The sequence below is a fragment of the Zhenhengia yiwuensis genome (assembly GCF_014384995.1).
Lineage (GTDB): Bacteria > Bacillota > Clostridia > Lachnospirales > Cellulosilyticaceae > Zhenhengia > Zhenhengia yiwuensis.
The window spans coordinates 115,344-169,582 of record NZ_JACRSY010000005.1; the positions used below are offsets into that span (position 1 = coordinate 115,344).

At 37.9% G+C, this 54,239-nt stretch carries 53 protein-coding genes and 1 tRNA gene (1 of these 54 only partly in view); 14 read left to right on the forward strand and 40 right to left on the reverse strand.

Features of this window, described 5'->3' with window-relative positions; all coding sequences use genetic code 11:
• Positions 1 to 446 carry the 5' end (the start) of an anaerobic sulfite reductase subunit AsrA gene (gene asrA, locus H8718_RS04515; RefSeq protein ID WP_249331868.1) on the reverse strand. The gene continues 565 nt to the left of window position 1, outside the view, so 446 of the gene's 1,011 nt are visible here — the first part of the coding sequence; the start codon lies at positions 444 to 446; its stop codon lies beyond the left edge, outside the window.
• 205 nt (positions 447 to 651) lie between these two features.
• Here asrA and H8718_RS04520 point away from each other — a divergent pair, with 205 nt between their 5' ends.
• The 6 genes from H8718_RS04520 to mobA all read left to right on the forward strand — a co-directional run bounded on the left by H8718_RS04520 (position 652) and on the right by mobA (position 6,826).
• Positions 652 to 1,344: a Crp/Fnr family transcriptional regulator gene (locus H8718_RS04520; protein ID WP_249331871.1), complete on the forward strand. Its 693-nt coding sequence runs from the start codon at positions 652 to 654 to the stop codon at positions 1,342 to 1,344.
• A gap of 77 nt (positions 1,345 to 1,421) precedes the next feature.
• The gene (locus H8718_RS04525) at positions 1,422 to 3,506 is read left to right on the forward strand and encodes a molybdopterin oxidoreductase family protein (RefSeq protein WP_249331873.1); all 2,085 of its coding nucleotides are present in this window, start codon (positions 1,422 to 1,424) and stop codon (positions 3,504 to 3,506) included.
• A 1-nt stretch (position 3,507) separates the two neighbouring features.
• Positions 3,508 to 3,912 (forward strand): 4Fe-4S dicluster domain-containing protein, encoded by a 405-nt coding sequence (locus H8718_RS04530; protein ID WP_249331876.1) that lies wholly within the window; start codon positions 3,508 to 3,510, stop codon positions 3,910 to 3,912.
• A 3-nt stretch (positions 3,913 to 3,915) separates the two neighbouring features.
• The gene (locus H8718_RS04535; protein WP_249331878.1) at positions 3,916 to 5,154 is read left to right on the forward strand and encodes an NAD(P)/FAD-dependent oxidoreductase; all 1,239 of its coding nucleotides are present in this window, start codon (positions 3,916 to 3,918) and stop codon (positions 5,152 to 5,154) included.
• 35 nt (positions 5,155 to 5,189) lie between these two features.
• A complete protein-coding gene (locus tag H8718_RS04540; protein WP_249331880.1) occupies positions 5,190 to 6,152 on the forward strand; it encodes a TDT family transporter in 963 nt (320 codons plus the stop codon).
• A 92-nt stretch (positions 6,153 to 6,244) separates the two neighbouring features.
• Positions 6,245 to 6,826 carry a molybdenum cofactor guanylyltransferase gene (mobA, locus tag H8718_RS04545; protein WP_249331883.1) on the forward strand — a complete coding sequence of 194 codons (582 nt, stop codon included), beginning with the start codon at positions 6,245 to 6,247 and terminating at the stop codon, positions 6,824 to 6,826.
• 32 nt (positions 6,827 to 6,858) lie between these two features.
• Here the strand turns inward: mobA and H8718_RS04550 are convergent, their stop codons facing one another.
• From H8718_RS04550 to H8718_RS04605, 12 genes are all read right to left on the reverse strand, one after another.
• Complete coding sequence (locus tag H8718_RS04550; RefSeq protein ID WP_249331885.1) at positions 6,859 to 7,908, reverse strand: sulfate/molybdate ABC transporter ATP-binding protein; 1,050 nt, start codon at positions 7,906 to 7,908, stop codon at positions 6,859 to 6,861.
• 4 nt (positions 7,909 to 7,912) lie between these two features.
• Positions 7,913 to 8,545, reverse strand: a complete 633-nt coding sequence (gene modB / locus H8718_RS04555; RefSeq protein WP_249331888.1) for a molybdate ABC transporter permease subunit — start codon at positions 8,543 to 8,545, stop codon at positions 7,913 to 7,915.
• Positions 8,546 to 8,557: 12 nt separating this feature from the next.
• The gene (gene modA, locus H8718_RS04560; RefSeq protein ID WP_249331891.1) at positions 8,558 to 9,325 is read right to left on the reverse strand and encodes a molybdate ABC transporter substrate-binding protein; all 768 of its coding nucleotides are present in this window, start codon (positions 9,323 to 9,325) and stop codon (positions 8,558 to 8,560) included.
• A gap of 30 nt (positions 9,326 to 9,355) precedes the next feature.
• Positions 9,356 to 9,868 (reverse strand): MogA/MoaB family molybdenum cofactor biosynthesis protein, encoded by a 513-nt coding sequence (locus tag H8718_RS04565; RefSeq protein WP_249331893.1) that lies wholly within the window; start codon positions 9,866 to 9,868, stop codon positions 9,356 to 9,358.
• Positions 9,861 to 10,298: an MOSC domain-containing protein gene (locus tag H8718_RS04570; protein WP_249331895.1), complete on the reverse strand. Its 438-nt coding sequence runs from the start codon at positions 10,296 to 10,298 to the stop codon at positions 9,861 to 9,863. The genes H8718_RS04565 and H8718_RS04570 overlap by 8 nt, the downstream gene beginning before the upstream one ends.
• A gap of 1 nt (position 10,299) precedes the next feature.
• Positions 10,300 to 11,277 carry a GTP 3',8-cyclase MoaA gene (gene moaA, locus H8718_RS04575; protein ID WP_249331897.1) on the reverse strand — a complete coding sequence of 326 codons (978 nt, stop codon included), beginning with the start codon at positions 11,275 to 11,277 and terminating at the stop codon, positions 10,300 to 10,302.
• Positions 11,278 to 11,306: 29 nt separating this feature from the next.
• Positions 11,307 to 11,819 carry a molybdopterin-guanine dinucleotide biosynthesis protein B gene (gene mobB, locus H8718_RS04580; RefSeq protein ID WP_249331899.1) on the reverse strand — a complete coding sequence of 171 codons (513 nt, stop codon included), beginning with the start codon at positions 11,817 to 11,819 and terminating at the stop codon, positions 11,307 to 11,309.
• The gene (gene moaC / locus H8718_RS04585) at positions 11,791 to 12,276 is read right to left on the reverse strand and encodes a cyclic pyranopterin monophosphate synthase MoaC (RefSeq protein WP_249331902.1); all 486 of its coding nucleotides are present in this window, start codon (positions 12,274 to 12,276) and stop codon (positions 11,791 to 11,793) included. The genes mobB and moaC overlap by 29 nt, the downstream gene beginning before the upstream one ends.
• 66 nt (positions 12,277 to 12,342) lie before the next feature.
• Positions 12,343 to 13,548, reverse strand: coding sequence for a molybdopterin molybdotransferase MoeA (locus tag H8718_RS04590; protein WP_249331905.1), 1,206 nt, complete (start codon positions 13,546 to 13,548; stop codon positions 12,343 to 12,345).
• Between the two features lie 2 nt (positions 13,549 to 13,550).
• On the reverse strand, positions 13,551 to 14,576 hold the full coding sequence (locus tag H8718_RS04595; protein WP_249331907.1) for a molybdopterin-binding protein: 1,026 nt from the start codon (positions 14,574 to 14,576) through the stop codon (positions 13,551 to 13,553).
• A 545-nt stretch (positions 14,577 to 15,121) separates the two neighbouring features.
• Positions 15,122 to 15,634: an NUDIX hydrolase gene (locus tag H8718_RS04600; RefSeq protein ID WP_249331909.1), complete on the reverse strand. Its 513-nt coding sequence runs from the start codon at positions 15,632 to 15,634 to the stop codon at positions 15,122 to 15,124.
• Positions 15,635 to 15,649: 15 nt separating this feature from the next.
• On the reverse strand, positions 15,650 to 16,159 hold the full coding sequence (locus H8718_RS04605; protein WP_249331912.1) for a deoxycytidylate deaminase: 510 nt from the start codon (positions 16,157 to 16,159) through the stop codon (positions 15,650 to 15,652).
• Between the two features lie 193 nt (positions 16,160 to 16,352).
• Here H8718_RS04605 and H8718_RS04610 point away from each other — a divergent pair, with 193 nt between their 5' ends.
• Positions 16,353 to 16,880 (forward strand): GNAT family N-acetyltransferase, encoded by a 528-nt coding sequence (locus tag H8718_RS04610; protein WP_249331914.1) that lies wholly within the window; start codon positions 16,353 to 16,355, stop codon positions 16,878 to 16,880.
• 30 nt (positions 16,881 to 16,910) lie between these two features.
• Complete coding sequence (locus tag H8718_RS04615; RefSeq protein ID WP_249331916.1) at positions 16,911 to 17,681, forward strand: DUF2087 domain-containing protein; 771 nt, start codon at positions 16,911 to 16,913, stop codon at positions 17,679 to 17,681.
• A 42-nt stretch (positions 17,682 to 17,723) separates the two neighbouring features.
• On the opposite strand, the gene H8718_RS04620 is transcribed toward H8718_RS04615, so the two are convergent.
• The 18 genes from H8718_RS04620 to H8718_RS04705 all read right to left on the reverse strand — a co-directional run bounded on the left by H8718_RS04620 (position 17,724) and on the right by H8718_RS04705 (position 37,490).
• Positions 17,724 to 18,182, reverse strand: coding sequence for a C-GCAxxG-C-C family protein (locus H8718_RS04620; RefSeq protein ID WP_249331920.1), 459 nt, complete (start codon positions 18,180 to 18,182; stop codon positions 17,724 to 17,726).
• Between the two features lie 72 nt (positions 18,183 to 18,254).
• Positions 18,255 to 19,022: a hypothetical protein gene (locus H8718_RS04625; protein WP_249331921.1), complete on the reverse strand. Its 768-nt coding sequence runs from the start codon at positions 19,020 to 19,022 to the stop codon at positions 18,255 to 18,257.
• Positions 19,019 to 19,585 (reverse strand): RNA polymerase sigma factor, encoded by a 567-nt coding sequence (locus H8718_RS04630; RefSeq protein ID WP_249331923.1) that lies wholly within the window; start codon positions 19,583 to 19,585, stop codon positions 19,019 to 19,021. The genes H8718_RS04625 and H8718_RS04630 overlap by 4 nt, the downstream gene beginning before the upstream one ends.
• A 143-nt stretch (positions 19,586 to 19,728) precedes the next feature.
• Positions 19,729 to 22,614, reverse strand: a complete 2,886-nt coding sequence (locus H8718_RS04635; protein ID WP_249331925.1) for an EAL domain-containing protein — start codon at positions 22,612 to 22,614, stop codon at positions 19,729 to 19,731.
• 214 nt (positions 22,615 to 22,828) lie between these two features.
• Positions 22,829 to 23,644: a purine-nucleoside phosphorylase gene (locus H8718_RS04640; protein WP_249331926.1), complete on the reverse strand. Its 816-nt coding sequence runs from the start codon at positions 23,642 to 23,644 to the stop codon at positions 22,829 to 22,831.
• A gap of 90 nt (positions 23,645 to 23,734) precedes the next feature.
• Positions 23,735 to 24,190 (reverse strand): hypothetical protein, encoded by a 456-nt coding sequence (locus H8718_RS04645; protein ID WP_249331928.1) that lies wholly within the window; start codon positions 24,188 to 24,190, stop codon positions 23,735 to 23,737.
• Positions 24,191 to 25,277: 1,087 nt separating this feature from the next.
• The gene (locus H8718_RS04650; protein WP_177670404.1) at positions 25,278 to 26,528 is read right to left on the reverse strand and encodes a UDP-N-acetylglucosamine 1-carboxyvinyltransferase; all 1,251 of its coding nucleotides are present in this window, start codon (positions 26,526 to 26,528) and stop codon (positions 25,278 to 25,280) included.
• Positions 26,529 to 26,633: 105 nt separating this feature from the next.
• A complete protein-coding gene (locus H8718_RS04655) occupies positions 26,634 to 27,536 on the reverse strand; it encodes a two-component system regulatory protein YycI (protein WP_249331930.1) in 903 nt (300 codons plus the stop codon).
• Between the two features lie 77 nt (positions 27,537 to 27,613).
• Complete coding sequence (locus H8718_RS04660) at positions 27,614 to 29,023, reverse strand: hypothetical protein (RefSeq protein ID WP_249331932.1); 1,410 nt, start codon at positions 29,021 to 29,023, stop codon at positions 27,614 to 27,616.
• 5 nt (positions 29,024 to 29,028) lie between these two features.
• Positions 29,029 to 29,595 (reverse strand): hypothetical protein, encoded by a 567-nt coding sequence (locus H8718_RS04665; RefSeq protein WP_177670398.1) that lies wholly within the window; start codon positions 29,593 to 29,595, stop codon positions 29,029 to 29,031.
• 92 nt (positions 29,596 to 29,687) lie between these two features.
• Positions 29,688 to 31,481 (reverse strand): ATP-binding protein, encoded by a 1,794-nt coding sequence (locus H8718_RS04670; RefSeq protein ID WP_249331933.1) that lies wholly within the window; start codon positions 31,479 to 31,481, stop codon positions 29,688 to 29,690.
• Between the two features lie 3 nt (positions 31,482 to 31,484).
• On the reverse strand, positions 31,485 to 32,180 hold the full coding sequence (locus H8718_RS04675; protein WP_249331935.1) for a response regulator: 696 nt from the start codon (positions 32,178 to 32,180) through the stop codon (positions 31,485 to 31,487).
• Between the two features lie 38 nt (positions 32,181 to 32,218).
• Positions 32,219 to 33,022, reverse strand: a complete 804-nt coding sequence (locus H8718_RS04680; protein WP_177670393.1) for a LysM peptidoglycan-binding domain-containing protein — start codon at positions 33,020 to 33,022, stop codon at positions 32,219 to 32,221.
• A gap of 136 nt (positions 33,023 to 33,158) precedes the next feature.
• Positions 33,159 to 35,171 (reverse strand): S-layer homology domain-containing protein, encoded by a 2,013-nt coding sequence (locus H8718_RS04685; protein WP_249331937.1) that lies wholly within the window; start codon positions 35,169 to 35,171, stop codon positions 33,159 to 33,161.
• A gap of 178 nt (positions 35,172 to 35,349) precedes the next feature.
• Positions 35,350 to 35,490 carry a YvrJ family protein gene (locus tag H8718_RS04690; protein ID WP_177670389.1) on the reverse strand — a complete coding sequence of 47 codons (141 nt, stop codon included), beginning with the start codon at positions 35,488 to 35,490 and terminating at the stop codon, positions 35,350 to 35,352.
• Positions 35,491 to 36,435: 945 nt separating this feature from the next.
• On the reverse strand, positions 36,436 to 36,666 hold the full coding sequence (locus tag H8718_RS04695) for a DUF2922 domain-containing protein (RefSeq protein ID WP_249331939.1): 231 nt from the start codon (positions 36,664 to 36,666) through the stop codon (positions 36,436 to 36,438).
• Between the two features lie 50 nt (positions 36,667 to 36,716).
• Positions 36,717 to 36,914: a DUF1659 domain-containing protein gene (locus tag H8718_RS04700; RefSeq protein WP_249331941.1), complete on the reverse strand. Its 198-nt coding sequence runs from the start codon at positions 36,912 to 36,914 to the stop codon at positions 36,717 to 36,719.
• 66 nt (positions 36,915 to 36,980) lie between these two features.
• Complete coding sequence (locus H8718_RS04705) at positions 36,981 to 37,490, reverse strand: sigma-70 family RNA polymerase sigma factor (RefSeq protein WP_249331942.1); 510 nt, start codon at positions 37,488 to 37,490, stop codon at positions 36,981 to 36,983.
• A gap of 204 nt (positions 37,491 to 37,694) precedes the next feature.
• Here H8718_RS04705 and H8718_RS04710 point away from each other — a divergent pair, with 204 nt between their 5' ends.
• Complete coding sequence (locus tag H8718_RS04710; RefSeq protein ID WP_249331944.1) at positions 37,695 to 38,147, forward strand: hypothetical protein; 453 nt, start codon at positions 37,695 to 37,697, stop codon at positions 38,145 to 38,147.
• A 695-nt stretch (positions 38,148 to 38,842) separates the two neighbouring features.
• Here the strand turns inward: H8718_RS04710 and H8718_RS04715 are convergent.
• The 4 genes from H8718_RS04715 to H8718_RS04730 form a co-directional block, all read right to left on the reverse strand.
• The gene (locus H8718_RS04715) at positions 38,843 to 39,667 is read right to left on the reverse strand and encodes an energy-coupling factor transporter transmembrane component T family protein (RefSeq protein ID WP_249331946.1); all 825 of its coding nucleotides are present in this window, start codon (positions 39,665 to 39,667) and stop codon (positions 38,843 to 38,845) included.
• A gap of 3 nt (positions 39,668 to 39,670) precedes the next feature.
• Positions 39,671 to 41,356: an ABC transporter ATP-binding protein gene (locus tag H8718_RS04720; RefSeq protein ID WP_249331948.1), complete on the reverse strand. Its 1,686-nt coding sequence runs from the start codon at positions 41,354 to 41,356 to the stop codon at positions 39,671 to 39,673.
• 63 nt (positions 41,357 to 41,419) lie between these two features.
• Complete coding sequence (locus tag H8718_RS04725) at positions 41,420 to 42,007, reverse strand: transglutaminase-like domain-containing protein (protein WP_249331949.1); 588 nt, start codon at positions 42,005 to 42,007, stop codon at positions 41,420 to 41,422.
• A 19-nt stretch (positions 42,008 to 42,026) separates the two neighbouring features.
• Positions 42,027 to 42,224: a hypothetical protein gene (locus tag H8718_RS04730; protein ID WP_249331950.1), complete on the reverse strand. Its 198-nt coding sequence runs from the start codon at positions 42,222 to 42,224 to the stop codon at positions 42,027 to 42,029.
• Between the two features lie 454 nt (positions 42,225 to 42,678).
• Between H8718_RS04730 and H8718_RS04735 the strand changes: the two genes are divergently transcribed.
• Positions 42,679 to 44,577 (forward strand): polysaccharide biosynthesis protein, encoded by a 1,899-nt coding sequence (locus tag H8718_RS04735; protein ID WP_249331952.1) that lies wholly within the window; start codon positions 42,679 to 42,681, stop codon positions 44,575 to 44,577.
• Positions 44,578 to 44,639: 62 nt separating this feature from the next.
• Here the strand turns inward: H8718_RS04735 and H8718_RS04740 are convergent, their stop codons facing one another.
• A complete protein-coding gene (locus tag H8718_RS04740) occupies positions 44,640 to 45,401 on the reverse strand; it encodes a tyrosine-protein phosphatase (protein ID WP_249331954.1) in 762 nt (253 codons plus the stop codon).
• Positions 45,402 to 45,476: 75 nt separating this feature from the next.
• On the opposite strand from H8718_RS04740, the gene H8718_RS04745 reads away from it, so the two are divergent.
• Positions 45,477 to 45,950, forward strand: a complete 474-nt coding sequence (locus H8718_RS04745) for a VanZ family protein (protein ID WP_249331956.1) — start codon at positions 45,477 to 45,479, stop codon at positions 45,948 to 45,950.
• A gap of 28 nt (positions 45,951 to 45,978) precedes the next feature.
• Here the strand turns inward: H8718_RS04745 and H8718_RS04750 are convergent.
• Positions 45,979 to 46,049, reverse strand: a tRNA-Cys gene (locus tag H8718_RS04750).
• Positions 46,050 to 46,211: 162 nt separating this feature from the next.
• Here H8718_RS04750 and H8718_RS04755 point away from each other — a divergent pair.
• Together H8718_RS04755 and H8718_RS04760 are read left to right on the forward strand one after the other, a co-directional pair.
• On the forward strand, positions 46,212 to 47,186 hold the full coding sequence (locus H8718_RS04755) for a hypothetical protein (protein WP_249331957.1): 975 nt from the start codon (positions 46,212 to 46,214) through the stop codon (positions 47,184 to 47,186).
• A 563-nt stretch (positions 47,187 to 47,749) separates the two neighbouring features.
• Positions 47,750 to 48,331 (forward strand): lysozyme, encoded by a 582-nt coding sequence (locus H8718_RS04760; RefSeq protein ID WP_249331958.1) that lies wholly within the window; start codon positions 47,750 to 47,752, stop codon positions 48,329 to 48,331.
• A gap of 70 nt (positions 48,332 to 48,401) precedes the next feature.
• Here H8718_RS04760 and H8718_RS04765 read toward each other — a convergent pair whose 3' ends face one another.
• Complete coding sequence (locus tag H8718_RS04765; protein ID WP_249331960.1) at positions 48,402 to 50,426, reverse strand: hypothetical protein; 2,025 nt, start codon at positions 50,424 to 50,426, stop codon at positions 48,402 to 48,404.
• 275 nt (positions 50,427 to 50,701) lie between these two features.
• A complete protein-coding gene (locus H8718_RS04770) occupies positions 50,702 to 51,430 on the reverse strand; it encodes a hypothetical protein (RefSeq protein ID WP_249331961.1) in 729 nt (242 codons plus the stop codon).
• 219 nt (positions 51,431 to 51,649) lie between these two features.
• Between H8718_RS04770 and gltS the strand changes: the two genes are divergently transcribed.
• Positions 51,650 to 52,831 carry a sodium/glutamate symporter gene (gene gltS, locus H8718_RS04775; protein WP_249331963.1) on the forward strand — a complete coding sequence of 394 codons (1,182 nt, stop codon included), beginning with the start codon at positions 51,650 to 51,652 and terminating at the stop codon, positions 52,829 to 52,831.
• Positions 52,832 to 52,870: 39 nt separating this feature from the next.
• Here the strand turns inward: gltS and glsA are convergent, their stop codons facing one another.
• The gene (gene glsA / locus H8718_RS04780) at positions 52,871 to 53,788 is read right to left on the reverse strand and encodes a glutaminase A (RefSeq protein ID WP_249331964.1); all 918 of its coding nucleotides are present in this window, start codon (positions 53,786 to 53,788) and stop codon (positions 52,871 to 52,873) included.
• Positions 53,789 to 54,239: the final 451 nt, after the last annotated feature.

The window sequence follows — 54,239 nt, forward strand, 5'->3', positions numbered from 1 at the left end:
TTCGTTCCCATGTCTACGCAGAAACAGCTGTTAAAAGACTGTGAGCATCCCATTAAGATGAACTTTGTTTTTTCTCTTATTCTTTTATAGTAAAAGTCTTCAAATCCATTTTTAAGATAGATATCATCCATACGTTTTACAGCATGAAGGTCACAGCTACGCACAAAAACAATAGCACCTTTTTTAGGCCCATCTGCTACCTTTACTTCATCTTCAGTAAAATAAAAGAGTGTCTCAGAAATAGGTGTTAAAATCTCTTTATAAGAGAACTCTGATTTTACTTCAAAATTGATCTCCCCTAATGATTCTACAGTCCCATAACGTACACGGTCTGTATCTGAATATGTGCCTTCTCCTACAAAGGTCTTAGGTGCATAGATGCTGTATTCTTTTGAAAGCTCTCTTAAAATGCTATCTAAGTGTGCTGTACTTGTTCTATATCCCATTCTTTACACTCCATTCTTTTCATTCTCGTTAATTCGTTAACACGATGTCTTCTGCCAGTATATTAGAGATTGAAAAAAAGAAATGTGATGTTTATCACGTTTATGCTTAAATTTTATGATGTAGTCACATAATAAGAATTGGACTAGATTAAATACCTTAAATCATGTTAAAATATCGAGATTCTAAACAGAAGGTAGGATATTTATGGCATCTATTACTCAAGAAACTTTACAAAAGCTTAGCTTATTTCAGGGATTACAGTCTTCTACTTACGCTGCCCTTATGGATATAGGACGTGTTGAAACTTATAAAAGTGGTGAACACCTTTTTAGAGAAAAAGATGAACTCTGCTGTTTTTACATTATATTATCAGGAACTGTCTCTCTTTATAAAACCAATTCTAATGGCCAACAAAAAACTATTTTTATACTAGGCAAAGATACTCTACTTAACGAAACACTCTTTGATCCTATCCCTGCTTCTATTAGCTGCAAAATTCATGAAGATTGTAAAGTCCTTGTATTTTACCGTACAGACCTTATCCGTCTCTTTCAACAGGATTTTAGACTTGTACAAAACTTTACAAATCATCTTAGTAAACGCATTAGACGTTTATATCGCCAGCTTAAGAATTCTACATCCATCATTAAGATCGAGAAGAAACTTGCTGCTAAACTTTGGAAGCTTGCTCAAGACTACGGCATGCCTCATGAAAAGGGAACCATGATTAACTTCCCTATCACGATTACTTCTCTTGCAGATCTTCTAGGTTCTTATCGTGAAACAGTGTCGAGGGCACTCAAAATTTTGGTTGAAAAAGAGCTTATTATTTACGAACACAAGTATATATTTATCCCTGACCCTAGTGCTCTTTCTATATTTTTTAAATCACCGTGAGATTGGTCACGGTGATTTTATTTATAAACAAGTATACTCTAGCTATCGTTAATTAATTATCAAAAGGGAGGTTCTCCATGAAAAAAGTACAATCTACATGCAATGTATGTTCTTTAGCTTGTAATCTTGACTTCTATGTAGAGAATGAACAGATCGTAAAAGTGATACCTACACCACACTACCCTGTAAACAAGGGGTTTTCTTGTATTAAAGGCATTTCACTTGATAAACAAAACACTAAATTCAAACCTTCACCTCTTCCAAAAATCCGTAACGTAAAAGGTGAAATGCAAGAAACAACATGGGAAGAAGCTTATGATTATGTTGCTAAAAAGCTTCTTGAAATCAAAGAAACTTATGGTGGTGACAGCATTGCTGCTATTAGTACAGGCCAACTTCCTTTAGAGGAAATGGCACTCTTTTCTCATGTTATGCGTAACTTCCTAAGAGGCCATGTAGATGGGAATACAAGACTATGTATGGCAACTTCTGTAGTAGCCCATAAACAAAGCTTTGGTTTTGATGCACCACCTTATACTTTAAATGACTTTGAACTTTCAGATACCATTTTCTTAATTGGAGCTAACCCAATCGTTACACATCCAATTATTTGGAGCCGTATCCGTAATAATCCAAATAAAAAAGTAATCGTTATTGACCCAAGACGTTCGGAAACAGCACAAAGGTCAGATTACCACTATGCTTTAAATGGTAAAACAGATATTTACCTCTTCTATGGACTAGCTTACATTCTGATCGAAAAAGATTACCTAGACCATAACTATATTGAGGCTCATACAGAAAACTTCCAAGGCTTTAAAGACCTTGTAGCTGAGTATACACCTGATGTGGTTGCTAAAGAGACTGGCTTATCTATAGAGTCACTCTATGAAATGGCTGGGCTTATTCATACAGGTGAACGTGTATCCTTCTGGTGGACAATGGGTGTTAACCAAGGCTACGAAGCAGTAAGAACAGCCCAATCGATCATTAACCTTGCCCTTATGACAGGTAATATGGGCCGCCCAGGAACAGGGGCTAACTCTATTACTGGACAATGTAATGCTATGGGCTCTCGTGTATTTAGTAATACAGCAGGCCTTTACGGTGGTGGCGACTATGACAACCTAGTAAGACGCAAGGCTGTATGTGAAGCACTTCAAATTACAGATGAACAGCTTATTAACAAACCAACTCTCCCTTATAATGCGATTATTGAGAAAATTAACAGCGGCGAAATTAAAGCCCTATGGATTGTTTCAACAAACCCACGCCATTCTTGGACTAACAATACGACTTTCCAAGAAGCGCTTGAAAAACTTGAGCTCTTCATCGTCCAAGATATTTATGACGACACACATACTTCTCAAGATGCAGGCGTATTCTTCCCTGTTGTATCAGGTCTTAAGAAAACAGGAACTTATATCAATACAGAAAGACGTCTTTCTGCAATGCGTCCTGTCCTTTCTAAGGCTGAACATGAAAAAACAGATCTTGAGGTATTCCTTGGTGTAGGTAAGGCACTTGGAATGGGCAGCTTACTTGACCTTTGGCAAACACCAGAAGCTATTTTTGAGCTTATGAAAAAATGTTCAAAAGGTATGCCTTGCGATATTACAGGTATAACTTATAAGGCACTTGAGGGCAGCGCTGGTATTCAGTGGCCATTTAGAGAAGGTGAAACTTTAGAAGAAGATGAACGTCGTCTCTTTGAAGATGGTAACTACTACACACCTTCTAAAAAAGCAAAATTCATGTTTGATAAGATTATGGACAACCCACTTCCTACAACGGCCGAGTTCCCATATATCTTAAATACAGGTCGTGACACAGTAGGTCAGTGGCATACACAAGTACGTTCTAGAGAAATTGGCGTAGCTGAAGATGCTTATGCAGCACAGGCTTATATTTACATTCACCCTGAACTTGCAAAAGAGAAAGGTATTAAGGAAAATGAAATCTTTGAAGTAGCTTCTATTAATGGCCGTACTTCTAGATTTGCTGCAAGAATTACTGAAAATGTAACTGTTAACCAACTTTATGCACCAATGCATTACATTGAAACAAATAACTTAACACCATCTCTTTATGACCCGTTCTCAAAAGAACCATCCTATAAAACCACACCCATTAACATCTATAAAATTGTAGGAGAATGTTAAGATGAAAAGAATAAAAATCGATCGTTCTAAATGCGTCGGCTGCCTGACTTGTGTAACAGCTTGTATGGTTAGCAATGACAGCTTAGACCCTAGAAACCGTATTGTCATCGATAGCGAAAATAAATATGCACCGATTTTCTGTCGTCACTGTGAAGAACCTGAATGCGTCTTTACATGTATGACAGGTGCTATGCATAAAAACCCTGAAACTGGTCTTGTAGAATATGATAAAGAGCAGTGTGCAAGCTGCTATATGTGTATTATGGCTTGCCCATATGGGGTACTTAAAAGTGACTCCCTTAAACAACAAGAAATTATGAAATGTAATATGTGCGCTCACCGAGGCGATGGGCCTATGTGCGTTGATAAATGTCCAATGCAAGCTATTACTTTAGGGGAGGTATAAAAAATGAAATATGTTGTACTCGGCGCTTCTGCTGCTGGTATAAGCGGTGCAAGACGACTACGTGAACTTGATGCATCTGCTGAGATTACTTTAATCTCAACAGATGAGCATATTTACTCAAGATGTATTTTACATCACTATATTGAAGGGATTCGTGACCTTAATAAACTTCAATTTGTGCCAGCTGATTTTATAGAAGCAAATCGTATTCACTGGTTAAAAGGTGAGGCTGCTGTAAAAGTAGATACTGTAAATAAAATAGTAACAACTTCTACTGGCAAAGAAGTAACTTTTGATAAACTGCTTATTGCCACAGGCTCCCATGTTTTCTTCCCACCTATCCCAGGTCTTAAAGAGGCTAATAATGCTATTGGGTTCCATGACCTTGATGAATGTGAAGCTATTATGCAGCGAGCTAAAACAGCAAACAACGTAGTAATTATGGGTGCTGGTCTTGTAGGGATTGATGCTGCAAGTGGCCTCCTCCACTTAGGCAAATCGGTTACAATCGTTGAAATGCGTGACCGTATGCTTTCTATACAGCTTGACCACAAGGCTGCCAGTAGCTATGAAAAGGCTTTTGCCCAAAAAGGTGTTAAGCAGCTTTATAGCGTAGGTGCGAAAGAACTTATCTTAGATGAAAACAACGCCATTACTGCTATCAAACTAAACAGTGATGAAGTCATCCCTTGTGACCTTCTCATTGTAGCTTCTGGAGTACGTGCTAATGTAGGCTTCTTAGAAGGTAGTGGTATTGAAGTAGACCGTTTTGGTCTTGTGATTGACCCACTTGGTCAAACTTCTCACCCAGATGTTTATGGTGCAGGTGATGTTACTGGACGTAATCCAATTTGGCCTGTAGCTGTTAAAGAAGGGATTGTTGCTGCAAGCAATATGGCAGGGCAAACTAAAGAAATGACAGACTTCTTCGCAAGTAAGTCTACTATGAACTTCTTAAATATCCCTACTATGTCACTTGGCCTAGCGCAGCCAGAAAACCCTGAAGACTATAACATTGAAATAGAAGAAGATGACAAAGGCAACTATAAGAAAATTGTTCACAAAGACGGCAAAATCTATGGTGCCATCCTCCAAGGTGACCTAGCCTATTCAGGTGTTTTAACACAGCTCATTCGAAACAATATTGATGTTTCTAAAGTGAAAAAGCCACTCTTTAAAATTGACTACTCAGACTTCTTCAATATGACTGAGAACTTTGAGTTCACCTATAAAGAGCACTAAAATCGGGATAAAATCTATTTATTAAGGAGACTGTTATGCCTCAAAAATCGCTTAAAGCTAAACTTGCTAACTTACCTGTTCCTATTTTGCCAACGCTTGTAGGTGCAGCTACACTTTCAAATATGTGGGCGCCACTTGGTTTCACCTGGATTCGCCATTTAACCATGTGGGCCTGCGCCATTGTTATGCTATGCTATGTAGGTAAAATGATCTGCCACTTTAAAACAGTTAAAGCAGAATACTCTAATACTGTACCTGCTAGCTTATACGCTGGGTTTACCATGATTACTATGATTTTAGGAAGTTATGTATTTGACTTTAGTCCTGTTATAGGTAAAGCCATTTGGGCTTTAGGACTTGGGCTTCATGCTCTCCACTTAATCGTGTTTATTTATAGAAATGTTATTAAAGGCTTTAATAAAGATACTTTCGTACCAAGTTGGTTTGTAACTTTTAATGGTATTATGGTTTCTACTGTAGTAGGTGTTCCTATGAATGAACCTGCTATTGGTAAATTTATCGTTTACTATGGTCTTGTTGCTTTAGCTATTTTACTTCCTTTAATGGTTGTAAGGCTGATTAAATACCCTATTACAACAGGTCCACTCTTTATGACAAAAGCTATTATTTTAGCACCAACGAGCCTTTGCCTTGTAAGTTACCTAAACTTCATTACCGAGCCAAATGTATGGATTGTTTATAGTTTATATGCTATTGTCTTTGTTTCACTTCTTTATGTGGTGATGAACTTACCAAAATTCTTCTCCTTCACTTTCCATCCAGGCTTTGCAGGCCTTACATTCCCAATGGCTATCGGTATTGTTGCTTCTAATAAAATGTCTGCTTTCCTTATTAATGCAGGCCATGAAGCCTTTGGCAATGCGGTTAAACAAATTGCTGGTTTACAACTTTATGTGACTACAGCAATCGTTGCCTTTGTAGTATTTAACTTCTTTATGATGCTTGTTAAAAGCTTTAAAACAAACGAATCTGCTTAATACATAACACTTAAATAATGAAATATAAAAAGACTGTTAAAGTAATACTAACTCTAACAGTCTTTATTCTATATGAAAGAAAGGATACTTCTATGATATCAAATCTAGCTACTCTTATTTTAATGGGTGGTCAAAATAAACGTATGAATGGCCAGCATAAAGCCTTTTTAAAGCTTCACGAGAAAAGCTTTCTCGATCAGATTATTACAAGTCTTAAGTCCTGCGGGCCTATCTATCTTTCTGTTAATGATAAATCCCTTTATAGCCATCTGCCTTACCCTCTTATAGAAGACTGCTATAAAGAGATTGGCCCTATTGGGGGTATCTACTCTACGCTCCTTAAGGTGCCGTCTAACTATGTGTTTATCACCGCCTGCGACATGCCTTTTATGGAGGCTGAGTTTGTTAACTATCTTTATAGTCAGCTTGAACCTGATACCTCCTGCATTGTCGTATCAGACTCTAGCGGGCGCTTCTACCCACTTGGCGGCATTTATTCTAAAACCATGCTCCCTCTTATTAAAGAGCAGATTGAAAATGAAAACTACCGCCTTGGTGCTCTCCTTAAACGTGCAGGCGCTAAAATCGTTCCATTAAATGAGACGCCTTTTAGTGAAAAACTTCTTCGTAATATTAATACACCGAAGGAGTACGAAGCACTATTAGAGAAGTAGTAAGCATTTCTTTTTGTACTAGGAAGGTTAAACTAATCTCGTAAAAATAATAATTTTGAAGTATCTATTACAATACCTACCTTCTGCTCACCAAGTATTTCTTCTATGCCTTCGTATTCTCGTCTACTACAACTATATAGAAGTTTGGAGCCATCTTCTAAGTATAATTCTATCCTCACCTTGTCAGGTAGAGCCATAACCTTCCCTACCTGTGCACTAGCATGATTTTGGCTACCTGAATAAGGCGTGATGACTAGATCACTTTCTCTAATACCTACATACCCTATATCATCTGAAATCGTTAAGCCTTCTAATTTAAGCCCCCAAGCTTCCACCCCTACTGTCTGTGCATCTATTTGTGTTAAAGGTGCCACATTACAGCGTCCTGTGAGTCTTGCCCCAGTTAAGGTGGTAGGTCTTTTAAAGATTGTTTCTGTTCTATTTTGTTCTATAACCCTTCCCTCTGAAATAATAGCTACCTCTTGGCAGTATTGATAAACTTCCTCTTTATTATGAGATACATACAACACACTCCCTTTAAAAGCTTCTAAAGCTTTTTGGAAAGGTTCCTCCAGTGTCTGACGCAAGTGGCTATCTAGCGCAGAAAAAGGTTCATCTAGCATTAAAAGATCTGGCTCTTGAGCAAGGATTCTAGCCAGTGCTACTCTTTGCTTTTGTCCACCTGAAAGGGCCTTGGGCTTTTTACGTTCAAGTTCTTCAAGTTCTAGGAACTTTAGATAATCCCTAATACGCTTCTCTTTTTCTTCCTTAGTCCCTTTCATACCAATGGCAATGTTATCATAAACACTCATATGATTAAAAAGGGCATAGCTTTGAAACATAAGTCCTACATTCCGCTCTTGTGGTTTAAGATTAATCCCACGCCTCGAATCAAAGAGCACTCTATTATTAAGGGTAATCATTCCCCTATCTGGTAGGATGATCCCTGCAATCATTTTAAGTGTGATCGATTTACCCGAGCCAGAATAGCCTAAAAGTCCTGTGACCACATCTTCTGTCTCTAAATCTATTTTGAGGTTAAATCCCTCTAATACCTTTTCAACATGGATTTTTAGACTCATACTCTTAGCTCCTTCTATTAAAGTAATTCATTAATCCTAACATGATACAAGAGATAAGGGTGATAATAGCCGTCCAAAAAGCTGCAAGCTCCACCTTACCATTTGCTGTAGCAAAGTAAATAGCTAGGGGCATGGTTTGGGTTACACCTGGAATATTCCCTGCAATCATAAGCGTAGCCCCAAACTCTCCTAGTGCCCTTGCAAAAGCTAAAATAAGCCCTGCTAAAATACCTGGTAAGGCCTCGGGAATAAGAATACGCATAAAAATTTGAAGTTCTGATAGTCCAAGAGTCCTAGCTGCCCAAATCACTTCTTCATCTACCTGTTCAAAAGCCCCCTTTGCCCCACGGTACATAAGTGGAAAAGCTACAACAACAGCCGCTAAAACAGCGGCTGTAGGGGTAAAAATAATATTTAAGTTAAGCCCCTTTTTACCAAAGAGGACTAATAATATAAAACCTATAACAGTAGGGGGCAGGACTAAAGGCAAGGTAAATAATACATCTAAAAACCACTTCATACGTCCTTGTAAGTTCATAGATAATCTCGCCATTCCAACACCTAATAGGAACACAATACTTAGAGCTGTTAAAGCTATTTTTAAGGATAAAATAAGCGGACTTAAATCCATAGGCATCTTTGCTCCTCCTTATTCTTGAGGTGTAAAACCATATGCTCGAAAGATATCTTGTGCTTCCTTAGAAGTGAGAAAAGCTGTAAAAAGCTTAGCTTCTTCTAAGCGAGGGCTGCCTTTTATAAGCGCTACAGGATAAATAATAGGATCATGCCAACTTTCATCTGCGCTGTCACAGATTATTACTTTCTGACTCACCTTTGCATCAGTTTCATAAACAATACCCGCCTCTGCGTTACCTGTCTCTACCCAAAAGAGTACTTCCCTTACATCTTTAGCGTAAACCAAGTTATCTTTTAACTGATCTGTAAGCCCTAAGGCTTTAAAAACTTCTTCTGTATACTGTCCTACTGGTACACTTCCAAAGTCTCCCACTGCAAGTTTCTCTAAGTCTGTTTCACCTAAAGTCTTAAAGCTTAAAGATTTACTATCATCTTTTCCTGTAATGAGCACAAGCTTATTACGAAGGACCTCTTTCGTACTCTCCTCTTCTACAAGCCCTGATTCTATTAACGTCTGAACTTGCGCTTTCCCTGCTGAGAAAAAGACATCTACTGGCGCGCCTTGCGCAATCTGCTCCTTGAGGGCCCCTGAACTGCCAAAGTTAAACTTCAAAGCTATATCTGGATACTGCCCTTTAAAAGCCTCTTGTATATCTGCCATACAATCTGTTAAACTGGCCGCTGCCGAAATAGTCAGTTCCCTTGAAAGCGACTTTTGACTACAGCCACTTACAAGGAAGACAAGAAGGCTGATTACTAAAACGTGTAATATTTTCTTCAAGCCGCACCTCCTACTTACTTCCTATACTTATTATACTCTATTAGTGCTATGCTCTGGCATGGCACACTCTGATGCACTCCCTTTTAAGATTCCAATTCCATGTTCCAGGCTATCTAGTATACTCTCTAGATTTTCACGTACTGCCTTTGGGCTACCTGGTAAGTTCACAATAAGCGTATCCCGACGAATGCCTGCTACACTGCGGCTTAACATGGCTCTTGGTGTAATTTGAAGACTATAGTAACGCATAGCCTCTGGTATACCAGGTACTTGCTTTTCTATAATATCAAGGGTTGCTTCAGGTGTGCAGTCTCTTTTTGAAAAGCCTGTCCCACCTGTTGTTAAGATTAAATCGACATGCCTTGTATCACACCAAGTCTTCATCTTTTGACTAAGCTGTTCTCTTTCATCTGGCAAAATCACATAGTCTATGACTTGCCAACCCTTAGCAGTTACCATTTCCTTAATGACTTCGCCGCTTCTATCTTCTCTTTCACCTTTAGAACCTTTATCACTGGCGGTAATAATGCCTACTTTAATCATTTTCGATCATCCTCATTTCGTCACCTACTTTAATAGTGCCCCCATGAATAACGCGTGCAAATACACCTTCTCTTGGCATAATGCAGTCTCCTACTTGATAATAGATTTGGCAATGATGGTGACACTGTTTACCTATTTGTGTCATTTCTAAAATCACATCATTGCACTGAAAACGTGTTCCTACTGGTAAATGCTTAAAGTCAAACCCTTTTACAATAAGGTTCTCACCAAAAGCACCTGGTCCTACCTTGGCACCTCTTTCTTTAAAAGCTTCAATTTGCTCATGACTAATGAGGCTGACTTGACGGTGCCATTTCCCTGCATGGGCATCCTTTTCAATGCCGAAGTCCTCTATAAAGTTACCTTCTTCAATATTAATCTTTTGTGTACCTCGTTTTTCACTAATACATAGTGCCATCACTTCTCCCATGTCAACCTCCTATTTGTGCCATGATTTTATCTTCGTCTTCTTCCCTAGGTGCATCACCAAAATGATGTTTTTCTGGTTTGTAATGAATAGCTTCTCCTATAAGCCTGGTTAGTTCTTCCTGGCTAATACCACTTCTTAATAAGTGTTTCACATCAAGTCCTGCTTTAGAGTGTAAGCAAAGCTTTAAGAAACCATCTGCTGTTAAGCGGATGCGGTTACATGCATCGCAGAAACACTCACTCACTGCACTAATAAAGCCAATCTTACCTTTAAAGCCCTCTATCTCCCAATACTGAGCAGGGCCATTGCCTAGTTTGCCTTTATAAGGCTTAAGTATACCAAACTTCTCTTCAAGTATAGCTATAATCTCTTCTTTACCTATACGCTCAAACTGTTTACCAAGTCCAATAGGCATAAGCTCAATAAAGCGTACATGAATAGCATCATGCTGAGCTAATTGAGCAAGAGCGCAAATAGCTTCTTCATTTAGATGTTTAGCGACTAAGGCATTAACTTTCACCCTTTTTAGGTCACTATGGGCTGCCTTATGAATAGCTGCTAATACCTTATCTAAACCGTCTACCTTTGTAATTTCCTTAAAATGCTTTGGGTCTAAAGTATCTAAACTAATATTAATCTGACTAATACCAGCTTCTATTAAATCCTCTAACTGCTTTTCTAAGAGGAGCCCATTCGTCGTAAGTGTAATTTCTTCAATACCTTCTACAGCTTTAATCTGTCTCACTAAACTTACAAAGTCAGGTCTTACTAAAGGCTCACCACCTGTTAACTTAATCTTTTTAATACCCAGTTTGGCTGCACTTTTGCATACTTTTATAATCTCCTCAAAGCTTAGTACTTCTTCCTTTTCTAAGCATGAGATGTCGCCCTCAGGCATACAATAGACACATTTTAGATTACATCTGTCTGTAACAGAAATTCTTAAGTAATCTATAGATCTATGTTTTCCATCTTCCATCAGCTTCTCCTCCAATCTTTCTAGATTTTTTAGTTAAGAGGAGATAATATTTTCTCCTTGATAATCTCTAAAACGCCCTCTATATCATTTAAGCCTATAAGAGGCACGCTGGTTTCTAATGGAACATCTGTTACAATGGCTAACAAAGTTTCAGGGTCACATACGCTTTCTTTAGACCTAGCACTTCTTACTACCTCTATTTTAGGAAAAGCAGAATATTTCATCCCCTCCAAAATAACAATATCCATATCTTTCTGATAGGCTATCATTTTTTCAATAGAAGGTTCTTCATGCTCCTGTACCATCATCATCTTGGTCTTAGAATAGACAATAACATTCTTAGCCCCTGCCGCTTTATGTCTGTAGCTATCCGTTCCTTCATGGTCAGCCACAAACTCATGTCCATCATGTTTGATCACACCTACTTTGTATCCTAACTGAGTTAATCTTGTTACAAGCTGCTCCACTAAAGTGGTTTTACCTGAGTTTTTAATACCACTTACAGCAAAAACTTTAGGCTTCTTCTCTTTTATAGTGTCCACTTTTACCACCTTGCTTTTCTATAAGACGAACATTTGTAATCTCCATCCCTTTATCCATAGCTTTGCACATATCATAAATCGTAAGAAGTGCTAAGTTTACACCTGTTAAGGCTTCCATTTCCACGCCTGTCTGTCCACTTACTTTAACAATGCAGCATGCTTCAATACTTAAAGTCTCTGGATGCATGGTAAAGTCTACTGTGCATTTAGAAATCATAAGAGAATGGCACATTGGGATAAGGTCTGATGTTTTCTTCGCTCCCATAATGCCTGCTATTCTTGCTACACCTAATACATCGCCTTTTTTAGCTGTTCCATTTGAAATAGCATCATATACAGCTTGATTCACCTGAATACTGCCTCTTGCCTCGGCAATACGTGTTGTCACTGCCTTTTCGGAAACATCCACCATAACGGCATTTCCTGATGCATCAAAATGTGTTAATCTATCATCCATATTTATCACCTTTTCTTTTATCTAGGCCTAATCGCTTACTTTTATTACGAACTTCTATTTTTTGTTTTATATTAAAACAACTTGAACCTTATCGCCTACTTCCAGTCCCTTCGTACCTGCTGGAATGTCAATAAGTGCATTGCATAGGCTCATGGTATAAAGAGAACCTGAAGCATGATTGTTATGATTAAGTGTTACTTTTCCATTTTCAAAAGAAGCACGTATAAAACGTCTCTTTGGACTATGCTTTAGAAAGACACTTGCCATCTGCCCTTCCGTATAAAGAGGCTGAATGCTCTTATCCCCAGAAAGATGGGCTAAAAGTGGTCTAATGAGAAGCTCAAAGTTTGCCAGTGCAGCAAAGGGATTACCTGATAGCCCTACAAGTAGTTTATCTCTATACAAGGCCGCTAGTACGGGTGTCCCTGGCTGCATAGCTATACGCCAAAATAGTCTTTTAGCCTCTAGTAGTTTAATCACTTCATGCATAATATCCTTCTTCCCTACAGATACACCACCTGTAGTGACCATAAGGTCTACTTCATTCCAATGCTTTTCTAATACATGGGCTACTTGCTCCGCTGTATCTTCGCTCATTCTAAAGACGTGTACCTCTATACCTAATGCTGTAGCCTTTGCCTCTAGCATGACTTCATTAGCATTATAAATCTTACCTGGTTTTAAAGGTTGCCCTAAAGGTGTCAGCTCATCTCCTGTACATAAAAGTCCCATTTTAAGCTTTCTTCTTACTTCTACCTGCTCTATACCCATACTGGCTAGAATGCCTAAAGTGACAGGTGAGAGCTTCTCGCCTTCCTGTAAAAGGGTTGTGCCTGCCTGAATATCTTCTCCTTGATAGCAGTAATTGGCATAAGGTTTAAGGGCTTTATAAAGCTTTACTTCCTTTTCACCTTCATCTGTATCTTCCTGTCTTAATACGCAGTCGCACCCTTTTGGAATAGGTGCACCTGTCATAATACGAACAGCTTCTTTATCTCCTACTTCTTCTGGGAAGTAATCTCCTGCACAGACTTCACCTACTACTTTTAAAGTAATAGGTGTATCGATAGATGCTCCCTCACTATCAGCCGCCTTAAAGGCATAACCATCTAAAGGGGAACGGTCAAAAGGTGGATTGGAGATAGGTGCCTTATAGTCCCTGGCTAAAATACGTCCATTAGCCTGATTTAAAGGAAGCACCTCTACTTCCAAATGCACCCTACTTGCTGATCTTAAAAGGGTAATGGCCTCTTCTAAATTCATTCCTACCATACCTATTCTCCTTTACCAAAGGAGCAGTGTGGATAGACACAAGGTTTACATCCTGTACATAGTCCGCCGTGTCCTAATTTCACTAAGTCTTTCTTACTAAGCTTCTCGCCTGCCATAATACGTGGCAAGACTAGGTCAAATACTGTAGCCCCTGCATACATAACACAGCCCGGAAGCCCCATAACAGGAATGTCCTCTCCGTAATAACCAAGTAAAAACATAGCGCCTGGCAACACTGGCGCACCATAAGAAATAATTTCAGCCCCTACCGCCTTAATAGCACTTGGCGTTACATCATCAGGGTCTACGCTCATACCGCCTGTGCAAATAATCATATCCGCACCTTGTGCTAAGAAGTCCTCTATAGCCTCTGTAATCCTTTCGATTTTGTCATCTACAATACGTTGCCCTAAAACCTCTGCGCCAAATGGCTCTAACTTTTTACGAATAACTGGGCCAAAGGCATCTTGGATACGCCCTTTATACACTTCACTACCTGTTGTAACAATGCCTACCTTTTTATGCTGAAAAGGTAGAATTTGAAGAAGTGGCTTATGCCCTGCTACTCTTTTTACTTCTTCCATCACTTCTTTTTCTATTAAAAGTGGAATAACTCTTGTACCCGCCAGTTTTTCTCCTGCTTTTACAGCTAAGTTGGTATGACGCGTCGCAATCATGACTTGATCAATGCTATTAATCTCTATAAGCCTTTCAGTATCTACCTTAAAAAGCCCATCACATGTGGCAATGGCCTCTATCTTTCCTTCCCTCACCTCAGATGGCTTAATATGTTCATTGTGACAAATGCCATATAAAATCTCAGCAGCCTCATTTTCATGAAGCATGTTCTCATCTTTTTCCCAAATATATAAATGTTCCTTACCAATGGAGAGTAAAACAGGAATATCCTCCGCCTTAACTACATGGCCTTTCTTAAAAGCTACACCTTTTGTGACATCTTTAATAATTTGCGTAATATCATGACAAAGTACATGACCTACTGCATCTTCTGTACGAATCTGTTTCACCTTGTTTACCTCCTTTATATATCAAGGACTATAATACGTTAATGATTGTTAAAAAATATACTATCTCCATTTTACTCTATCTTTTCATTTCTTTCCGTAATAAATATCACACTTTCTTAGGCTTATGTTGTACCTATCTCTAAAAGCCAATACACTTTTCTATCATTTTAAGCAAAAAAAGATGACGCCTATTATTTAGACATCATCTTTTTACTTATTTATTTCTGTTACTAAGATTACCATTTTTATGGTAACTAGTTTCATCTTATGTTATAATCTAGACTACAATTTCATAGTTTGAGCGGGCTACTGGTATCACTTGCGGGTTCTTTTCTATTAACACTTTTAACATTTATAGTGTTGCTTATTGAAAAAATCACAAAAAAATAGTAGCCCTCTTCTGCAATGATGTGCTACTATTTTTCATCTAAACTAAATAGTGATACCAGTTGCCTAAACAACTTAAATTGTACTAAGAAGAATGTTACCAGCATTCTTCTTTTTTATTACTTATATTATACCATTATTTCAATAGAAATAAACCCCTATTTATGTGCCATCCTTTCTCTAATCGCCCCCACCACTTTTTCTCTATATTCAGCTTGTCTCCAAGGAGCATTCATAATATGATCCATCATTTCCTGGGTGGGTACCCACTTAACCGCTTCTACCTCTTCCTCTTGAAGAACGCACGCATCTGCCTCAAAGTCTTTCTTTAAAAACCAAATATCGACAAAGCTTTGTTCCCTTTGAATACGTGTAACGTACTCTAGTTCATCTAGTTCTAGGCTGATGCCAATCTCTTCTTCTACTTCTCTTAAGGCACCTAATCTGCTGTCTTCTCCTGAAGTTACTGCACCGCCTGTCGTATCCCATACACCTGGAAGGACTTCTTTTGTGCTAGATCTCTTTTGCATGAGGTACTCACCCTTGCTGTTTACAATATAAATATGTACAGCAAGCATATATTCTCCTTCTGCTAGTGGCATACCTCTCTCTATGACACGCCCTGTTGGATTACCCTTCGCATCTAATATATCCCATAGTTCTTTTGCCATTTTTATAGTTCCTTTCTACTCTACGTCAAAATCGAGTTCGATCTTGCTTGTAGCGGTTTGAAGTCTTGTGAGTTTTACACCTGCTGCTTCAAACATACGCTTGGATGCTTTAACGGCATCAGATTCAGCATACTTATCAGATAAATAAATAACCTCTCTAATCCCTGATTGAATAATCGCTTTACAGCATTCATTACAAGGGAAAAGTGCTACATAAAGTTTGGCACCTACTAAAGACTTACCTTGTGCATTTAAAATAGCATTCAGCTCTGCATGTACCACAAACGGATATTTTGTATCTAAAAAGTCCCCTTCTCGGCCCCAAGGAAAATGCTCATCCTCACATCCTATCGGTAACCCATTATACCCCACACTTAAAATGGTATTGGCTCTTGAACCTTCCATCTGGTCACTACTTACGATACATGCACCTACTTGTGTACTTGGGTCCTTACTTCTTTTGGCTGCAAGAAGCGCAATCCCCATAAAATAATCATCCCATGAAATGTAATCTTGTCTTTTCATTCTATATCCTCCACGCTTAACTTTTGTTACTTCTACTTTATCACAGTACCTAAAAAAAATGAATATCTATTTATACCAAACACTTTATATTATCGTTTGCTAAAATCCAATCTTTTAATTATATTGTTTGAATTTATTATTGTTTTATCTTTTAACAAGTGTTATACTTGCCACAAAGGAGGTATCTACAAGCATGTTGTTAAACCATTTTAAAGATCTCTTAGGGCAAAATTATTCTGTTGTAAAGATTACAGAGGACAATCTAAACGATGTACTAAAGCTTATGCAGGCCAATACTTATTACTACTCTCAAATCCCATTTCCTACGCCCTCCTTAGATACCTGCAGGAAAGATCTTACTGCCTTGCCGCCCAATACGGATATGAAACAGAAGAACTATATAGCACTTTATAAAGGCCATGATTGTATGGCTATCCTAGATTATATCGAGTCCTATCCTAGTAAAGACATAGTATACTTAGGTCTATTTATGCTACATCCTGACTATCATCATCAAGGATTAGGTGAAAAGCTCATCCATATCTTTATAGAAAGTGCCAAAGCAAGCCATTTTTCTGGCATTAATCTTGCTTGCTATGAAGTTAATACTATAGGCTATGCATTTTGGAAGAAGATAGGTTTTGTAACGGAGAAAGCATGTATCCGCCAGATAGATGGCGTCTCCTACGTCTTATTAGAAATGTATAAATCCTGTTTATAGTCTATTTATAAGGAAAAGGAGGAACTCAAAATGATTGAAAATCTTAATGAATTATTTTGGAATGCAGATTTAGAAACGATTAAACAAGGTTATATGGATAGAGAAACGGACTATGCTTGTATCATCTGTGGTGAAACTTTCACAAAAGGCCAAATCTACTCTATAGACGGTAATCTTTACGATGCGCGTAAAACTGCCCAGCTGCATATTGCCAAGGAGCATGACTCTATGCTTCACTATATGCTAGGCATGAACACAAACTTTTTAGGGATTACTGAAGTTCAAAAGCAATTTATTGAAATGCTTGCTACGGGCATAAGCGATAAGGAAATCGCCACTAAGCTGTCTATTAATCCCTCAACTGTACGCAATCACCGCTACAGACTGCGTGAGAAGGAAAAACAAGCCAAACTCTTCTTAGCTCTCATGCAACTTTTACAAGATGTACAAAATAAACCCCTTACAGTAGTGGGCGACTCTAAACTTCAGGAAACTTCTAAAACCGCCACCATGGTAGATGACAGGTATGATACAACAGAAGCTGAGAAGCAAAAAATCTTATCCACTTACTTTGATGAAGTAGGTAGACTTAAGAATTACCCCGCTAAAGAAAAACGTAAAATCATTGTCCTTAGTCACCTTAGCACACTCTTTAAAAAAGGTCGTTTCTACAGTGAGGCCGAAATCAACCGCACACTGGAACGTATCTATGACGATTACGTTACATTGCGCCGTGCCCTTATTGAATATGGTTTTATGGACCGTGTAGATGGTGGGGCGCAGTATTGGATTAAGGAATAAGGGGCAATAAAATAAGGCCTGCCCATACGGGAGGCCCTTATTCTATTCATTATTCTCTAGCTCTTGCTCTTGTATCATTTCTTCTACTATGGTAATGGCATCTGCAATGAATGTATTACATTTACTCTGAAGAAGGCCTTGCTCCTTGATGAATTTCATACCTTCTTCTGTACCAATGTTATGGCCTAATAATTCTTTACATACAATAGTGCCATGCTTTTTAGCAAAACGTGCTTGAAACTCCTGAACCATTTTATAAGCCTTCATCTTGGTTTCTTGGTCACTTGCTTCTACTTGCCCGTATTTAAGGCCTAGTACCATCAGTGCACCTGTTACGCCACCACATGTTCCGCCGTGTCTCATACCACCACCAAATCCAGTGGCTACTCTCGCCGCCATCTCCTGGCTTAGGCCTAGCTCCTTGCAAAATGCAATGAGCACAGCTTGACTACAGTTATAGCCTGCATCATGATGCTGGGCTGCTTGTAATTGTTTATTCATTGTCCACCTCTTCTATGTCACCCTTTATCGCTTCGCTCTAACTATAGCAAACTACGTCCTAGAATTCAAATCTTACTCAGCATCTATAATCGTTTGAGCCATTGCCACAAGGTCTTCTACTGGTAAGTCAATACCACTACCTCCTATTGAATAGAGGATATCTCCTTCATGCCATTGAAGATATTGTACCTTTTCTACAAATACCTCATCCGTCCCAAAAGAAACCTCAATTTGTCCACTTTCAAGAGCTACTTGGTCTTCCTCTGTAAGCTCATAACTTTCTGGGACAAATTTATACATTTTCTCATAATAATAAAGAGAGGTGTCTTTATAAGTATCTATAAGTGTATTCCCTTCTCCTAACATCATATACTGTTCTGGCATTTTCTCTGCACTTAGCGTTACTTGTTTATCTGCCCCCTCTTGTTTATAACCTAAAGATAAACTTTTCGCTTCCACAATAGGTCTATTCACATCATCTACTAAGGCATTCTCTCCAACGTGGCCCATGAAGAAGTTAAATCCACCAGGTAAACTTTCTACATATTTAGGTAAGAAACCTATATCCTTCTGTACAACAGCCTGCTCTGGGAAGCTACTATATCTCAGGCTACTATGCCCAATCCATGCTTTGCCTATAGAACTTCCTATAACTGTAATAGACACTAGTGCTAAGCAACTTACCATTACTGTGATTAATTTTTTCTTATTTTTAAATGAAAACTTTTTAGAACTCATATGCTTTTGCTCCTCCTCATAAATACGTGCTTTAATTTGACTGAGTAAAACATCTTTTGCCTCTATTTCATCAGCCTTTTGAATGAATACTTTTTTAATCATACCCTCACAACCTTTCTTGGCTCAGTTTCTTCTTGCTCAAGTAAATGAAGCTTTAGTCTTTTTCTTGCTGTGTAAAGCCTTGATTTGACTGTTCCTTCGAAGCAGCCCATAACCTTTGCAATCTCTTTAACGGTCAGTTCGTTGTAGTAATACAAGATAAGCGTAGTCTGTAAAGGATAGTCTAGCCTTAAAATCTGTTCATACAAAGCCTCATACTCATATCTACTTTCTAAACTCTTTGCCCCTTCTATTAAATGAGCTTCTTCTATAAGCTCACTAATCGTCTCTGTTGGAACTAAACTTCTTTCCTTCTTTATACTTCGCCAAGCAGTCCTTGTTAAGAGCTTAAAGAACCAAGTCTTAAAACATTCGGGCTTTTTGAGCTTACCAATGGATAGATAACAAGTGGTAAAAGCCTCTTGTACGATATCTTCTGCCATCTGCTTATGTCCGGTCATAAGATAAACAGTCTTAATCGCCCTATTCTTGTCGCTTTCAAACAAATCCTCGAAAGCCTTCATATTCCCTTGTTGCACTGCTTTTACCAGCTCTATTTCATCCATCTTACTTCCTCCTTCTTAGGTGCACCTATTTATAAAGAGACACGTTTTCATCCTTTGGTTCATTTTAATTGATATTTTTTATAAAAAATAAGGTGAAGCCCTGTATCTTCACCTTATCATTTATCTTATTACGTATCCACCTTTTATTTTTCATTAAAATAGTGCTCAAAAGCTTCTTTTGTAAGAGGTTTAGCAAAATAATAACCTTGCGCTAGGTTACATCCTATTTCCCTTAATACGTCTACCTGTTCTTTGGTTTCAACCCCTTCTATAACTGTTTTCATCTTAAGTACCTTAGCAATATCTACAATATGACGAATAATCTCTATATCATTCTCTGTTAAAACATGATGATTGAGAAATTCCTTATCGATTTTAATCACATCGACATGAATATCTTTTAACATATTAAAAGAAGAATAACCACTTCCAAAGTCATCTAGGGAGATAGAGAAACCTAACTGCTTAAGCTTTGCTACAACCTGCATAGCCTTCTCCATATTCGTTGAAAATGCACTTTCTGTCAGCTCCAGTTCAATATACTTGGTACTTACTTGACACCCCTTTATAATCTCCATAAGTGTCTCACATAAGCCTTCTGATAAAAGTGTTACTTGGGAGATATTAACCGATACTCTAGGAAGAGGACGAACACCTCCATGCTGCCACTGTCTAATAAGCTTACAGATTTCCTCAAACATATATAAATCTAAGCGTATAATGAAACCATTCTGCTCAAAAAGTGGAATAAACTCATCTGGATAAACCCCCTCACCATTAGGTCTATACCAGCGCACGAGAGCTTCTGCTCCCTCTACCTTCTCTGTTAATAAATTAACCTTAGGCTGTAAAACGATCGTAAATTCCTGCGTATATAAAGCCTGCTCCATCTCTAGGATAATCTGGCGTTGCTTTTGAATTTGGGCATTTAATTCTACTGTGTATTCTGCAATAGAATCCCCATACTGTCCTTTTACTCTTCTCCGTGCTATATTAGCGCAGTCAATCATATGGGAAATATCCTGCTTTAAATCCGTGATTTTATAAATGCCTATATTAAAGGTAGGATGATGATTAAGCTTTTTAAGTTCTGGAATAGCTTCTACTATATTCTTCCTATAATCATCTAGAACTTTTGGGGCACTTAAGTCTTTTAGATTTGTAAAGATTAAAAATATATCTGAACCTTCCCTTGCTAAAAAAGTTTGGTTTTTAGCTGATGCTTGAAGCTCTCTCGCTAATACTTGTAATACCTTATTCCCTACTTCATACCCTACCCAATTATTAATATAACTAAAATTATCCACATCTAAAGCAAGCAATGCATATTCTCCAGGCTCTGCATTTTCTAGAGCTTTAGCAATATCTAACTTAAACTTTGTAAGGGTTGATAACCCGGTAATCGGATCCTCGTATGCTACTTTTTGCATCGCTTTTTTCTTGCTATCTACAACATATACGATAACAATAATGAAACATACGATCATAAGGAGTACTCGAATGATTATCCTAATAATTTCCAGAAAATTCCTTTCTATTATATCTTTTATAGACCTTGCCCTCACATGTTCTATTGTATTAGCAAAAATAATAGAATTTATCTTATCTTTTGAAATAGCTGTACTCGCTTTATTCAAAATGGCAACAAACTCTTTAGGTAAATTTTTAGGTAAATTTTTAGATACCCCTAAGTCAATATCTAACTCAATTCCTGTAGGATATGCTAAATAATTTTTATTATTACCATACTTAACAAGCTCATTAAAAGTATATAAGGATGTCACTACCAAATCTGTTTCTTCTCTTGAAAGTAATTCGGATACATCTGTAATAGCATAGTATTGCTGTATGACTATATCTGGATATCTCTTTGCCAGTTGGTTAACATCTATGTTATCAAGCTGAGCAATTCCTGCTGTTAAAGACTTTGATACATCTAAAGCTTTAGGGGCTACAAAAACCATAGAGACTGATAAAATTTTATTGGTTAAATACATAGGTACCCCATAACGCTCTTTATGATAACTTGCATACAAATCAGCTCTTCCTTCACACTGACCTGTATCATGTGTAGAGGGGATATATTCAAACTCAATACCACACTGCTTACCTATTTCATTCAATAAATCAACTACAATCCCTCTGCCCTCTCCAGTTTTAGAATCTATGTACTGAAGTGGAACAGCCCAAGGCTCTATCTCAACTACAAGTTTAGGATAAGCTTTTATTATATCCAGTTCTTCTTTAGTATATGTTGGCGTACCCATAAGCCTATCCCCATAGTACTTGTGATAAAGATCCCCTTGAAAATCAACCTGATTTAAACGAATAGCTTGTAGTGCCTCCTCTAACTGCTCCAAAATTTCTGGATTACCTTTGCTCGTTGCATAATAGAAAGGCCTATTGGCTATTTTTCCTACAATTTTTATATTAGGGATATGATAAAGACTTCCACTTATAAGCACATCATACTTACCATCTCTTAGTTCATCGTCAATATTACTACTCCCAGCCTCTACAAACTCTACCTCTATATTGTTTTTTTGGCAGTAGGACTTCATTTCATTTAAATAAAAACTTTGATTTTGTACACCTACGCGCATCCCATTGAAATCTTCAAAATCCTTATAGTAAAAGGGACTCTCTTCATACGCATAGATTAGTCCAAATTCATAGCCAAAATTAGCTTCTGTAAAATCAAAAACTTCTTCTCTCTCAAGTGTTTTCTGCATAGGGCCAAAAATATCAATCTCTCCCTTTTGGAGCATTTCTAGCCCTTCCTCCAAAGTACAAGGAATATACTCATACTCCCATCCTGTATACTTTGAGATTTCATCAAAATAATCATAGCCATAGCCCTTTTTATTTTCATCTTCCCAATCTATCAAGGTCCCATAATTAGGTATATAGCCAATTTTTATCTTTTGCTCACTGGCATATAAATAATCTATATCTACTAGAGCAAATATAAAAATCATAATACATAGGGCTATATATCCCCTCTTGCTTACCTTATTTATCTCCTTCACCCCCTTATTTCTATCTGTCTTATAAAGAGTCATCTTTCTATTTTATTATTTCGCGTGTTATCATTCAATTCATTTCTAATGATTTTCTTCATTCTTTTACAAATTTATTTATATTTCAACATATTTTTATCCTTATATCCTTTAATTTATTATAAATGCACAAAAGGGATAAATAGGTTCTATTTATCCCTTTTGTGCATTTATAATTTTTATCTTATTTCATTCCTTCTATAACTCTAGCAACCCATTTGCAAAGATTGGCTGATGCTTTTTGTGCTGTCTCTACTACTCTTTGGTGTGAATGCTTGCACTCCTGAATACCTGTTGCCATATTGGTGATACATGAGATACCTAATACTTTCATCCCTAAATAGTTCGCTACAATAGTCTCTGGCACTGTAGACATACCGATTGCATCAATTCCCATACGTGCATAGCTACGGATTTCTGCTGCTGTTTCATAGTATGGACCTGTACAAGCTGCATAGACACCTTGTTTATAAGCTACACCTATTTCATCTGCTAATTTCTTTGCATTTTCCATCAGTTCTAAGCTATAAGGCTCTGACATATCTGGGAAACGTGGTCCGAAACGCTCATCATTAAGGCCAATAAGTGGATTTGTACCCATAAGGTTGATGAAATCATCAATCAGCATAAGTGTACCGGGTTCAAAATCTGTATTGATACCCCCACAAGCATTGGTTACAATCATGTTTTCAATACCTAATTGTTTCATTACATATACGGGATAGGTAACTTCTTTCATCGTGTACCCTTCATAATAGTGGAAACGTCCTTGCATAAGCATAACTTCCACACCTTTAATCGTACCAAATACTAATTGTCCTGCATGCCCCTCTACTGTAGACTGTGGGAAATGAGGAATCTCTTCATATTTAATCGTTTGTTTATTTTCTACTAAATCAACTAAGTCCCCTAAACCAGAACCTAAGATGACCCCAATCTTTGGACGGTAAGTTACCTGATTTAAAATATACTCTTTTGTTTCCATAACTCGTTCGTACATACTTTATGCCTCCTTATGCTCTAAATATGATGTCATTTGTATCCTACATACTTATTATACACGATATTTTAAATTTATTTAGGCTCTATTTTAATCCTTATTCTTATGCCCACTTATTTTGAAAGTACAAGAGACCTGGCCCTCTTTCCACTCTCCAATCACTTCAATAATATAAGTTCCTTCCTCTTCCGGTATTGTCAAAGTATTTGGTGCAGCAGTTAATTGACATTCACCTGGTTCCCCCCAATTAACTACCTTAAAGCTAATAGGTTCCTTAGAAAAAACTAAATCGAGTTTCGCCCCTACTGGGACTCTATTCCCCTCCATACCCTTCGCAATATCCTCAGGACTAGCCTCATCTACAATAACAGACTCCTCCCCCCATAATCCACTCTTTGTCGTCCAGTTATATCCACCTTTCATAACTTCAATCACTTCACCCTTATACATGACCTCTAAATCAGGTATATCCATCCCACTTTCTACATTGCACCCTACAATCCCCAAAAGCATAATACTTAATAATAGGACCAGTACTTTCCTCATCCATAACCCTCTTTTCTCTATACTCTATACCCTATTAGACTCCCCAACTCTCCTAAAGGTTCCTTCGCAGGGCCCCTTGCAGTGTTTATGAACCCATTGAGCTTAGAGGTTCTTAGCGTTCTAGAAGCAGAAATTGGAAGCTTCTCCTCAGCCACCTCATGTGGCTCTTTCTTCTTTTCGTTAGATATCCGTGGGTAGGGGACTCTGTAGGCTTCCTTTGAAGTCCCCTCCTCTCTTTATACACGAAGTGCATAAGGGCTAGATGGAGAGAGGCTCTGAAAGCTTCCTTCGCGAGGCTCCTTGCCGGTGGCTGAGGAGAAACTGGAAATTTCCTTTGAAAGGTTGCTTAGAACCTCTTTGTGAAAATGGGTTCATAGTACTTAGCTGCACTGTTTGAGCGTAGCGAGTTTGCAGCGTTTATGAACCCATTGAGCTTAGAGGTTCTTAGCGTTCTAGAAGTAGAAATTGGAAGCTTCTCCTCAGCCACCTCATGCGACTCTTTCTTCCTTTCGTTAGACGGGCGTGGGTAGGGAGACTCTGTAGACCTCCTTTGAAGTCCCCTCCTCTCTTTATACACGAAGTGCATAAGGGCTAGGCGGAGAGAGGCTCTGAAAGCTTCCTTCGCGAGGCTCCTTGCCGGTGGCTGAGGAGAAACTGGAAATTTCCTTTGAAAGGTTGCTTAGAACCTCTTTGTGAAAATGGGTTCATAGTACTTAGCTGCACTGTTTGAGTGTAGCGAGTTTGCAGCGTTTATGAACCCATTGAGCTTAGAGGTTCTTAGCCTTCTAGAAGTAGAAATTGGAAGCTTCTCCTCAGCCACCTCATGTGACTCTTTCTTCCTTTCGTTAGACGAGTGTGGGTAGAGGGCTCTGTAGGCTTCCTTTGAAAGATTGATTAGAGCCTCTTAGAGAAGATGTACTCATGGATCTTAGCGAACTGTTTGAGCGTAGCGAGTTGTGAGCGTTCATGAGGACATCAAACTTAGAGGCTCTTATCAACCTGGAAACAGAAGACGGAAGAGTTCCTCTACCCACACCTTTCATCTCACGCATACCAAAAAAAGGAGCCGCCCCAGGCAACTCCCTCATTAAATTCTTGTTATATCAGCACCAAGTGCTCTCATTTTCTCTTCTACACACTCATAGCCTCTGTCGATATACTTAATCTCATTAATATAAGTCTCACCATCAGCTTTGAGTCCTGCAAGAATCATGGCAGCCCCTGCTCTAAGGTCTGTTGCAGTCACTTCACTTCCTTGTAGCTGGCTTACACCTTCAATTTCTGCTTTATTACCATATACAGTAATGTTTGTACCCATATTATTTAACTGATCAACATATTGGAAGCGATTTTCAAATACGCTCTCAAGCATTGTGCTTCTGCCCATTGCCGTACTAAGAAGCACTGTCATTTGTGGCTGAAGATCTGTTGGGAATCCTGGATGAGGTAAAGTTTTGACGTTCGTTGCAATAAGATCTTTACCTGCTGATACATGAATATAGTCATCTCCCTCTTCAATCTCCACACCCATCTCACGCATTTTGAGTGACACAGACTCCATATGTTCAGGAATAATATTCCGTACATATACCTCTCCACCTGTGATAGCTGCTGCCATCATATAAGTTCCTGCTTCAATTTGATCAGGAATAATGGAGTATTTCCCACCTTGTAGCTTCTCTACACCTTTAACGCGAATAACATCTGTACCTGCACCTTTGATGTTTGCGCCCATCATGTTAAGGAAGTTCGCCACATCTACAATATGAGGCTCTTTTGCAGCATTTTCGATAGTAGTTGTCCCTTCTGCTAGAACTGCTGCTAACATGATGTTGATTGTTGCACCTACACTCACCACATCAAGATAAATGTGTGTACCTTTTAACTTTTCTGCTGTTGCGTAAATTGTCTCTCCTCGCACTTCAACATTCGCTCCAAGTGCTTCAAAACCTTTAATATGCTGGTCAATTGGGCGTTTTCCAAAGTTACAACCACCTGGCATAGCAACTTCTGCTTTCCCAAAACGTCCAAGAAGGGCTCCTATAAGGTAATAGGACGCTCTCATCTTCCCTATACTTTCCTCTGTAGCACAGTAACTGTATACGGTTGTTGCATCCACTTTAACAGTGTGTTTATCTTCAAAACTTGTAATAGCTCCTAAAGATTGCATCGCTTCAGTTAATAAAACTACATCCTTAATATATGGTAAATTTTCAATTTCACATATTCCATCTACTAAAAGTGCAGCGGGTAGTATAGCCACTGCTGCATTTTTAGCGCCACTAATTACTACATCTCCGGTTAGGCGTTTACCACCTCGTATACATAGCTTGCTCAACCTAAACACCTCTTAATTTGTATTTATTATTTTCGTTTAACTCTTGTTATATCTATTGCAACATGGCCTATCGCGCCTCAGAATTAGTCAATTTTCATTATACCATTAAACTTGGGAAATAAAAAGTATTTCTTCATAGGTATTTGTATAAGCATTGACAAATATAGGATCACTTAAACCTTCTATTGTAATTTTATACACAGGCACAGCTTCTTCAGACAAAATATGCATGCCTTCTGAATGATCTAACCTATAGCCAAGTTCTACGGATTCAATGACATAGGTCTCATTTTCTACTTTCGGCTTCTGTAATGCAAATAAGACTTGGTCAATAGGATATAAAGGTTTCGTAAGACTGACCTTATCTGTTACCTCAAGGCACCTTACCTCTGCTTCAAATACTCCATTAGGAGATATTTTCATTTTTACATAGCTGTCAAAAATAGGTAAACCTCTATATACTTCATAATATGTCACTGCTATGCCATATGACTCACTTCTATAGTCAATTTTTACTTCTTTAAGATGATCAGCCAAATCAAGCTGTCTTATAAAGTCTTTTGCAAATTTACTTGCCTGCTTAATGGATACTGCCGTTTCCTTGCTCTTAGCCGCCTCATTCCTATAACCAATATGGTCCTTATAAAATTCAAGCCGGGCCTCTCCTTTACTGTAAATCAGAGCATTTTTCCCATAGTCTCCACTTACTTCATTTGTAATGGTAACATCTGCTCTTTCTTTACCAAACAATCTATTAACAATAGCATCTCTTAAAGATGCGCTAATCTCAATAGACTCTATCCAAATAGAAGAACGTGGTATAAATAAAGTTGGTAAATCCGCTTTAACCTGTATGTTCCTATCTGCTAATATGCCCTTTATAGTCTGTATACGCTCTTCAGATACTTTATAAGACTCATTAAATCTATTATAATTTATCCATGCTAACGCTATATTTAAACAAATAAAGATAATAAGTAAGAAGTTTAAAGCTTTATTCCATCTCATCTTACAGCCCTCCTATTCTCTATTATATCTTTTTTATGTGGTTTGTCTTCAAAAGTATAGGCAGAATACTAGGCGTTTTAAAAGCCTGGTATCTGCCTCATGATTAATGGGTAATACCATTTATGGTCATAAACAGCACCCCAAGTCATATCAATATCTTCTCCTATACCTTCTAACAAATAAACCAGTTCTAAGTGGTCAATCATAAAATCCTCAATCCCTTGCTTCTCAAATAAGGTATACATCTTATCAATGGGCTCTAGGTAATGGGTACTCAGTGCTTTAAGCTCTACTTCTTTAGGTACAACCTCAAGAGTAGAGAAATGAGCCTCTATCACATCTGTCCCTCTTACTACTACCTGCACCAAGTCATCCATTCCCAAATTGGCCTTCATTTCCTCTGAAAGTTGTAAACGATAACCCTCATACATCATATTAAAAGAGTAAGTAAAGTCTAGCCCCTTTTGTTTCACATCTGCTAAGTATAAGTTATCTGCTATACTTTTAGGCATCACTTGCACCCTATCTATAAATTCTAGGGCAACATTATAGCCTTTTAGCATACTTGTCCCTGTTTGCAGCTTCCTTGGTGCCAGATTTAAGTATTCTATAACCCCTTCAGGCCTATAGACCACTAACGTTTTCATATCTTCAGTATAAATAACATTTTCATCTTGCTGCACCATCTCTTTAACTAAAGGACTTACAAAAAGACCATTAATCATACTTTCAAGCTTTTCATAGCCCTCTTCACTACTAAGATCTATAGGATTATACGATGTCAGTACCTCATAATTAAGAAGGATTTCTTTGCTACTTGTAGGTAAAAAGCTATTGCCTGCTAAACGCACCTTATCAATGGTAGCACTAGGCTGATAAGCCATAATATGCCTTTTAAGGTCATCTGCTGTAAGTACCTTATAGATTTTCTCAATATCATCAAAGGTTCCCACCGCGCTCAGTTCATACATAAAATCTTCTTCTGAGTTGACTAAGAAAAGCGTCGCCTCTTTCTCAAATTTATTTTTAGAATAGATAATGACATGGTCTATCTTTTCTTTAATCAATTGGTTTTGACTCTCTCCTGTAATCGAAGCGAGATCTATCGGCAATTCATACTCATAAATAACACTTGGCATACTTAGAAGTTTTACCCAGTCTACACCATCTGTTTTCTGCATATTACCTTCTTCATTCTGCCTATCCATTAGCTTTGAAAGCTCACCTATAAGCCTTTCATATTCTCTTTTTTCATTTCCTGTCGTATCATCTAAACGATAAGCAAGGGCACCGGGTACACCCGTATTACTGTTACTGGTTTCTACAAACCATATATTGGTAGGCATAATAGGCTCATACTTAATAGTCTGCTTTAAAAAATTGTGGCCTGACATACCGCCAAGCCACAACATTCCTGTTTGTATTACAGCTATTATTATAAGAGCACCTAATAAGATCAGTTTCATACGCTCTCTTCTTGCATTCATACTTCTCACCTTTTACTTCTTAAAAGCGTTGCATCATCTACAATGAAGGATTTAATCTGTTCTTTTTCTTTTTCAGTTTTTCTTATAATTGTAAGGTATATCTTACCTGTTTTTTCATCAGCTGGATAGCTATAGCTAATCACGACATTATTTTGATCTTCTTTAAGATCAATGAGCTGACTAAAGAGCATGGTTGCCCCTACTTCTTTTAATGTATAGGTTTTGTAATTATTGGTATCAGTGGCCTTTGGATTATCTACCTTATCACCTGTATACACAATAATCTCTATAGCTGTTCCGGTACGTGCTTCACCCATGATGTTAATCTGGCTATCAAACGTTTGAATTTCTTCTTTGCCTGCTAGTGATTGGGTAATTCTCACATATTCATCTTTTTCAAATGTAATAGCAGATGAAGTGCTCGTTGGTGTTTCCTCTTTTGCTACTGTTTGTACTGTTTTAGTCTGTACTGGTTTTTTTTCTGGTTTAATCTCTGCCCCATAAACTGCATTGGGTGCTAAAAAGGTACATCCTAATACAGCTATACTTATAAGATATTTTATTCTACTCATGTGGAACCCCCTTCCGTTTAGTTTTTGACTGTAATACTCCTATTTATAGTATATATTAGTTATTTTACAGTTATATTACAAAGGCATAACGTTTAGCTTACATTAAATTGCACTGTTACTGTCGTACCTTTTCCAGGCTTACTTGTAATACTGATTTTGCCATGATGAAGTTCTACCATCTCTTTTACAATAGATAGTCCAAGCCCTGTACCTCCCTGACTTCTGGAGCGCGCTTTATCTACCCTAAAGAACCTTTCAAAAATACGCTCTAAGTCTGGTTTAGCAATACCGATTCCTGTATCTTTTACTTGAAGTGTAATAATATTTGGGTTCTTATACAGTTTCACATGAATGGTTCCTGGATCTATACTATATTTTATGGCATTTGATAAGATGTTGTGTAAGATTTGTCTGATTCTCGCACTATCTCCTATCATATTATAAATCATCTCTTCATCTGCCTCATAAATAATGCGATGACCTTTTTTCTCAATATGAATCTTCTGTGCTTCTATTGTTTCTTTTACAATTTCTTTTAGATCAAGAGGCCTCATATCCAGCTGCATCTGCTTATTATCGATACGTGAAAGCTCAAGCAAATCTTGTACCAGCGTCGTCATACGGTCTGCTTCCTTCTCCATAACGGATAGAAACTGCATGGCAATTTCTCGATCGTCAATGGCACCATCTATAAGGGTTTCCGTATAGCTTTTAACGGTTGTAAGAGGTGTACGAAGTTCATGCGATACATTGGCTACAAACTCTTTACGCATCTGATCAAGCTTCTGCTGAGTTGTAACATCTTGCATCACCACAACAACACCTTCACTTTCTCCTCTTGCATTCATATAAGGTGCAAAATGGAGATTGTAGAATTTATCCTCGAGTGCCATCATGATACCTTCTTCATTCTTAACTCGCTCACCATTACTTTCTTCAGCAAGGAGCTTATCAAAGGATACCTCTACACCTAACTTTGGAAAGATAAAGTCAAAACGATGATCCATATTGGTATTTCCTAGCATTTCATAACATACAGAATTGGCATGAATAAGGACGCCCTGTCTATTAAAGGCCATAACCCCATCTGCCATATTCTCTAAAATCTTCTCCAGCTTACTCTTTTCACTCGATATAGCAGTCATGGTCTTACTAAGCTCTGCTGCCATGTAATTAAAACTTTGGGTAAGCTGCCCAATCTCATCCTCCGAATAAATAGGAATGCGACTAAAGGACCCTGCTGCAAGCTGCTTAGAACTTTTCGTAAGCTGCTTAATAGGCACTGTAATCATTCTAGCGAAAATCGCACTAAATACAGCTGCAATCCCCATGGCAATCATAGCTGCAAGGGTAATGGTCTTCATGACACTAAAAACATTATCATAAATATCTGTAGCATCTGCTCTTACACAAATAATAACAAGAATTTCACCTGTTGTAGCGTCTAAGATAGGCCTATCATGTTCTATATAATCATATTTGGCTTCCTTATAGGCAAAAAGTGGCCATTCAAGAGTTTGTGGTGTCTTCTTAGCAATCACTTCTGGTAGTACATCCGACACCATAATCTCCCCTACAGCTGGCTCTGACTTAGAGCCTAAAAGCACCTCTCCATTAGGCGCTAATATATAAATAGCATGCTGATTCAGTGCCACCATAGTCGATAGTGTACTTTCTACTTTATCCATACTCTCTTCAAAGTCTGCTCCACTCGATACACCAAGTCTTCCCTCTATCGTCTCTGCAGAAGACATTAATTCACGTTTAATCTTTTCATAGTGTGTATCTTCAATATTACAAATGATAAAGCTTCCACTCACTACCATAATCACAAAGACAACACTTAGATAAATTACTACAATTTTCCACTGTATACTGGTTCTCATAAGTTAGCCTCTGAAATAGTAGCCTACTCCACGTTTAGTGAGTACGAAACTTGCTTTAGATGGGTCGTCTTCTATCTTCTCTCTTAATCTTCTAATGGTTACATCTACTGTTCTTACATCCCCATAGTATTCATATCCCCATACTTTCTCAAGTAACATTTCTCTTGAGAATACCTTACCTTTTTGCATGGCTAAAAACTTAAGAAGCTCAAATTCTCTTAAAGTCAGGTCGAGATTTCTTCCATCTTTACTGGCTTCGTATTTCACAAGGTCAATAAGTAAATTATCTTCTTCTAAGACTTTCTTTTCTTCACTTACTGATAATTTTTCTGCTTGTATATGGCTTCTTCTAAGGTTTGCTTTTACCCTAGCACTTAACTCACGCATACCAAAAGGCTTTGTCATATAGTCATCTGCACCAAGCTCTAAGCCTACTACTTTATCAATTTCTTCAGCCTTAGCTGTAAGCAGAATAATAGGTGTCTCTTTGACTTGCCTAACACGTTTACAAACCTCGAGTCCATCTAATTTAGGCATCATAATATCGAGTAAAATGAGGTCAGGGTCTACTGCTTCTATGAGTTTTAAGCCTTCTTCTCCATCATAGGCCGTACATACTTTATAGCCTTCCTTTTCAAGGTTGTATTTGATAATATCTGAGATTGGTTTCTCATCTTCAATAATGGCGATCGTTTGCATTAAAATCCCCCCACTCTTTCTATATTTATTTATATGCTTTACGGTGTTTCTTTTACCGCTTCTTTATTTGTTTCTTTTGCTGGTTCCTCTATAAGTTCAAGCCCTAGTACTGGAATACGTACAGTTGCTTTAAGCTCTTGTCCAATCTTTAATGTAGAAGTTACCCCTTCATTGGCATCCATAAGGCTTTGTACATCTATCCCGAGCTTACTTGCAATTCCCCATAGCGTATCCCCATCCGCTACCGTATAAGTTACTTCTTTTCTTTGACGTTTCTTACATAAGTCTACTAGGGTTTCCATATCCACGAGCTCATCTTCTGTTGTATAAACTTCTTCTAGTTTGACTTTATTTTTAAATTCAGCTTTTACATTTTTATCATCAAAATACACATCTTTAAGTTCTTCTTTAAGTTCATCTAAAACTTCTTCTGACTCAATAACCGCAATTTCTTTACCATCTACAAAAAGCTTTTGGAACTTCAGTGTTACATCCATGTTTTCTCTTAAATAGCTTGGTAATTTATTCGGATCAATCATGTCCTTTTTGCTGGCATGTACTTTTTTTAGTTCATCTAAACCTTCAATTTGCACTTCTGTGTTATATTTATTTTCTAACTGTTTTTCTACAGTTTGTAAAGCCGTATCTATGTACTCTTTTTTATCGACATAACCAATGACTTCCCCACCTACACTCACTGCATAGGCATTTGGTAAAAAAGCAAATGCTGTCCCTCCAAGGGCACCTATTGCAATAATGCCCATTAAAATAGCTTTTGGATTTGCACGGTTACGTCTTCTTTTTGTATTGCTTAAGTAAATTGTTTTTGATTTTCTTCTCATGGTTCTACCTCCTATTGGTCCCACATGCAGGAAATACCCCTTCTCTTTACAATCATACCAGTTTCTCATGGCTAAATCAAAGAAAAAAGAGGTTATTGCCACAGTTATCTTTTGGCATTAACCTCTCTTCTATGCATTATCGAATGACTTCTATAGATTCTGGATACATCTCTTCACCGTAGTTGAATGTAACAAGAACTTCCATATCTTTTTTAATTTGATTTCTGTAGCCTTTTTCTTTATCTACAATGATCTCTACCTGGCTTGGTACATTAATGCGTTTTACGGTCATCGTTTCACCAGTCACTGCATCATATTCTACTAATACATCTATGTATTTAGCACCTTGACCTACATTTTCTACAGTTCCTTTATAAGTAATTTGGCTTGGCGCATCTTTAATCACTACTGAGATAGCTTCCTTACTTTCTGTGAGCACTTCTACTTTAGAACCTAATTGGATTTCTCTCAGTACTGTATCCACTCTTTGGCTGGCATCATAAAGCTCTGTATTATTTGTAACACTAACTGTCTTTTTCTCACCTTTTGAGAGAACAACAAGTTGTGGATTTTGAGCAAGGATAATGCTCTCTACAGTCCCAATAAAGCTTTCAGTCGTTGCAGTTGCTTCGATTTCTATAGCTTCATTCCCTTCCATTTTCACAGTAAGCTTATCCCCTATACGTAAATCACTCACATCTACTGATTTACCATTACGTATTACCTCTACATCAGTGCTTACTAATACTTCTTTTTCTTTGCCCTTTTCGACTACGGTTACTTTATAGCCATCAGGTTTACGTACACTCTTAAGGAATTCCACATCCATTTTTTCATTTTCGACTTCTTGACGTTTTAAAACATTAATTTTAGTAACGCCTAAGTCTTCTACATAGATACGGACATTGTCCCCTACATTAAGGTCTTCAAAGGCAAGTTCTTCCCCTTGGTAAAGGATTTCACAGTTATCTTCTACTTTATAAGTTACAGTTTTCCCTGAAGTAAGAACAGAGATTGAACCACTTCTTCCAATGTTTTCAATCGTTCCTTTGTAAGTTGTCACTTCTTCTGCTGTCTGATCCTTATCTCCTTCTGGTTTCGTACTTGGGGTTGTATCTTTCTCATCTAAAATTTGAATTTTAGTCAGTACTTCTACACCGTTTTCCTTTGCCATTGTTACTTTTACTTTTGCATTTGCTTTCACTGCATCAAAGCTTAATGCGCTGTTATTGCTATCTACAACTTTTGTATCTTTAGTAGCGGTATAGAATTTATTGCTTCCATTTACTTCAATCTGTAAGTAGCTTCCACCACTTCCATCTGTTTTTGCTACTATTTTTGCTACTCTACCTTCAAAAGTATTATCATCTGCTGGCGCCTCTGGTGTAACAGGTTTTTCAGGTGTAACTGGCTTTTCTGCTTGTTCAAGTTTATCTTTAAACATAAGCGCACTATAAGTCATTTGTGCACAAAGAGCACGTGTTACTTTTGTATTGGCACCCATGTTACCTTTTGCATCACCATTTAAAAGACCATTTTTGTTAAGGTATGCCACATAAGGTCTATTTTCTTCTTTAATTAAATCATGATCTGCAAATGGTGTTTTCCCTGTGTAACTCTCTTTAGCAGTTTTTTCTTTCCCAATAACACGTACAAGGAAAGTCGCTAAATCCTGTTTCGTTACAATGTTTTTTACTTCTTTGCCATCTGCTGTCTTAACCATGAATTTACTTAATTCATCTTTGCTTAAGTAACCTCTACCAATTAAATAAGCAATCTCTTCATTACAACGTGATTCCCATGACTTATACTTATCGGAATAAGTTTTAAGTAGTGGTTTTTGAACGGCATAGTTATCTGCAATTTGTTTCTTTAAAGTCGGATCCATGTCTTTAACAACGAGTTCGTCTTGGTAACCTGTTGCCTTAGCAAGGATTTCAGCAAGTTCAAAATAAGTTACCTCAGATGATGGAAGGAATTCGCCACTGCTATTTCTTGACATATAACCTTTCTCTTGCATATAGCTAATCGCTGGATAAGCCCAGTGTGTATTTGAAACATCTTTAAATGTTACTGCCGCAAAAATATTAACTGACATAACACCTGCCATCCCAAGAGCAAGGAGCAACTTAGAATAATGCTTTCTCATAAATACAGCCTCCCTAATATTTAATCTAACTTCTATTCTAATAGATTAAATACTAAAATACAATTCAAACTAACATTGTTCAACATTTTTTAACTTTGATGTAATATACTTGAAATCTTACTTTTAAACTACCTATCAATAAGCATAAAAAAGTCCCATCTTTTCTAGGATGGGACCCTTAAAATTTCTCGAGAGCACTACTTAGTTTGGCAATGGTTTCCGATAACTTGTCCATCTTCCCCTCAATACGAATAAGCAAATACATAGACAATATAATCGGAAAACCAAAATTACTAATACCACTTAAAATCTCTTCCATCTGTACTTCCTCCCTTCATCCCATGCTTTTTTATCTTTATCCTTTCCTATATGCAAAATATCCTTATGGGCTCAAAGGTGGGAGGATCTCTCCCACCTAGTTCCCTAAACAAGCATTTCTATGCACAAGATATTCCTAGGGCTTCAGAGATGGCAGGAGTACTTCGTAATATTCATTCGATGAAGCTTGGCTAAAAAATCTTAATGAGTTTTTAAAATGGTATTTAGCCATATGTTTGAGCGTAGCGAGTTTATGGCGTTCATTTTTAAAAGGAGTTTAGATTTTTCCAAGCTTTTGAGACGAATATGGAGAAGTAGCCCCTACCATCTATATCCCTAAGCAAGTATTCTGTATGCAAGATATCCCTAGGGCTCCAAAGGTGGGAGAGGGACTCCGTAGTATTTATTGGAGGGATTTTTCCAAAGTCATGACACGAATACGGAGGAGTGCCTCTCCCACCTAGTTCCCTCAGCAAGCATTTCTATGCACAAGATATTCCTAGGGCTTCAGAGATGGCAGGGGTACTTCGTAATATTCATTCGATGAAGCTTGGCTAAAAAATCTTAATGAGTTTTTAAAATGGTATTTAGCCATATGTTTGAGCGTAGCGAGTTTATGGCGTTCATTTTTAAAAGGAGTTTAGATTTTTCCAAGCTTTTGAGACGAATATGGAGAAGTAGCCCCTACCATCTATATCCCTAACCAAGTATTCTATGTGCAAGATATCCCTAGGGCTCCAAAAGTGGGAGAGACACTCCGTAGTATTCATTGGAAGGATTTTGACTGAAAAATCTTAGTGAGTTTTTTAAATGGATTTTAGCTGCATGTTTGAGCGTTAGCGAGTTTGCAGCGTTCATTTGAAAAAGGAGCTTAGATTTTTCCAAAATCATGACACGAATACGAAGGAGTGGCTCCCCCACCTATATCCCTAAGCCATCTTGCACTCTATGCTTGCTCCAAATTCACTTCATCCACTTGTTGAATCACATATTTAGCACCTACAATGCTATCTACTGCTGACTTTTCGCCAACGGCTCCAGTTGCCAGTACTGTATCCATAACGGCCTTAATCTGAGTTCCTTCAAGTGATTCACCCGGATTCGAAATCGTGATTGTCTCCTCTTTACCTGCTGGTGTACCAAATACAAGTACTAAACTTCTTTTTGTAATTTCCATATTCCTACCTCCTAAATTTGATTTATTCCATGTACTCTGTTTTTTCTCTATTAGACTGTCTTAATAAGCTGCTCTTCTGTTACCTTCATGATCTCTTCTAAGCTTTCTGCATTTAAGCTCCCAATCGCTTCCCCTAAGTTATAAAGGGATTCATCTGTTGCACTTTGGTTACAATGAGCCAGTGTCTGAGATCCTTTTGTAAATTTTAATACAACTTTTACTTCATCTTTTTTAGTGTTTACTGCCATTTTGCATTCCTCCTTGATTTTTTATTAAGCTCCGGTGCTTACACCTTATATATAGTCCTATGTCTCTCAAATTCCCCGAAAAATTTTTTCTAATTTTTTAAGTGCCCTTTCTTTACGTCCTGCAACTGCCTTAACCGTAATGCCTAACTCAATTGCTATTTCTCCAAGAAGTTTTTCTTCAAAATAAAACTTCCTTATAACGAGACATTCTGAAGGTTTCAATCTTTTCATACCTTCTTCCAATCTTTTATACTCTTCTTGCTGTACGACTTCTCTAACAAAATCATCTGCTGTGCCTGTAAGGTCACTATACCACTCTAAATCTTGATCCTGCATAAGATGAGCTCTCATTTTGTTACGATACTTTTTACCCCATCTATAAAGCACCATTTTATAGTAAGCTTCAAAAGGCACCCCTTTCAGCTGATCATAATGCTGTAAGGCTCTCATTAAGAGTAAATAGCTTTCTTGATATAAATCTTCTTGTTCATCATCCACATAACTTAGTTTTCTAGCCCAACTTTTCCACAAAGGAGCAAACTTATTCCACAATATGTAGATTTCTTCTTTTGTCATAACAAACCTTTCCGCTGCAGCTTGTTTAATTTGCGCACCCTTACTTTATCAAATTCATTTTCAAAAGAAGAATCCATACTTCGTCAAATTTTTATAATAATTTAACTTTTTATCCTAAATATTCTTGCAATTTATAAGAAGACTTACTATAATACTCTTAATACCAAACATATGTTCCACTTTATAATTTAAGGAGATGATGAGATGTATTATCTATGTCAGGCTATCGTTCCTTTCTACGATGATTATGGTCATAATATGACTTACACCTTACTTTCTGATGGCACAAAATCGACTTACTGCTTTCCTATTAAGAACTACATTTACCGTATGTTCTACCAACTTTATCTAGACCCTGTAGCTGTTAGGAACTGCTCTAGCCGCATTCTGCATTCAAAAGGTAACTTGCCTCTCTTACTTTCTCCGGCCTACATTTTTATTCCCGTTAAGATGCGCAAACCTATCGGACGCCAAGATGGTGCTTTCGGTTATGTTCTTGTTAGCGCCATCAAAAGCTATCAAGATGGTGTCATTACTTTTACTGATGGCACAACTCTCGCCACTTGCTCAAGCGATACCTATATCGCTCATAAAATGAAAGATGCTAAACTCCTTGGTTACGCCTATAAAGAAACGAGAGTACTATTAGAAGCATAACCAAGAATCCCGTCCAGGCTAGGTGATGATACTCTTCCAGCTTCTGTTTCCAGAATGCTAAGAATCTCTAAGCTTGATAGATGCATGAACGCTGCAAACTCGGCTACGCCTCAAACATACAGCTAAAAACCATGCATCTATCTTCACAAAGAGATTCTAGGTATTCCTTCAAAGGAAGCTTACAGAATATCCCACCTATCCTGTATAGGGCCTAAGCTTATTAACGCTACGTTTCGCTACGCTCCTCTTCACTCAAACAGTGTGACGAGATACATCACTTTTTCATATCATGTGTTTCTTGCCTGAAAGTTACGTAGGCATATTCCGGAGAATCCCTCACCACTCGCCCTCTTCTGTACTAGCGATAGAATCCAATGTAGGAAAGATGAAGGGATGTGGTCTACTCCTACGCAGGCTACTTTATGGAGGTGCGCTTAGAATGCGTTAGTGAGTGTGTGAACAAGGTACTTAGCGAATTGTTTGACCGAAGGGAGTTATGAGCGTTCTTGTGAATACCGAGCTTACACATTCTTAGCCACTGGAAGTGAAGCCGTAGTAGGAGTAGGCCACAGACCGACATCCTCCGAGAAGCAGGTGGAGGAGAATTCAATTACCACGACGCCCCTTCCTAAAAGCTCTATACTCTCCATACGCAAAAGAAGGAGTCGTTATACAACGACTCCTTCTTTTTTCATTTAAAATGGATACCAGAAGTATCCTATATTCGCTTTTAAAATAAGTCCAACAGCAATGAAGAGGATTCCAATTACAAGAGCTACAATGTCTAAGCGTGTAAAAGGCTCTCTTACATACCATGTTCTTGTTTTATCTTTACCAAATCCACGTAGATCCATAGCGTTAGAAACGACTTCAATACGATCAAGTGACCCAAGTACGAGCGGTATAAGGACGCTCATGTAATTCTTTAAGATGGTCATAACAGGCGCATCACCTCTCTTGAAGGCTACACCTCTTGCCTCTTGAGCCATAATGATGTGCTTTACTTCTGCCTGAATATCTGGCACATAACGAAGTGCAATACTTACGGTATAGGCCACTTTGTAAGGTACACCAATACGGTTTAAGCTGCTTGCAAATTTACTTGGATGTGTTGTAAATAAGAAAATCAGCGTAATCGGCAGTAAGGCAATATACTTACATGAAATCGTAAGGACATAAAATAAGTTTTCTAAAGTAAGGGTATAAAAACCTATTTTAAAAAGTACTGTTGTAGAACCTGCCAGCTCTGACCCATGGTTAGGTGTCAGGATAAGCAGCAGGATGGAGTTAAACAGGGTAAAGCCTAGAATAAATCCAATCAGTACACGCATGCGTCTAAATTCTATTTTGGAACAGTACAAAAGGATAGCCCCAATGACAATAAGGGCTAAAAAGATACGGATGTCCATAAACATGAAAGTAAAAATACTCCATAAGACAACCCATATGAGCTTCACACCGCCATCTAACTGATGAAGGAAAGAAGGCTTATCAATATATAATGAACCTGTATTATTCATGGGTTAATGTTCTCTCCCTTTTTGAATCACTTGCTTTAAGAATGTACTTTCATCTTCTACACCATAAAGTCTTGCTAATGTACTAATAGAAGTGTCTTTTAAGTTAGCTGTTTCCATAACTTCTTTTTGACTCAGTACATGATAAATGGTGTCGTCTGCTAAAATCTGTCCACTTGATAAAACAATAGCTCTATCTGCATATTCTAAAGCAAGCTGAATATCATGTGTAATCATGATCACTGTAATGCCTTCCTCTTTAAGCGTCATAAGGAAGTTCATAAACTCTGTATAGTTTTTATGGTCTTGGCCTGCTGTAGGCTCATCGAGCACAATCACTTTAGGTTTAAGTGCTAAGATCGAAGCAATGGTTACACGCTTTTTCTGACCATAGCTTAAAGAAGCTACTGGCCACTTTTTATAAGGCGCAAGTCCACATTTTTCTAAGGCTTCTGTAACTCTTACTTTAACCTCTTCTTCAGCATAACCAAAGTTACGAAGTCCGAAGGCTACTTCATCATAAATCATATATTTCGTAATCATATGATTTGGATTTTGCATCACATACCCTATCACGTCTGCACGTTTACGAATAGACCACTTGGTTATATCTTGCCCTTCATAACGTACTTCACCTTGATCTAACTTACAGAAACCTGTAAGGGCCTTTAATAAGGTCGATTTTCCTGCCCCATTATTGCCGAGAATAGCTAGGAACTCTCCTTTATATACGTTAAAGGAAATATCCTTTAAGATATTACCTCTTTCCTTATCATAAGCAAACTGTAAATTTTTACATTCAAGTAAAACTTCATGTTCATCTTTTTCCTGAGTAGGTTTTAAGTCCCCTAATACTTGCATGACTTTATCTTTATATTTTGTAAGCGTACTTATATCTGTTAGCGTGCTTTCTTCCTTTAAATCAATCTCACAGTTTTTAAGTACTTCTATATAAAGGGGCTCTCTTAAACCATTTTCTTCAAGTACACCGCTACGTAACACTTCATCTGGTGTGCCGTTAAAGACGATTTCACCTTTACTTACTAGTACCACTCGATCAAAATGATGCGAAAGTACATCTTCAATACGATGCTCCACTACAATAATTGTTTTATCCGTTCCTTTATGGAGGGCATCAATGGTATCCATAGCAAGCTGACCACTCATAGGGTCAAGGTTAGCTAAAGGCTCATCAAAAAGCAAGATATCTGTTTTCATAGCCATAACCCCTGCCATAGCTACCTTTTGCTTTTGACCACCACTTAAGTTTTGAGGACTTTGCTCACTAAAAGCCTCCATACTAAAGTTCTTTAGAATCTCTTCTACCTTTTCATGCATATGGGGTACAGGCATACTATCATTTTCAAAGGCAAAGGCCACATCTTCGCCTACGCTTAGTGCAATGAACTGACCATCTGCATCTTGAAGGATCGTTCCTACCTTTTTACTAATTGCCTCTAAGCTTTTGCCATATAAAGGCTCACCGTCTAATAAGAGTTCACCTGACATCTTTCCTTTATAAGCATGAGGAATAAGACCGTTCAGACAATGTGCAAGGGTCGATTTTCCACTTCCACTTGGTCCTGCGATTAATACTTTCTCGCCAGTTCCTATCCCCAGGTTAATATGCTTTAAGGTAGGATTTTTGAGATTATCATATTGAAATGAAAAATTTTTAAAACAAATACCCATCACACTGTCCTCCTTATATCGTAAATTTTATTATAAAATCTATATTTTCCTTTGTCAAATGCTCTAATATTCACCAATCTTTTTATATTCGTTTACATCTTTAAACATGTGTACTTGCCACTTCCCTCTGGCTTGTAAATCATAAGTGATATCAATAATATGCCATTCCCCTGTCTCTTCATCATAAACCTCATTCCAGGCGTGATACCCCTTGGCATTCGATGTATAACCTTTGACCAACTTCACAGGAATACCTTGACTCCTTAACAGGACTGCATAAAGTGAGGCAAAATCATAACAAATCCCCGTCTTCTCCTCAACAATCTTATCAATATCAGGAAGGTACGTACTGGGCAAGGTGGCAAGTTTATCATAATCATAAGTATACTCCCTTATCACATAATCATACAAACGCCTTACGCATTCATTCTTCTGCTCTATTCCCTGGGTAATTTTTTCCCCTTCTTTGACTGCCATAGACGATTCCTGCCAATCAATATTTTGAATAGAATTAAGGTATACCTCCTCAATTTTTTCCATATTCAGCTCCACCTCTGTACACTTAACCAATCTAAATTTATCCGCCTTCGTATTTTCTAAGACACTAATTTTGTAGGTGCCATTCCCCATTTGAAGAGGATAAGTATCCACCTTCCCCCCTTCATCTAAATTATAAACATACTTCCCCTCTCCCCTTCCCAATGATCACCTTAAGTCTCCTTTTATTAGGGCTTACATAGCTTATATGTACAATACCTTTATCGATATCCTTTTGGTCGATGACCACTTGGTTCGCATCAAGGTTTATCTTTAGAAAACTTAATCCTATTATAATAAATACGATACTTTTATAAAACCAGCTTTTCATAGCTTTCAGCCTCCCTCTAAATTACTCTCTTTTTATACTTAGTATATGCTAAATGAAGACTTATTGTCTAAATTTGTACCACCTTCCTACTTCATATTTTCTGTTTACACATAAAAAACAGCTACCTTGCTCCCTAAGCTTAGCAACTGTTTTCTATGATTGTATCTGTTACTCTATAAGTTGTCCCCTTAACTAAAATCGCAGTCATATTATATCGCAATTTTAACAATTTAATACATTTTGTATTATCTATTGTATTTATATACTTATAATATTCTTTATCAATTTATAATTTCTATGTTATATCAATCAACGAACAAGCAAAAACTTTAATAGGTTATGAATTATTTACAATTCTTCCTACCTTTTTCTACATTTTTAAACATAATAATTGATGCATTTTTTTACTTGTGTTAAAATTAATATGCTTAAAAATTTATGGGGAGGGCTTGCTATGCCTATTATTTACAAATCAATCTTATTAATGAGTGATATTATTCTTATTAATATTGCTTTTTTTGTTGCGCTCTTTTTGCGCTTTGAGGGATTCATTCCAGCACAATACTTAAAAGCTTACGCTGCTCAGTGGATTGTTCTTACTTTAATCCATCTTATTATCAATATTGCCTTTAAACTCCATAAGTGTTTACTTCGCTATATTACAAGCCGTGAGTTACTCTACATAGGAGGCGCAACTTGCTTATCTTCTCTGCTCTTTTTTATTTATGGTAATGTTACCGATGTCACTTTTCCATTAAGTGTTTACCTTATCTATACCAGCTTAGTTCTTTTGCTACTCATTTTGTCACGCTTTAGCTACAAATTTGTTAACCGTATTTTAAGCAAATTCTCTAAGAGTTATAATGCCTTAAAAGGACATCTTAATGGTACCACGAAAAATAGAGTTCTTCTCATTGGCGCTGGAGATGCTGCTGCTCTTATTATTAAAGAATCTAAAAAAAATCCAAATCATACCTATAAAATTGTAGCCGCTCTAGATGATAATCGCACCAAACACTTCTCTTCATTAAATGGTGTGCCTATTAGAGGGCCTATCGAAAATATACAAAAATTTGTAGAAATCTATAACGTGGATACCATTATTTTAGCGATGCCTTCTATAGGCCGTGAACGTACTTCAGAAATCTTAAATCTTTGCAGCGAAACCAACTGTCACCTTAAGATTTTCTCTGGTATTTCAAGTGCTATTAATGAAGAGGATCAGACTTATCAAGTACGCAGTGTCCGAATCGAAGACTTACTTGGACGTGATGAAATCGTTTTAGACTCTACTAAAATCGAAAATGACATTACAAATCGTACCGTACTTGTAACAGGTGGAGGCGGCTCAATTGGCTCCGAGCTTTGTAGACAAATTAGTAGTTTTAATCCAAGTCGCCTTATTATCTTTGATATTTATGAAAATAATGCTTATGATATCCAAAATGAGCTCCTTCTTAAGGGCTTTCCAAGAGAATCTCTTACTGTCCTCATTGGCTCTGTAAGGGATAAAATAAAACTTAATGAAATTTTTGAAACTTACCAACCTGATTTAGTCTTCCATGCTGCTGCGCATAAACATGTCCCCCTTATGGAAGATAGCCCGAGCGAAGCCATTAAAAACAATGTCTTTGGGACTTATAATGTAGCCCTTTGTGCAAGGGAGTATAAGGTTAAAAAGTTTGTCCTCATCTCTACCGATAAAGCCGTTAATCCAACCAATGTCATGGGGGCTACAAAACGCTTATGTGAACTTATTGTCCAATCAATTAATAAGACTACCAAACATACAGACTTTGTTGCTGTACGTTTTGGCAATGTACTCGGTAGTAATGGGAGTGTTATCCCACTCTTTAAGCGTCAGTTAGAAGCAGGTGGTCCACTAACGGTTACACATCCTGATATTATCCGTTACTTTATGACGATTCCAGAAGCTGTGCGTCTTATCCTTCAAGCTATGTCTTTTGCTGAAGGAGGCGAAATTTTTGTTTTAGATATGGGGCAACCTGTTAAAATTTTAGATTTAGCCCTTAACTTCATTCGCCTATCCGGTCTTGAACCTTATAAAGATGTGGACATTGTCTTCTCCGGCCTTAGACCAGGTGAAAAACTCTTTGAAGAACTCCTTATGGACGAAGAAGGTATAACAAATACCTCTTCTGATAAAATCTTCATTGGCAAACCAAGTGATATCACCTTTGCCGAACTTAATCAGTCACTTCATTACTTACATAACGCTTTAGAATCAGACTGTGACTTACGTGAGGCACTTCATCACGTGGTACCAACTTATCGCATCTCACCTAATGGATGTACAGAGTTAAGGCCAAATCAAGAAACAAAAGTTTCTTAGTCTTTTTAAAGCTAAAAGAAGGAGGTTGTAAAATCCTTTACAACCTCCTTCTCTCTTTTCATCTAAAACCATATGCCAAATCTTTTCTTTAAAGGAGTTGGTCTTTCACATGTAACGGCCTCTCCTTTATAAAGAGATTCCCCTATTTGTAACATATTGGCTACCATCTGCCCACCATGCTGCATCTCTATGAGCCTATAACCTTCCTTAATAGGCATAAGGCCTTTTGCTCTATGCACATCTGAACCGAGTATATGTATCATATGATGTTTTAATAATTTATGGGCTAACTTATATTTACTCGACTTCTTCTGTAAAGAATAGGTATTCATTTGCAATAAAGCACCCATTTCTATAAAACGCAGAAGCTGATTCGGGTCTTCCATCACTGTATCATAGCGTTCCACATGGGCAATCACAGGAATAAGTTTATGGTTATCAATGATATTTTGCACACTTGTATAAATCCAATCAGACCATTTACTATAAGGCATCTCAAGCAAAATATACTTTGTTCCTGTAATACAGAGTGCTTCTAAGTTCTCTATTTTCCATGTATCAACAGATAAGAGTACTTCAGCTCCTTTTTTAAGCTTTACCTGACCCAGTAAGCCTTCAGCTTGTAGTGCCTGTTCAAACTGCTCTGCAGCTAAGTCTCTACGCTGAAGAAACGCCTCTAATTGATCATCTGGATAGAAGTGCGGCGTCGCTACAAGAGCTTGTACACCTTCTTGATGTTGTTGCTTAAAGATCGCTAGAGATTCTTCTACGCTTCTACTCCCGTCATCTATAGCGGGCAAAATATGTGTATGAAAATCAATCATTCTATTGCTCCTCACTCTCTACTTGTTAACTCGTGTATAATTTTATTATACCCATTCTATTTCAGGAGGTACACTATGAAAAAATATATTTTTCTATCTTTCTTACTCCTTATAGGTACCGTAGGCTTCATCTTTAGCCTCTCTATGCAGGATGCTACACACTCAAATGCCCTAAGTCAGGAAACGACACGTATCCTAGCTACGCTTATCGAAGCACTACCTATTCCTTCGAGCTTCACGTTAACCCTCACGAACAACTTTATACGTGACCTTGCACATATGGGCTTATTCTTTATCCTTGGATGCATAAGCCTTTTAACCTGCTCTCTTGGCCATGTAGGTTATGTGAAGTCTACCCTTTTCACCTTATTCTTTGGCATGCTTACAGCTCTCTGTGATGAACTGATTCAGCTAAACTCTATAGGGCGCGCCTTTGAATGGGTAGACTGGGCTAAGGATATGCTCGGTATTTCTTGTAGCCTTGTTCTTTTTTCCATTGCTTACGGTTTCTTTCATTTATTTAAACGCTTTAAACAAAAAAGCACTTAGAACTAAGTTCTAAGTGCTTTTCTCATAAAGGCGGCAACCAGATTTGAACTGGTGATGAAGGTGTTGCAGACCTCTGCCTTACCACTTGGCTATGCCGCCCCATTTCTTATCTTTATTATACTCTATTTTTATCTATCTGGCAAGACTGTACTTGCGTTAAGACAAGCTAAATATTTTTAAAATTTTTCGGGGAATTTTCCTTACTTAGGACTATATAGGAGGTGTATGTAAATCATCAATTAAAACTTAGGAGGATTACAAATGAAAACACTGAAATATTGCCCCCAGCTTAATGCCTTTACAGGAAGTATTACTGCAAGCTTACTCATGTGCCAACTGGAATACTGGTTTAACCATACCAATGGAGAGGCTTTTTATAAATTTTTAGAGCCTTGTCAGGACGAGCATTACCACATAGGAGATAGCTGGATCGAAGAGATGGGCTTTACCAAGACAGAGTTTCGCACAGCCTTTAAGCATATTGGCAAGATCTATAAATCCAAAACGGAATTTCTAAAGAGTAAGGATAAGTTTTGCGGCAAGCTCTATCTCTCTTACTATGACCGTATTAAGAAACTTACCTACTACCTGCGTAATAATGATGAAGCCTCTTCACTTCTTAGAAATTTAGAAGATAGACTTCCTTATTCATTAGACTATACTTCTTCAACAGATTATACACCAGAATCATGTAGACAGACTCTACAGACTAGCTCTGCTTCAGCTAACCCTCAAACTATGCACACCCCTCACACATCTGAACCTGATTATCCACAAATCCTCCACCTTTTCCACACCAACTGCCCTAGCTTGGCTCAAGTGTCCTATCTGTCTCATAAGTGTCAAAAACTCCTTGCTTCACTCTGTGACCAAATTAGGGAGAAAGGCTTAGACCTTTTCATCACACTGGAACAAGGCTTTAAAATGGTGGAGCAATCTGACTTTCTATGTGGGAGAGGCAAATTCCATAAATGGCGCGCCCTCTTTAGCTGGATTATTCGGCCGGATAAGTTCTTTACCATCTTAGAAGGGGCTTACCTCCCCTTCCAACAACCTCCTGCACTCACATCTAGCCCTACACCCTATGTTTCTCCTTCAGCGCCTTCACTGACTATGCAGCAACCTTCTTCTAAGCCTCCTCATAAGTTTATGCGTATGTATACCCATAACTTTGATATTCAAGAACTTGAGGCCAATGAATCCGCCTATTTAGATGCCCATTATGGCCCCCTTTAAAATTTCTTTAAAAAAAATCGGGGAATTTCTCCTACATAGGACTATATAGTCTATGTAAAATGCAAAACACATCCTAGGCAGTGCATGCATCTTACATTTTGTAAGCCATTTTCCTTATTCGAGTCCCCCCTTCTCGTATAAGGCATTCTGGCTTACACCCCTTCTGGTCTATGCCGTGGCAGCAAGGCCAGTAAGGTTTCCTATTCTTAGCACTTCTTATACTTTAAGCCTTTGGCAAAAGTAACGGAAAGGTAAGCCTATCCTACGACACCTCTATACGTCCCTAGGTGCTACCTCCCACCTGGCCCTTATACATGCACGGGCATCCCTGTAAGCGGCAGGTGCGGATTATACCCACCAGGTCCCTATAGCGGGTCAGCAGAGCGGTTTCTCCCTTCCATCCCTTAAGTCCACTGGCTTTACCATTAAGATGCTACTTCTGCCACACCTAAAAAGCCAAGCCTATGCAGTGTTTTAAAGGGGGAACTGTCATAGTGCTTGGCTTTTTGTGCTTACGCATTTACTATTCGATTGATCTTTGATTTGAAAGGAGAAAATCCATCATGCAAATATCCCAAGCTGGAATCGAACTCATCAAACACTTCGAAGGCTGTAAGCTTACTGCCTATAAGTGCCCCGCAGGTGTATGGACCATTGGCTGGGGAACTACAGAACCTATTCATGGCATTCGCCCTCACGAAGGTATGCGTATTACCCAGCAGCAAGCTGATACATTACTCCTAGACCATCTTAAATCCTATGAGCAAGCAGTCAAGACCTCTGTCACCTATCCTATCCACCAAAATCAATTTGATGCTTTAGTCAGCTTTACTTATAATTGCGGCAAGGGCGCTCTTAAAACCAGTACACTCCTTAAAAAGCTTAACCAAGGAGACATCCTGGGTGCTGCCCAGGAATTTTTACGCTGGAATAAAGCTGGTGGTCAAGTATTACAAGGCCTTACTAGAAGGCGTACTGCAGAAATGGAACGCTTTTTAACCCCACCTGAAGATCCCCTCTATGAGCGGGCTATAGACACCTTGGTAGAAGCTCAGATTATTACCTCACCACAGATTTGGAAAGACAGGACTTATACCCAGGCAAACGTCCGAGACCTTATGATTAAGGTTGCAACCAAAATGTAGTTTCTCTATACAGTTTCCAATTAAAATAGGCAGAGATAACGAGGTGTTATCTCTGCCTATTTTAATATGCTTATTCAACGACTACTTCGGCTATAACTGTTACACTATTGCCTGCATAATCTACAGCAGTAAGTGGCACATTGTAGGTGCCTTTTGTAGAAGTATCCAGTTCTGATAAATCGGCTGTGATGGTAGCCTTAATATCGAGACCATCTTTATCGAAAGCAGATTCTACAAAGTCATTCTTCCAATTAATAGCCGCAGTATCTTCATCCAGTTTAAGGGTGCGATAATCTGCTTTTAAAGTAATGGTCGGCTCAGTCGTATTATTAGGATCATATAGGGTTACTTTAAACTGAGACTGTCTCGTATTTTCTGCAGAATCTGTCATACTTACTCTAATCCCTTCTGTGTAGTCACCTACCTTATTAAAGTCAATAGTACTTGTATCAAATGTTGCCTGCGTCATATCTAATGGTCCATCTATATTATCTTTCGCTGTAAAGTAAGTCTTCCAGTCCACAGATTGAGGGTCTACACCGACCTCAAATACAAGTGCCTTATCTTCGACTTGTTCAATAACCGGTTTAATATTATCACGTGCCTGATCAAAACTTAAAAGGGTTTGCATCTCTTCAATCTTCTGAACAATATCCCCTTTCTTAGCCTCAACAGCGATTGCATAATCACTTGTGCCAAAACCATAAAGTGCATCTCCTGCAATACTCATAAATGGCCAGTAAACACCTGTTGTAAGACCCAGTTCTGTAACAGGCGTCTTAGTCGTTTCATAAATTTCTAGCATATCTTGCCCAATTTCAGGATGGAACACATCAAAAGTATTCATAAACCAAGAATCAACGCCTTCTTCAACACCAAGTTCTTTATCACGTTCACGATAAAGCTCGCTACAAATCTCCCAGTATCTTCTTACTGCCTTAATCGCTACGCCTACTTTCTCCTCTGGAACACCTCTTAAAACACCAAAACTTTCCCCTGGTGTACAAGATAATACATACTCTGGGTCATCTGGTGCCATATGATCAGGCCTTGGGAAAGGAATAATACCGATAGACTGTCCCCACTCTGCCAGTTTAGGAGAAATATAACTTAAACGCCATGTTTCAATATTGGAAAAAACACTTTCCCCACGTTCAAAAGCACCCGCTTGATCACTATAAACAGGTGAACTGGTTCCTTCAGCAAGGGTTGTTTTTAATAATCTTGTATGGATTAAATCGCCTATATAATTAACCGTTTCAATAGTTCTAGGTGTATCAATTTCTAAACCTTTAGCGCCATAGATACTACTTCCATTGGCGTGAAGTGCCTGAACTAAAGCTTCTGTATAATCTGTCCAATACGCTTCTATTCTTTGCTCTGGTCTTTCTGGTGCCTGACTATTGGCAAAATGCGCATCAATCTTTGCTAAGTAATCTTTAAAAACACTCCAAGTCCATTTACCTTGTTTATATAAGTCTGTCGGGTAAACAGTCTTACCATTTTCTTTAAGCGCATCGACTTCTTCTAGGTAAGAAATATTAAAAACAAGAGGGGAAAGCGGCCTGCCCATTGGGGAATCCTCAATAAAGTAATAATGCCCATAGATAGGTGGCATAGGATTGTCTCCTAATAAGTCTACATAATCATCAAGAGGCTGCAAGACATTCTGTCCTAGGATAGTACCCTGACCATTAGTCCAGATACGTGCCACATCACAAATAGGATCTCCAGATAACACACTTTGAAGCAAAACTTCTGTTACATCTCCTGTATACTGAACAAACTCAAGCTCTACATTCATTTCTTCTTTCAGCTGTTCTAATGCCTGAATCTTAATCAGCCTGTTCTCCTCATCCATGACATATTCTCCTGTCACAGGGTCCTTATAATAAGGATCTTCCTCACTGGCTACATGAGAACCATAACGTATCACAATAGGTGCTTCCTCATGCTTTGCCTCCTCTTCCTTCTCCTGTTTCGTAGGCTTTGTTTGACCACTGTTTTGGGCAGGGGCCTTTGCGCTCGAACATCCTGATAAGACCATACTTGCTACGACTCCTAATGTGAGCATCTTTCTTAATTTTTTAAACATCCCTTACTCCCCTTTCTTATTTTTACCTCTAAGACATTTTATACAAATCTCCTTTTTAAGTTTCCTATTTTTTGTAAATTTTTACTTCTTCTAAAGTAAATTCTATTTATATTCCTATATATATGTTATGATTTATCAGCTTTAATTATCAATATTTTTTATATTCAAATATCTTATTACTCCTTTATGAGCTCTCCTCTATCTATCCAGTCATTGCTTCACCTAAAATACAAAGAGTCCTAGATAACTTCGTTATCTAGGACTCTTTTCTCCTTCTATTTAGGAATTAAAGAAAGGTAATAGGCTTTCTTTAATCTTTTTTCTGTATAATAGGCCTGTCTCATGGTCTCTACAATGTCATAGTCTGCTCCTATAGCTACAAGTTCTTCTTTTAAATGATGGAGGACATTCTCGACTTCACCATCACACTGACTTTCTAGTGCTAAGCCCTTCTGCACAAAAGGCATGCCTACGCTCATCATCTTCTTCACCGTACGTTGGTCACTTGGAATGGCTCTTAGTGCCTGCATCCCTCTTGCTTCTAATTCTCCTAGTAAACCAAGATATTTCGCTTGAAGCTCATACATTTTTACTGTAGAGGCTTTAACGAGATCACTTTCCTTCTTAGATACAGTCTGAGGTGTCGTTTCAGGTTTAGCTTCAGGTGTATCCTGAGATTCTAATCCTTCTTCCTTCGTTCCTGCCTCTTCCTCATTCCTTGTAGGCATCATACGTTCCACAGCTTCTTCTAAGGAGAGTTCTCCCTTTTTCACTTGTTCTTCCTCCTCGGGTGTAAGTCTTCTTATAGACTCCAGATCATACTTTTCTAGAACCCTCTCTACTTCCTGTTTCGTAGACTGTATTTGACTGCCTAATTCCTCTGGATTATAATACATCGCTTCATATACCGCTTGTAGGTTTTCCCTTTGCCATAGGGCTACTCCCCCTAATCCAAGAAGTACCATGCCTATCGCTACAAAGGTTATTTTCTGCCATTTTTTCATTTGTGTCCCCCTTACTCTTTACACCTATTTTATATTACAGTATAAGATTAACACAAGCATTGGCTACAAATCTAGAATACCTCTTACACATTTTAGTCTTTATACATGAGTACACAAAAAAATATTTACATGCAAATCTAAGTATGCTATAGTGTTATCTATATTACAGTATAATTGTATACAATTATAATCCAAACACTTTAATAGGACGTGACGGATATGACATTTCAATTTGATATCTATCAAACAATGGCACTTGTTGCTGTAGTTTTTTATTTAGGAAAATATCTTAAAAATCGCATACCTTTATTCACTAAATATTGTATTCCTCCAGCCGTTGTAGGTGGTTTCCTCTTTGCCTTAGTGATTCTCTTTTTTAATCAAACAGGCCTAGTTACGCTTGTACTGGATACGACGCTTCAAAATATTTTTATGACAGCTTTCTTTACCAGTATAGGCTTTACAGCAAGTATTAAGATCCTTCAAAAAGGTGGTATTAAAGTGATTACCTTTTTACTCGTTTCGACTGTACTTGTTATTTTACAGAACATTGTAGGGGTTACACTGGCTAGCCTCTTTGATTTATCCCCATTACTTGGACTTGCTACAGGTTCCATTCCGATGGTGGGTGGTCATGGTACTTCTGGCTCTTTTGGACCCATGCTTGAATCCCTGGGTGTAAGCAGCGCAACGACCGTTTCATTTGCTTCTGCTACTTTCGGTCTTATTATGGGAAGTATCATCGGTGGTCTTGTGGCAAGAGGGCTTATCCTTCGTCATAAACTTGAAACACCTCATACAAACCCTGCAGGCGGTTATAACGAAGAAAACTCGGATATTTTATCCCTTAAAAAGCTTATGTCTGCTGCTTGCTTCCTTTTTATCGCTATGGGACTTGGCTCTATTGTATCTTCTGCTCTTGAAGGAATTGGACTTGCCTTTCCATCTTATATAGGCGCTATGATTGTGGCAGCTGTTATGCGTAACCTTTATGATTTTAGACATAAAGCCTTAGCTGAAGCAGAAATAGAAGCCTTAGGAAGCTTAAGTTTATCTTTCTTTTTAACTATGGCACTTATGGGACTTAAACTTTGGGAACTTTTCGACCTGGCTCTTCCACTGCTTGTCATGCTTCTTGCTCAAGTTCTTTTAGCAGGTGCTTTTGCTTACTTTATTACTTACCGTGTTATGGGCAAAAACTATGAAGCAGCCGTCTTTGCCTCTGCCCTATGTGGCTTTGGAATGGGCGCAACCCCTAATGCTATTGCCAATATGGATGAGCTTACGAATCGTTACGGCTTTTCTCCTACACCTTATTTGGTCGTTCCGATTGTCGGTTGCCTTTTCATTGATTTTGTCAATTCCACTGTTATTACCATCTTTATTAATTTACTTCATTAAAAAAAGGTATCTTACTTTTAGGGTAAGATACCTTTTTTCTTAGAAAATACTTAATTCCAGTGCATCTGAAAGATAAGAGAGCATCTTGATCCCACCTGTCGAATTCCCTTTTTCATCAAGGGCAGGGCCATATACCCCTATTCCTAGCTTATTAGGGACAGTAGCCAGTATACCGCCGCCTACACCAGACTTAGCCGGTACACCTACTTGAACAGCAAATTCACCTGATGCATCGTATAAACCACACGTCGTCATAATCGCTGTTACCATTCGTGTAATGGATTTAGGAATGATTTGTTTACCTGTTTCTAGACAAATGCCATTGTTACTATAAAGGGCACCTATTCTTGCTAAGTCCTTACAAGTCATTTCCATAGCACATTGCTTAAAATAAACGTGGATTAAAGCCTCTACGTCTTCCAAAATAACGCCACAACTTTTCATAAAATAAGCAAGTGACCTATTTCTATCTCCTGTCTGAGCTTCTGATTTGTAAACAGCTTCATTAATCCCAATACTAGCATTCCCAGATACAAGCCTAGCAAATTCTACAATCCTTTCAATTTGCTCTGTTCCATCCTTCCCGCCTATAAGAGAGGTGGTGGCTATAGCCCCTGCATTAATCATAGGATTAAGAGGCTTTTGAAGACTTTTAAGCTCCAGCTTAACGATAGAATTAAAAGGATCACCTGTCGCTTCCATACCTACTTTTTCAAAGACCTTATCCGGTCCATTATCCATTAAAGCTAAAGTTAAAACCAGTACTTTAGAAATACTCTGTATCGTAAACTTTTTCTCGTAATCCCCTACACCATATGCATCGCCCTCTAAAGTTTCTATATAAATACCAAGGTCTGTAGCCGGCACTTTTTGTAATTCTGGTATATAACCTGCACTCTTTCCTAAATGGGTATATTTTTTTCCATGTTCTAAGGCTTGTTGTAATATTTTTTCCATGTCTCCCTCCCAGATATTGACGTAAAATCTTTTATCTTATTTTACTTCAAATTCTCTTATCTATGTGGATTATCATGAAATTTATCCCTTATGAATCATAACCACCCGTCTAACGGGTGGTTTGCTCTAGCCCTATAAGGGCATGTTACTAGCAATGCCTTAAGGCATATTGAATAGTTCGCCAACTGCATATTTTTTCAAGCAGCCTCTAAAGAGGCTCTTTTATTTGCTCTTTTTTACCGGCTCACCCGTAAACGGGTCCATATATTCTTTAATTGTCATTTGTTCTTCTATTAATGTAGATTTTCAAGCTGTTCTGACCCACTTTTTTTAAAATTTACGTTTAAATTAGACCCAGGTCTTGTAACTAGTAAATCTAGATATTTATACTTAAAGTTGACCCACCCTAGATTTACACCTAGAATTGACCCACTTCCTTACAATGTTTTTA

What these genes read in the sequence shown, in the direction of transcription:
- H8718_RS04520 (WP_249331871.1), top strand. Translation starts at nt 652, where the DNA reads ATGGCATCTATTACTCAAGAAACTTTACAAAAGCTTAGCTTATTTCAG.
- H8718_RS04525 (WP_249331873.1), top strand. Translation starts at nt 1,422, where the DNA reads ATGAAAAAAGTACAATCTACATGCAATGTATGTTCTTTAGCTTGTAAT.
- H8718_RS04530 (WP_249331876.1), top strand. Translation starts at nt 3,508, where the DNA reads ATGAAAAGAATAAAAATCGATCGTTCTAAATGCGTCGGCTGCCTGACT.
- H8718_RS04535 (WP_249331878.1), top strand. Translation starts at nt 3,916, where the DNA reads ATGAAATATGTTGTACTCGGCGCTTCTGCTGCTGGTATAAGCGGTGCA.
- H8718_RS04540 (WP_249331880.1), top strand. Translation starts at nt 5,190, where the DNA reads ATGCCTCAAAAATCGCTTAAAGCTAAACTTGCTAACTTACCTGTTCCT.
- mobA (WP_249331883.1), top strand. Translation starts at nt 6,245, where the DNA reads ATGATATCAAATCTAGCTACTCTTATTTTAATGGGTGGTCAAAATAAA.
- H8718_RS04550 (WP_249331885.1), bottom strand. Translation starts at nt 7,908, where the DNA reads ATGAGTCTAAAAATCCATGTTGAAAAGGTATTAGAGGGATTTAACCTC.
- modB (WP_249331888.1), bottom strand. Translation starts at nt 8,545, where the DNA reads ATGCCTATGGATTTAAGTCCGCTTATTTTATCCTTAAAAATAGCTTTA.
- H8718_RS04565 (WP_249331893.1), bottom strand. Translation starts at nt 9,868, where the DNA reads ATGATTAAAGTAGGCATTATTACCGCCAGTGATAAAGGTTCTAAAGGT.
- H8718_RS04570 (WP_249331895.1), bottom strand. Translation starts at nt 10,298, where the DNA reads ATGGGAGAAGTGATGGCACTATGTATTAGTGAAAAACGAGGTACACAA.
- moaA (WP_249331897.1), bottom strand. Translation starts at nt 11,277, where the DNA reads ATGGAAGATGGAAAACATAGATCTATAGATTACTTAAGAATTTCTGTT.
- moaC (WP_249331902.1), bottom strand. Translation starts at nt 12,276, where the DNA reads ATGGATGATAGATTAACACATTTTGATGCATCAGGAAATGCCGTTATG.
- H8718_RS04590 (WP_249331905.1), bottom strand. Translation starts at nt 13,548, where the DNA reads ATGGTAGGAATGAATTTAGAAGAGGCCATTACCCTTTTAAGATCAGCA.
- H8718_RS04600 (WP_249331909.1), bottom strand. Translation starts at nt 15,634, where the DNA reads ATGGCAAAAGAACTATGGGATATATTAGATGCGAAGGGTAATCCAACA.
- H8718_RS04605 (WP_249331912.1), bottom strand. Translation starts at nt 16,159, where the DNA reads ATGAAAAGACAAGATTACATTTCATGGGATGATTATTTTATGGGGATT.
- H8718_RS04610 (WP_249331914.1), top strand. Translation starts at nt 16,353, where the DNA reads ATGTTGTTAAACCATTTTAAAGATCTCTTAGGGCAAAATTATTCTGTT.
- H8718_RS04615 (WP_249331916.1), top strand. Translation starts at nt 16,911, where the DNA reads ATGATTGAAAATCTTAATGAATTATTTTGGAATGCAGATTTAGAAACG.
- H8718_RS04620 (WP_249331920.1), bottom strand. Translation starts at nt 18,182, where the DNA reads ATGAATAAACAATTACAAGCAGCCCAGCATCATGATGCAGGCTATAAC.
- H8718_RS04625 (WP_249331921.1), bottom strand. Translation starts at nt 19,022, where the DNA reads ATGATTAAAAAAGTATTCATTCAAAAGGCTGATGAAATAGAGGCAAAA.
- H8718_RS04630 (WP_249331923.1), bottom strand. Translation starts at nt 19,585, where the DNA reads ATGGATGAAATAGAGCTGGTAAAAGCAGTGCAACAAGGGAATATGAAG.
- H8718_RS04640 (WP_249331926.1), bottom strand. Translation starts at nt 23,644, where the DNA reads ATGTACGAACGAGTTATGGAAACAAAAGAGTATATTTTAAATCAGGTA.
- H8718_RS04645 (WP_249331928.1), bottom strand. Translation starts at nt 24,190, where the DNA reads ATGAGGAAAGTACTGGTCCTATTATTAAGTATTATGCTTTTGGGGATT.
- H8718_RS04655 (WP_249331930.1), bottom strand. Translation starts at nt 27,536, where the DNA reads ATGAGATGGAATAAAGCTTTAAACTTCTTACTTATTATCTTTATTTGT.
- H8718_RS04660 (WP_249331932.1), bottom strand. Translation starts at nt 29,023, where the DNA reads ATGAATGCAAGAAGAGAGCGTATGAAACTGATCTTATTAGGTGCTCTT.
- H8718_RS04665 (WP_177670398.1), bottom strand. Translation starts at nt 29,595, where the DNA reads ATGAGTAGAATAAAATATCTTATAAGTATAGCTGTATTAGGATGTACC.
- H8718_RS04670 (WP_249331933.1), bottom strand. Translation starts at nt 31,481, where the DNA reads ATGAGAACCAGTATACAGTGGAAAATTGTAGTAATTTATCTAAGTGTT.
- H8718_RS04675 (WP_249331935.1), bottom strand. Translation starts at nt 32,180, where the DNA reads ATGCAAACGATCGCCATTATTGAAGATGAGAAACCAATCTCAGATATT.
- H8718_RS04680 (WP_177670393.1), bottom strand. Translation starts at nt 33,022, where the DNA reads ATGAGAAGAAAATCAAAAACAATTTACTTAAGCAATACAAAAAGAAGA.
- H8718_RS04685 (WP_249331937.1), bottom strand. Translation starts at nt 35,171, where the DNA reads ATGAGAAAGCATTATTCTAAGTTGCTCCTTGCTCTTGGGATGGCAGGT.
- H8718_RS04690 (WP_177670389.1), bottom strand. Translation starts at nt 35,490, where the DNA reads ATGGAAGAGATTTTAAGTGGTATTAGTAATTTTGGTTTTCCGATTATA.
- H8718_RS04695 (WP_249331939.1), bottom strand. Translation starts at nt 36,666, where the DNA reads ATGGAAATTACAAAAAGAAGTTTAGTACTTGTATTTGGTACACCAGCA.
- H8718_RS04700 (WP_249331941.1), bottom strand. Translation starts at nt 36,914, where the DNA reads ATGGCAGTAAACACTAAAAAAGATGAAGTAAAAGTTGTATTAAAATTT.
- H8718_RS04705 (WP_249331942.1), bottom strand. Translation starts at nt 37,490, where the DNA reads ATGACAAAAGAAGAAATCTACATATTGTGGAATAAGTTTGCTCCTTTG.
- H8718_RS04710 (WP_249331944.1), top strand. Translation starts at nt 37,695, where the DNA reads ATGTATTATCTATGTCAGGCTATCGTTCCTTTCTACGATGATTATGGT.
- H8718_RS04715 (WP_249331946.1), bottom strand. Translation starts at nt 39,667, where the DNA reads ATGAATAATACAGGTTCATTATATATTGATAAGCCTTCTTTCCTTCAT.
- H8718_RS04720 (WP_249331948.1), bottom strand. Translation starts at nt 41,356, where the DNA reads ATGGGTATTTGTTTTAAAAATTTTTCATTTCAATATGATAATCTCAAA.
- H8718_RS04730 (WP_249331950.1), bottom strand. Translation starts at nt 42,224, where the DNA reads ATGAAAAGCTGGTTTTATAAAAGTATCGTATTTATTATAATAGGATTA.
- H8718_RS04735 (WP_249331952.1), top strand. Translation starts at nt 42,679, where the DNA reads ATGCCTATTATTTACAAATCAATCTTATTAATGAGTGATATTATTCTT.
- H8718_RS04740 (WP_249331954.1), bottom strand. Translation starts at nt 45,401, where the DNA reads ATGATTGATTTTCATACACATATTTTGCCCGCTATAGATGACGGGAGT.
- H8718_RS04745 (WP_249331956.1), top strand. Translation starts at nt 45,477, where the DNA reads ATGAAAAAATATATTTTTCTATCTTTCTTACTCCTTATAGGTACCGTA.
- H8718_RS04755 (WP_249331957.1), top strand. Translation starts at nt 46,212, where the DNA reads ATGAAAACACTGAAATATTGCCCCCAGCTTAATGCCTTTACAGGAAGT.
- H8718_RS04760 (WP_249331958.1), top strand. Translation starts at nt 47,750, where the DNA reads ATGCAAATATCCCAAGCTGGAATCGAACTCATCAAACACTTCGAAGGC.
- H8718_RS04765 (WP_249331960.1), bottom strand. Translation starts at nt 50,426, where the DNA reads ATGTTTAAAAAATTAAGAAAGATGCTCACATTAGGAGTCGTAGCAAGT.
- H8718_RS04770 (WP_249331961.1), bottom strand. Translation starts at nt 51,430, where the DNA reads ATGAAAAAATGGCAGAAAATAACCTTTGTAGCGATAGGCATGGTACTT.
- gltS (WP_249331963.1), top strand. Translation starts at nt 51,650, where the DNA reads ATGACATTTCAATTTGATATCTATCAAACAATGGCACTTGTTGCTGTA.
- glsA (WP_249331964.1), bottom strand. Translation starts at nt 53,788, where the DNA reads ATGGAAAAAATATTACAACAAGCCTTAGAACATGGAAAAAAATATACC.